General features: G+C 58.9%; 47 protein-coding genes and 2 pseudogenes (2 of these 49 cut by a window edge). 27 read left to right on the top strand and 22 right to left on the bottom strand.

The window, feature by feature from the left end; all coding sequences use genetic code 11:
• Nucleotides 1–2,045, top strand: the 3' portion of a protein-coding gene (locus GH722_06270) for a [protein-PII] uridylyltransferase (protein ID MRG71362.1). Its footprint begins 775 nt before the window's first position; 2,045 of the gene's 2,820 nt are visible here — the last part of the coding sequence; its start codon lies off the left edge, out of view; the stop codon is at nucleotides 2,043–2,045.
• Nucleotides 2,046–2,176: 131 nt separating this feature from the next.
• Here the strand turns inward: GH722_06270 and GH722_06265 are convergent, their stop codons facing one another.
• The 5 genes and pseudogenes from GH722_06265 to GH722_06245 form a co-directional block, all read right to left on the bottom strand.
• Complete coding sequence (locus tag GH722_06265; GenBank protein MRG71361.1) at nucleotides 2,177–4,399, bottom strand: S8 family serine peptidase; 2,223 nt, start codon at nucleotides 4,397–4,399, stop codon at nucleotides 2,177–2,179.
• A complete protein-coding gene (locus tag GH722_06260) occupies nucleotides 4,396–5,532 on the bottom strand; it encodes an AAA family ATPase (protein MRG71360.1) in 1,137 nt (378 codons plus the stop codon). The genes GH722_06265 and GH722_06260 overlap by 4 nt, the downstream gene beginning before the upstream one ends.
• A gap of 215 nt (nucleotides 5,533–5,747) precedes the next feature.
• Nucleotides 5,748–6,360 (bottom strand): annotated as a pseudogene (locus tag GH722_06255) (DDE-type integrase/transposase/recombinase).
• Nucleotides 6,361–6,433: 73 nt separating this feature from the next.
• On the bottom strand, nucleotides 6,434–7,099 hold the full coding sequence (locus GH722_06250) for a glutathione S-transferase family protein (protein MRG71359.1): 666 nt from the start codon (nucleotides 7,097–7,099) through the stop codon (nucleotides 6,434–6,436).
• A gap of 121 nt (nucleotides 7,100–7,220) precedes the next feature.
• Nucleotides 7,221–9,458: a hypothetical protein gene (locus GH722_06245; protein ID MRG71358.1), complete on the bottom strand. Its 2,238-nt coding sequence runs from the start codon at nucleotides 9,456–9,458 to the stop codon at nucleotides 7,221–7,223.
• 212 nt (nucleotides 9,459–9,670) lie between these two features.
• Here GH722_06245 and rpmI point away from each other — a divergent pair, with 212 nt between their 5' ends.
• From rpmI to GH722_06220, 5 genes are all read left to right on the top strand, one after another.
• Nucleotides 9,671–9,874 (top strand): 50S ribosomal protein L35, encoded by a 204-nt coding sequence (gene rpmI / locus GH722_06240; GenBank protein ID MRG71357.1) that lies wholly within the window; start codon nucleotides 9,671–9,673, stop codon nucleotides 9,872–9,874.
• Between the two features lie 18 nt (nucleotides 9,875–9,892).
• Nucleotides 9,893–10,252 carry a 50S ribosomal protein L20 gene (gene rplT, locus GH722_06235; GenBank protein MRG71356.1) on the top strand — a complete coding sequence of 120 codons (360 nt, stop codon included), beginning with the start codon at nucleotides 9,893–9,895 and terminating at the stop codon, nucleotides 10,250–10,252.
• A gap of 89 nt (nucleotides 10,253–10,341) precedes the next feature.
• Nucleotides 10,342–11,418, top strand: coding sequence for a phenylalanine--tRNA ligase subunit alpha (pheS, locus tag GH722_06230; GenBank protein ID MRG71355.1), 1,077 nt, complete (start codon nucleotides 10,342–10,344; stop codon nucleotides 11,416–11,418).
• Nucleotides 11,415–13,820, top strand: coding sequence for a phenylalanine--tRNA ligase subunit beta (locus GH722_06225; GenBank protein MRG71354.1), 2,406 nt, complete (start codon nucleotides 11,415–11,417; stop codon nucleotides 13,818–13,820). Before pheS ends, GH722_06225 begins: the two co-directional genes overlap by 4 nt.
• A 160-nt stretch (nucleotides 13,821–13,980) precedes the next feature.
• Nucleotides 13,981–15,174, top strand: a complete 1,194-nt coding sequence (locus GH722_06220; GenBank protein MRG71353.1) for a Bcr/CflA family efflux MFS transporter — start codon at nucleotides 13,981–13,983, stop codon at nucleotides 15,172–15,174.
• A 6-nt stretch (nucleotides 15,175–15,180) separates the two neighbouring features.
• Here GH722_06220 and GH722_06215 read toward each other — a convergent pair whose 3' ends face one another.
• On the bottom strand, nucleotides 15,181–16,107 hold the full coding sequence (locus GH722_06215; protein ID MRG71352.1) for a LysR family transcriptional regulator: 927 nt from the start codon (nucleotides 16,105–16,107) through the stop codon (nucleotides 15,181–15,183).
• A 94-nt stretch (nucleotides 16,108–16,201) separates the two neighbouring features.
• On the opposite strand from GH722_06215, the gene GH722_06210 reads away from it, so the two are divergent.
• On the top strand, nucleotides 16,202–17,116 hold the full coding sequence (locus GH722_06210) for a PhzF family phenazine biosynthesis isomerase (protein MRG71351.1): 915 nt from the start codon (nucleotides 16,202–16,204) through the stop codon (nucleotides 17,114–17,116).
• Nucleotides 17,117–17,247: 131 nt separating this feature from the next.
• On the opposite strand, the gene GH722_06205 is transcribed toward GH722_06210, so the two are convergent.
• A complete protein-coding gene (locus tag GH722_06205) occupies nucleotides 17,248–19,188 on the bottom strand; it encodes a hypothetical protein (protein ID MRG71350.1) in 1,941 nt (646 codons plus the stop codon).
• Between the two features lie 117 nt (nucleotides 19,189–19,305).
• A pseudogene (locus GH722_06200) lies at nucleotides 19,306–19,434 on the bottom strand (transposase).
• A 184-nt stretch (nucleotides 19,435–19,618) separates the two neighbouring features.
• Here GH722_06200 and GH722_06195 point away from each other — a divergent pair.
• The 6 genes from GH722_06195 (at nucleotide 19,619) to GH722_06170 (ending at nucleotide 25,396) form a co-directional block, all read left to right on the top strand.
• Complete coding sequence (locus GH722_06195) at nucleotides 19,619–20,800, top strand: acetylornithine/succinylornithine family transaminase (GenBank protein MRG71349.1); 1,182 nt, start codon at nucleotides 19,619–19,621, stop codon at nucleotides 20,798–20,800.
• A complete protein-coding gene (gene argF / locus GH722_06190; GenBank protein MRG71348.1) occupies nucleotides 20,797–21,702 on the top strand; it encodes an ornithine carbamoyltransferase in 906 nt (301 codons plus the stop codon). Before GH722_06195 ends, argF begins: the two co-directional genes overlap by 4 nt.
• Nucleotides 21,639–22,652, top strand: coding sequence for a molecular chaperone Hsp33 (locus GH722_06185; protein ID MRG71347.1), 1,014 nt, complete (start codon nucleotides 21,639–21,641; stop codon nucleotides 22,650–22,652). Before argF ends, GH722_06185 begins: the two co-directional genes overlap by 64 nt.
• A 3-nt stretch (nucleotides 22,653–22,655) precedes the next feature.
• Nucleotides 22,656–23,258: a hypothetical protein gene (locus GH722_06180; GenBank protein MRG71346.1), complete on the top strand. Its 603-nt coding sequence runs from the start codon at nucleotides 22,656–22,658 to the stop codon at nucleotides 23,256–23,258.
• Nucleotides 23,259–23,267: 9 nt separating this feature from the next.
• Complete coding sequence (locus GH722_06175; GenBank protein ID MRG71345.1) at nucleotides 23,268–24,242, top strand: hypothetical protein; 975 nt, start codon at nucleotides 23,268–23,270, stop codon at nucleotides 24,240–24,242.
• 92 nt (nucleotides 24,243–24,334) lie between these two features.
• Nucleotides 24,335–25,396, top strand: a complete 1,062-nt coding sequence (locus tag GH722_06170; protein MRG71344.1) for a hypothetical protein — start codon at nucleotides 24,335–24,337, stop codon at nucleotides 25,394–25,396.
• A 66-nt stretch (nucleotides 25,397–25,462) separates the two neighbouring features.
• On the opposite strand, the gene GH722_06165 is transcribed toward GH722_06170, so the two are convergent.
• Nucleotides 25,463–26,293 (bottom strand): pyridoxal kinase, encoded by an 831-nt coding sequence (locus GH722_06165; GenBank protein ID MRG71343.1) that lies wholly within the window; start codon nucleotides 26,291–26,293, stop codon nucleotides 25,463–25,465.
• A 100-nt stretch (nucleotides 26,294–26,393) separates the two neighbouring features.
• Here GH722_06165 and GH722_06160 point away from each other — a divergent pair, with 100 nt between their 5' ends.
• Nucleotides 26,394–27,269, top strand: coding sequence for a CoA ester lyase (locus GH722_06160; protein MRG71342.1), 876 nt, complete (start codon nucleotides 26,394–26,396; stop codon nucleotides 27,267–27,269).
• 10 nt (nucleotides 27,270–27,279) lie between these two features.
• Entirely contained in the window at nucleotides 27,280–28,326 is a 1,047-nt protein-coding gene (locus tag GH722_06155) for a hypothetical protein (protein ID MRG71341.1), read from the top strand.
• Between the two features lie 3 nt (nucleotides 28,327–28,329).
• Here GH722_06155 and GH722_06150 read toward each other — a convergent pair whose 3' ends face one another.
• The 4 genes from GH722_06150 to GH722_06135 all read right to left on the bottom strand — a co-directional run bounded on the left by GH722_06150 (nucleotide 28,330) and on the right by GH722_06135 (nucleotide 31,698).
• Entirely contained in the window at nucleotides 28,330–28,902 is a 573-nt protein-coding gene (locus tag GH722_06150) for a hypothetical protein (GenBank protein MRG71340.1), read from the bottom strand.
• On the bottom strand, nucleotides 28,899–30,050 hold the full coding sequence (dapE, locus tag GH722_06145) for a succinyl-diaminopimelate desuccinylase (protein MRG71339.1): 1,152 nt from the start codon (nucleotides 30,048–30,050) through the stop codon (nucleotides 28,899–28,901). Before dapE ends, GH722_06150 begins: the two co-directional genes overlap by 4 nt.
• On the bottom strand, nucleotides 30,050–30,910 hold the full coding sequence (gene dapD, locus GH722_06140) for a 2,3,4,5-tetrahydropyridine-2,6-dicarboxylate N-succinyltransferase (GenBank protein MRG71338.1): 861 nt from the start codon (nucleotides 30,908–30,910) through the stop codon (nucleotides 30,050–30,052). The genes dapE and dapD overlap by 1 nt, the downstream gene beginning before the upstream one ends.
• Before the next feature lie 68 nt (nucleotides 30,911–30,978).
• Complete coding sequence (locus GH722_06135; protein ID MRG71337.1) at nucleotides 30,979–31,698, bottom strand: pyrimidine 5'-nucleotidase; 720 nt, start codon at nucleotides 31,696–31,698, stop codon at nucleotides 30,979–30,981.
• 175 nt (nucleotides 31,699–31,873) lie between these two features.
• On the opposite strand from GH722_06135, the gene GH722_06130 reads away from it, so the two are divergent.
• Both GH722_06130 and GH722_06125 read left to right on the top strand, forming a co-directional pair.
• Nucleotides 31,874–33,550 (top strand): diguanylate cyclase, encoded by a 1,677-nt coding sequence (locus tag GH722_06130; GenBank protein MRG71336.1) that lies wholly within the window; start codon nucleotides 31,874–31,876, stop codon nucleotides 33,548–33,550.
• Between the two features lie 23 nt (nucleotides 33,551–33,573).
• The gene (locus tag GH722_06125; GenBank protein ID MRG71335.1) at nucleotides 33,574–34,860 is read left to right on the top strand and encodes a DUF2336 domain-containing protein; all 1,287 of its coding nucleotides are present in this window, start codon (nucleotides 33,574–33,576) and stop codon (nucleotides 34,858–34,860) included.
• A gap of 18 nt (nucleotides 34,861–34,878) precedes the next feature.
• On the opposite strand, the gene GH722_06120 is transcribed toward GH722_06125, so the two are convergent.
• Genes GH722_06120 through GH722_06110 form a run of 3 tightly spaced genes read right to left on the bottom strand, consistent with a single transcriptional unit; the run spans nucleotide 34,879 to nucleotide 38,125 of the window.
• Entirely contained in the window at nucleotides 34,879–35,862 is a 984-nt protein-coding gene (locus GH722_06120; GenBank protein ID MRG71334.1) for a TRAP transporter substrate-binding protein, read from the bottom strand.
• A gap of 45 nt (nucleotides 35,863–35,907) precedes the next feature.
• Nucleotides 35,908–37,722 carry a TRAP transporter large permease subunit gene (locus tag GH722_06115; GenBank protein ID MRG71333.1) on the bottom strand — a complete coding sequence of 605 codons (1,815 nt, stop codon included), beginning with the start codon at nucleotides 37,720–37,722 and terminating at the stop codon, nucleotides 35,908–35,910.
• 10 nt (nucleotides 37,723–37,732) lie between these two features.
• Nucleotides 37,733–38,125 carry a hypothetical protein gene (locus tag GH722_06110; protein ID MRG71332.1) on the bottom strand — a complete coding sequence of 131 codons (393 nt, stop codon included), beginning with the start codon at nucleotides 38,123–38,125 and terminating at the stop codon, nucleotides 37,733–37,735.
• 193 nt (nucleotides 38,126–38,318) lie between these two features.
• Here GH722_06110 and GH722_06105 point away from each other — a divergent pair, with 193 nt between their 5' ends.
• Nucleotides 38,319–39,488: an MFS transporter gene (locus GH722_06105; GenBank protein MRG71331.1), complete on the top strand. Its 1,170-nt coding sequence runs from the start codon at nucleotides 38,319–38,321 to the stop codon at nucleotides 39,486–39,488.
• Here the strand turns inward: GH722_06105 and GH722_06100 are convergent.
• Entirely contained in the window at nucleotides 39,485–40,255 is a 771-nt protein-coding gene (locus tag GH722_06100; GenBank protein ID MRG71330.1) for a helix-turn-helix domain-containing protein, read from the bottom strand. The genes GH722_06105 and GH722_06100 overlap by 4 nt on opposite strands.
• Before the next feature lie 128 nt (nucleotides 40,256–40,383).
• On the opposite strand from GH722_06100, the gene GH722_06095 reads away from it, so the two are divergent.
• The 8 genes from GH722_06095 (at nucleotide 40,384) to GH722_06060 (ending at nucleotide 51,128) form a co-directional block, all read left to right on the top strand.
• Nucleotides 40,384–41,238 carry a CoA transferase subunit A gene (locus GH722_06095; GenBank protein MRG71329.1) on the top strand — a complete coding sequence of 285 codons (855 nt, stop codon included), beginning with the start codon at nucleotides 40,384–40,386 and terminating at the stop codon, nucleotides 41,236–41,238.
• On the top strand, nucleotides 41,231–42,010 hold the full coding sequence (locus GH722_06090) for a CoA-transferase subunit beta (GenBank protein MRG71328.1): 780 nt from the start codon (nucleotides 41,231–41,233) through the stop codon (nucleotides 42,008–42,010). Before GH722_06095 ends, GH722_06090 begins: the two co-directional genes overlap by 8 nt.
• Before the next feature lie 86 nt (nucleotides 42,011–42,096).
• Nucleotides 42,097–43,299, top strand: a complete 1,203-nt coding sequence (gene pcaF / locus GH722_06085) for a 3-oxoadipyl-CoA thiolase (protein ID MRG71327.1) — start codon at nucleotides 42,097–42,099, stop codon at nucleotides 43,297–43,299.
• Between the two features lie 58 nt (nucleotides 43,300–43,357).
• Complete coding sequence (locus GH722_06080) at nucleotides 43,358–44,269, top strand: alpha/beta fold hydrolase (GenBank protein ID MRG71326.1); 912 nt, start codon at nucleotides 43,358–43,360, stop codon at nucleotides 44,267–44,269.
• A gap of 106 nt (nucleotides 44,270–44,375) precedes the next feature.
• Nucleotides 44,376–45,563: an aminotransferase class V-fold PLP-dependent enzyme gene (locus tag GH722_06075; protein MRG71325.1), complete on the top strand. Its 1,188-nt coding sequence runs from the start codon at nucleotides 44,376–44,378 to the stop codon at nucleotides 45,561–45,563.
• 111 nt (nucleotides 45,564–45,674) lie between these two features.
• A complete protein-coding gene (locus GH722_06070) occupies nucleotides 45,675–48,920 on the top strand; it encodes a S8 family serine peptidase (GenBank protein MRG71324.1) in 3,246 nt (1,081 codons plus the stop codon).
• A 208-nt stretch (nucleotides 48,921–49,128) separates the two neighbouring features.
• Nucleotides 49,129–49,989, top strand: coding sequence for an EamA family transporter (locus GH722_06065; protein MRG71323.1), 861 nt, complete (start codon nucleotides 49,129–49,131; stop codon nucleotides 49,987–49,989).
• Nucleotides 49,990–50,078: 89 nt separating this feature from the next.
• Nucleotides 50,079–51,128: an outer membrane beta-barrel protein gene (locus tag GH722_06060; GenBank protein ID MRG71322.1), complete on the top strand. Its 1,050-nt coding sequence runs from the start codon at nucleotides 50,079–50,081 to the stop codon at nucleotides 51,126–51,128.
• 219 nt (nucleotides 51,129–51,347) lie between these two features.
• On the opposite strand, the gene GH722_06055 is transcribed toward GH722_06060, so the two are convergent.
• Together GH722_06055 and GH722_06050 are read right to left on the bottom strand one after the other, a co-directional pair.
• Nucleotides 51,348–51,842: a hypothetical protein gene (locus GH722_06055; GenBank protein ID MRG71321.1), complete on the bottom strand. Its 495-nt coding sequence runs from the start codon at nucleotides 51,840–51,842 to the stop codon at nucleotides 51,348–51,350.
• Between the two features lie 86 nt (nucleotides 51,843–51,928).
• Nucleotides 51,929–53,521, bottom strand: coding sequence for a gamma-glutamyltransferase (locus GH722_06050; GenBank protein ID MRG71320.1), 1,593 nt, complete (start codon nucleotides 53,519–53,521; stop codon nucleotides 51,929–51,931).
• Between the two features lie 199 nt (nucleotides 53,522–53,720).
• Between GH722_06050 and GH722_06045 the strand changes: the two genes are divergently transcribed.
• Nucleotides 53,721–54,824 carry a pyridoxal phosphate-dependent aminotransferase gene (locus tag GH722_06045; protein MRG71319.1) on the top strand — a complete coding sequence of 368 codons (1,104 nt, stop codon included), beginning with the start codon at nucleotides 53,721–53,723 and terminating at the stop codon, nucleotides 54,822–54,824.
• A gap of 66 nt (nucleotides 54,825–54,890) precedes the next feature.
• On the opposite strand, the gene GH722_06040 is transcribed toward GH722_06045, so the two are convergent.
• The 3 genes from GH722_06040 to GH722_06030 form a co-directional block, all read right to left on the bottom strand.
• The gene (locus GH722_06040) at nucleotides 54,891–56,495 is read right to left on the bottom strand and encodes a phosphoenolpyruvate carboxykinase (protein ID MRG71318.1); all 1,605 of its coding nucleotides are present in this window, start codon (nucleotides 56,493–56,495) and stop codon (nucleotides 54,891–54,893) included.
• 178 nt (nucleotides 56,496–56,673) lie between these two features.
• Nucleotides 56,674–57,399: a DUF2470 domain-containing protein gene (locus GH722_06035; GenBank protein ID MRG71317.1), complete on the bottom strand. Its 726-nt coding sequence runs from the start codon at nucleotides 57,397–57,399 to the stop codon at nucleotides 56,674–56,676.
• A 69-nt stretch (nucleotides 57,400–57,468) separates the two neighbouring features.
• Nucleotides 57,469–57,671: the 3' portion of a heme-binding protein gene (locus tag GH722_06030; GenBank protein MRG71316.1), read on the bottom strand. 289 nt of this gene lie beyond the right edge of the window; only the last 203 of its 492 coding nucleotides appear in the window; its start codon lies beyond the right edge, outside the window; its stop codon occupies nucleotides 57,469–57,471.

The raw sequence follows: 57,671 nt of genomic DNA, 5'->3' as shown, positions 1-57,671 counted from the left end.
GGGAGTTGCAGGATTGCGACGTCATTGATGCGACGGCGGCCCGGAAGTTCGACAAGGCGACGGACTTCCTGTGGACGGTACGAATGCATCTGCACATGATCGCAGGCCGTCCGGAGGAGCGACTGACCTTTGATGTGCAGCCGGAAATCGCGGCACGCATGGGCTACAAGGATCATGCGGGTGCGGCGGCGGTCGAGCGCTTCATGAAGCACTATTACCTGATCGCCAAGAATGTCGGCGATCTGACACGGATGATCTGCGCCGTGCTGGAGGAACGCCACAAGCCGAAACGCCGGCTGCACCGCCGGGTGATCGACAAGTTCCGCCGCCAGTCACAGGAAATCGCCGGTTTCCGGCTGAATGGTGACCGGCTGACGGTTGAGGATGATGCGACGCTGCGGGAAGAGCCGGTGAATATCATCCGCTTCTTCAATATTGCCGAAAAGCACGGGCTGGATATCCACCCGGACGCGCTGCAGGCCATCAACGAGAACCTCAAGCTGGTGAATGGCAAGCTGCGCAGCAATGAAGAGGCCAGCCGTCTGTTCATGGAGATACTGACGTCGCCCCGTGATCCGGAACAGGCATTGCGCTGGATGAATGAATGCGGTGTTTTTGGCCGCTTCCTGCCGGATTTCGGGCGGGTCGTTGCGCAGATGCAATATGATACCTACCACGTCTACACGGTTGATGAGCATACCATCCGCGCGATTGGCATGCTGCACCGGATCGAGCGTGGTGAGCTGAAAGACGAAGTGCCGATTGCGAGTGAGGTCATCGGCAAGATCGATTCCCGTCAGGCGCTCTATCTGGCGGTTCTGCTGCATGATATCGCCAAGGGGCGGGGCGGCGACCATTCGGAACTGGGTGCGGATCTGGCGCTGAAAATCGCCCCGCGCATGGGGCTGAGCCCGGCGGAGACGGAGACCGTTGCCTGGCTGGTCCGGCATCACCTGCTGATGAGTGCGACGGCCTTCAAGCGCGATATCGATGACCCGAAAACCGTTGAGGACTTCATGACGGTGGTGCAGTCGCCGGAACGGCTGAAACTGCTGCTGATCCTGACCGTGGTGGATATTCGCGCTGTCGGACCGAATATCTGGAACAACTGGAAGGCGGTTCTGCTGCGCCGGCTGTATTATGCCTGCGACGACATGCTGTCCGGCGGTCTGACCATTGAAAACCGGGATACGCGGGTTGAACGTGCCCAGCAGGCGGTGCGCGAAAATCTGTCGGGGTGGAGCGACGCAGACTGGGATGCGCTTGTCGACAAGTCCTACCCGGCCTACTGGCTGGCTTTCCCGCCGGACGCGATTATCCGCCATGCCCGGCTGATCCGCGATGCCGACCGGGACGCGGTGCCGCTGACGATCACGCACCGGCATGACAGTTATCGCGGCTCGACGGAACTGACGGTCTATGCGGCAGATCATCCCGGCCTGTTTTCCCGTATTGCCGGGGCGATTGCGCTGAAAGATGCAAATATCGTCGATGCCCGGATTGTCACCATGGCAAATGGCATGGCCCTCGACAGTTTCTGGATTCAGGATGATGACGACCGGATGTTCGATAATCCGAAGCGGCTGGCCCAGCTGACGGTTGCCATTGATGAAGCGATTGCCGGTGAAGGCAAGGTGGTGGCCGAACTGGCCAAACCGCCGGTCATCAAAAGCCGCCGTGATGTCTTCAAGGTGCCGACGCGGGTGATGATTGATAACTCCGCCAGCAACAGCCGCACGGTGATCGAGGTCAACGGACGTGACCGGCCGGGCCTGCTGTATGACATTACCTCGGCGCTGACTGAGCTGGGCCTGTCGATCAACTCCGCCCATATCACCACTTATGGTGAGCGGGTGGTCGATGTGTTCTATGTGAAAGATGTGTTTGGTCTGAAAGTTGAATCGGCAGCCAAACTGAAGAAGATCCGCGAGCGCCTGACCAAAGCTGTCGATAACGGCAAGACCCGCGACCGCAGCAAGCCTGCCGCCAAGCCGGCCGGTACCCGTCCGAAGCGGCGGAAGACCCCGGCCGCAGCCGCGGAGTAGCCGTCGCTGTCAAACCGGTGATGTGATTTCTAGCGCTCCCGGACCAGTTGATGTCTTACGCACGAGCTTCCTGGATACCGCCCGGATGGACAACCTATTGAAACCTCATATCTAGATGCTCGAAGCTGCAATCAAACGCGAACCGGAATTTCGATTGTCGGTCGAATGGGTTCTAGGACTGTTGCATATTCGCGGACAATCTGATCGTAAAGATCGACCGCATGATTGGCCTGGATGGTGATTGCCATCGCATAATCCAACGGCTTGGTAGAACTCGATTTACCGCTTTCGGTTCGGGCGTTGTAATGAATGTCGAAGCATGGCTTACTCAGACTTGATCCGCGAAACCGACGCACCGCATGTAGGCAATTTTCCCATTTTGCGGCATCTCTCCGCAACTCTTCTTCGGTCATTCCTTTGACTTGGTCTCCAAAGAATGACTTCGTGTTCGGATGAGCTTGCCTCGCATTTTTGAATTTTCTGTCATGTGGCCGGAACGCGACATCTAAGCCTGCCCGCGTATAGTTGCTTGGATGGTGCGGATCGACATGGGATTTGTAGCAAAGAGTTGCTTTGATCGTTACGAATCCACGGATCGTCTTGTTAGGCATGGGCACTTGCACCCGCATATACTTGGCCGGATTGATGGAGCCCTGATAGACAATCCGAACGGCATCATCGTCACATAAGACGATGTCGGAAATATCACGGGCATTACGTCCCCATCCGATTTCAAGCCGGGAATGGTCGCTCGTTTCTGCTTGGTGAATGAGCAAAGTTCTTATCGCCAACATATTCAGTGAATCGCCGAAATGGGCACGAACCCCTGCGCCCATCCGCAACACACTAGGGGCTGCGAACGATGTCCCGCCTGTCGGGTCGAAGGACGGCGTGTCTCCCTCACTAAGAACTAGGAATGGTCTTTCTGTCGAGCCCCCAAACTCAACCAAATCCGGCTTTACAAGGCCGGGGCTGCGGCCAGGGCCGACCGAACTGTACGGCGCTCGCGCCCAGCCTGACGACGGCGTGTCGCAGGCCCCTATGGAGAGTGCATTCACACAATCGGCGGGAACCTGAACCCTGTTCAAGCCGAGCGTGGCATCACCTTCACCATCATTTCCTACAGCAATCGTTGCAAGCGTGTCATTCTCCGACAGCCGGTCATCCAACACGGCGGTCCATGCATGAACATCGTCATCTTCGATAGGAAGTTGCGGGCCAAGGCTGATGTTGACGAACTGATAGCTGGACTTTGCCAGGACAGAATCAATTCGGGAAAGAACTTCATAAAGTTCATGTGGGTCTAGGCCCGGTTCATCATCCAATACCCGATAGTGATCGACGTTGGCAAAAGGTGCTGGCAAGGGATCTTTCGGGTTTAAATGACCGAACAGGAACGCCGAACTGACACCCACACCATGCTTAAGATAGTCTCCAACAGGTGCGCCGACGCCGGGCGCATCGATGGGCGTCACCCAACTTGTTACGGGATGCGTATCCGGCACGCCGCCATCGAATATGGCAACTTTCAAATTGGGATCGACCGCGCCTTCTGCGGGCAACGTGACGGGCTGCGGATGGACCGCCGAGGCTCTGATCGTTGGTCGGAGCATCCGAAGGCGGGGCATTTCACGGACGGCCCTCACGAGCGAAAATTGTGCTATGTCGGAGATGGCATCTGCCGGAGCATCAAGCTCAACGAACATAAGGCCTCCGGCGGCGAATTGATTCCCAAATTCAAACGCCATCCCCAAATATTCGAGATATTCTTGGAGCCCGCCGATCACTATGCCGTCATGTTGCGCGCTCTGGCTCTGAGTGTGCATAACGACTTCCATCACGGCCATGCCATCAGAAACCGCTCCTTTAATTTTGCTTTCTGGACGGGGCGCGGCGATATCCTCGATAGATGCCAGTTCATCTTGAATGCGTTCCGCAGGCATCCAATTGCCGAAGTTAACGCTCCATTCAGATATGGTGCTTCTTCGAGCAACTGCAAAAAGTTCTGTTGTTACGGTCTCTTCCGCTTTTCTGCCTCGCGATCTCTGCGCCGGTGTAATGCGGCGTGGACGACTCCCCACAACGGTTAAGCCGACCTCGCGTAGCAACTCACTCGGAAAGTATGACTTGGCGATATATTCAGGGTTGAGAGTTAGTGAAACAACCGCAAGATCATTTGGGCACGCTTGAGGGGGGAGAGTGTCTATTTCTTTGCTCGCTACAGAAAGCCGCCCGGTGAGCCGCCCCCTCGCTTCATGAAAAGTATAGGGCGGCTCCTTCGGCCCACCGCTAGGGGGCATGACTATAGAGTCTGTCAGCCTCTCGCCTTTGCCGAGTAGAAAGTTTTGTTTCATTTCACGGCCTCCCTATCATTCGTCATCTTGTTTGATGGTTTTGCCATGTGTTTGCGTATGGTGTCGCGAGAGACGCCGGTAAGTTGTTGAGCGTCCCTTTGAGAGAGAAGACCGAACGCAACCAAATTTACGGCAAGGTCAACGGCGTCTTTTTTCTGCAAGCCATCCGTTCGCAGCAATTTCCCCAAATAATATTCAAGACCGTTCCCATTCAGAGCGGCGTACCGGCGGGCAGATCGAATTCCGCTTTCCAAATCGCTGTATGAGGCTCCTTGCAGAGCGAGAGAGAGTACAGAACCCCATTTCGAAGCGTTTTCGGAGAAGTCGGCCAACTGATCTTCGACGAATCGGGCAGCGGCTTCTTTTGATGGCATCGGGAAATCAATCTTCGCCTCAAACCGCCGCCATATTGCCGGGTCGAGCAATTCAGAGTGGTTAGTGGCAGCTACCAACAAGCCGCTTGCGGGCCAGTCGTCCAACTGCTGTAGAAGGACAGTCACTAGTCGCTTGAGTTCTCCTATCTCGCCCGTGTCATCGCGCCGCTTCGCAATGGCGTCCAATTCATCGAGCAAAAGGACACAGTCAATGGACTTCGCGTAATCTAGAACATGCCTGAGATTCGAACCCGTGCGCCCGAGGTAGCTGCTCATCACTGCCGCTAAATCCAGTATCAATAGCGGACGCTTCATCTCGCGAGCCAACCAACGTGCGGCCATAGTTTTGCCAACGCCTGGCTTGCCGGTAAAAAGAACGGTCCGCGTTGGCTCTAATCCCACATCACGAAGGGCATCAACTCTTGATCGTTCGCCGACAAGTTGGCGTAACACGTCTACGACCAAGTCTGAAAAAACGGGCTCATGATCCAGCACAGGCGCGTCCTCGATCCGCAATAATTGGAACCTGGAATCAAGATCGACTGGTAGAGGTTGGGTAGACTCTTTTCGCAGCGGCGAAGACCTTGTTGGCGACTCGCGGAGTAGTGCCATCAACGAGTCCGCCAGCTCGGGACGTCCATCACGGTATTGCTTTATGAGCCGATGAATTACGACTTGGATGTCTTGGGCGCGCCCAGTCAGTGCGATCCGCGCCAGTTGGACGAAGTCTTTTTCCTGAATTTGCTTTTTTGTCGCCATTGGCCCAGCTCCTTGAGATTCAAAAAGAATCTTGTACAGAGATATGGACTAGTTATCAAATCTAAAATTAAAAATCGCCCATACTTGTTATAATTAATTGTTTTTATTAATATTCTTGATGGACTAATTTATCGCATTTTGGCGTTTGTGTCGCATTTTGGCGTTTTGAGCGAATCGAAGGTCGTCTATCGCAAGAGCCACTAGCTGTGCATGTTCTATAGGTTGCTCCGGTTGGCGTTGAGCCACCGGATTGGAGGGACGAAGTTTATGCCTCCGTGTGGTCGGTGCCAATTGTAGTCATGAAGCCAGAGAGGCAGGTCGTAGGCGCGTGCATTAGGTCCCATTCGCAGATTGCCGTTTGATGAAGCGTTCCGTCTTGCCGTTGGTTCCAGCCGTATATGTTTGGTGCGGATGTGCTTTATACCAAGGTCGCGGCATACAGCTGCGAAGGCCTTTGACTTGTAGCAGCTGCCGTTGTCGGCCATGATTCACTCTACCTTGGTCCCAAGGTGCTCATAAAAGGCGATGGCTGTCTTGAACGCAGCGATTGCGCTAACGGTTTTCTCATTAGGAAAAATGCCGGAAGTCGCGATGCGGCTGTGATCGTCGATGTGATGTGGACGTACTCCCAGCCGACGCTACGGCTAGTCGGTCCGTCAGACCGTCCTCGCCTTCGTCGACGAACTGGCGGACCCACTTCGCGGCTGTCTTTGCTGTTACACCGAAGGAGACATCGGCAGCTGCAAAGGAGCAACCATCTTCGAGCACCGCGCGGGCGAGTTCGGCTCGACGGATGGGTGTTAGGTGGGCATTCTTGTGGATGTTCATTCGGGCGCTCTTGGACCAGTTGATGTCTCACAACACCAGCTTCCGGATAGACCAACCTAATGAAATCTCACAACTAGAAATCCAGATCGGTGTAATGTGCGGGGGGTGGCAGGCCGGGGATCAGGTCGGACAGCAGAGGCCGGAAAGACGGGCGGCTTTTCACCCGCGCATACCAGTTCTTTGCTTCCGGGTAATCTGACCAGGGCACATCTCCGAGATAATCGACGCAGGACAGCTGTGTTGCTGCGGCGATGTCTGCGATGCTGAAGGCGTCCCCGCCAAGCCAGCGCCGGCGGTCACTGAGCCAGGTGATGTATTCCAGATGCTGATGCAGGTTCGACAGTCCGGCCCTGATGGCCGCGCTGTCTGGCTGGCCGAGACGCAAAAACCGCTTCATGACCTTCTCGCCAACCAGCTGGTCGTGAACTTCTTCCTGGAATTTACGGTCAAACCAGTCGGTGAGCCGCCGCACTTCTGCCCGGTCGCCCGGGGCTGCCGGCAGCAGGGGCGGTTCAGCAATGCTGTCTTCGAGAAATTCGGTGATGACCGTATGGCCGCAGACGGGTGTTCCATCCTGTACCAGAACCGGTACCTCACCTGCCGGATTGACCGCCAGAAAGGATTCCCGCCGTTCCCATACCGGTTCGACCGTCATCGAGAAGGTGATGCCTTTTTCTGAAAGCGCCACGCGGACCTTGCGGCATTGGGCGGACAGCCAGATGTGGTGAAGCATGTGCATGAATCGTTTATAGCCCCGCCAGCCCGCCCGGCAAGTGGTACGAAAGGTCTGGCATACGGAAAGCCCTGTTTCGGTCCCCGGAAGGTGGTGCCCGGAGCAGGGAACTGATCTTATTTCCCGGTTACCCGACCATCCCGGACATACCGGCGGCCAGGAAGGACGCCAGAATAAGAGCAACGATCCGATGGATACCCGTATAGATCTGGGTGCCGATGCTCATGGTCTGGGTCAGCGCCCAGTGTTCCTCGGGGTTCAGGTCGACAAAGGGGATCGACATGTCGAGGCTGTAGAACAGACACCATCTCAGGCCCAGCTGTCGTCCGACCGGCGTCCAGTAGATGTACATCCCGCCGCCGACCATCAGCGCGAACAGCCAGAGCACGACGATCAGCACCTCATAGCCATACCCGATGAACAGCCAGGTAAAGGTCAGCCAGAGCCGGATGCCGATGGTGGTCGCATCATGGGTACGTTCATGATCGCGGAGCGCGTAGAGAATATCCTCGCCTTTTTCGGTCTGGCCGGTCTGACGCAGAATCCGGCCAAGCTGCTCATAAGGCTGCGGCATGAAGGCAAATTCACGGTCCTGCTGCATGCTGAGCCAGTCCAGCAGCCAGTCTTCATCACGGGCAGCCATCGTGCTGTCCCGGGTAGAGCGCAGCCCCCCGAGCCGTTCGTAGGTCAGGCCCACCAGATCGAGACGTCCGTTCAGATTGTCCCAGGCACTGGCGGTGTCCTGAATGGCCCCGGCGGTGACGTTACGCAGGATCAGATGCGCCTTGTCGGTCCAGATTGGCGGCGGGTGATTGATCGGGCCATCTGCCGTCCGGTCTTCTGCCGACAGCGGAGATGTCAGATGAAGTTCGCGGGCGATTGTCGCGTTGGTCAGGTCAAGCCGGCCATCAAAGGTGCTGCCGGTCAGCTGCAGGCTGTCGCCAATGGTCGCGGCGGACAGGTTTACGTCCTTGAAAGTAGACTCGTCTTTCAGGAAGGCACCGCCATTGATGTTGATGCCATAGAAATCGATCGGCTTCTCAAAGACCGCGCTTGCCGCTTCCAGTGATCCGGCAATCTTGGCCCGGGGGAAGCGGACGATGTCCTTGAACAGGGCTCCGTTTCGGATAATCAGTGTGCCGCCGATGGTCGCCAGATCACCAATGAACGGGCCATTGAAGGTCGAGGATTCCGCATTGACGTTCCGGCCGATGGTCGCACTGGCCATCCGGACTTCGTTGAATGTCGATTTCTTGTCGAGCAGCACGGAACGTTCAATTTCAGCACTCGACAGGTTGAACAATCCCTCGAACCGGCTCGAATCCGCATAGACGTTACCCTGCACCAGGGCGGAATCGAGAGTGACGATATCCCGGAAATGGGAACCACCGCGCAGGTTTACCGAGCCTTCAACCCGGCTCAGTGTCATGTTCAGCGGGCCGCTGAAGGTTGCGCCGACAGCCGTGATATTGAATCCGAACCGGCTGGAGGCCATCAGCACGGCATTCATGCGGGATCCGTTGAAGGTCGCGTTTCGGCCGACATCCGCATTGTTGAGACGGAAAGTGCCGTCAAAAATCGACTTGTTGGCTTCGATATTGCCCATCACCCGGGCACCGGTTAGCCGGACATCTTTCTCAAACCGCGAGCCATTTGACAGCAGCAGGTCGCTGGCAAGTTGCAGCGCGTAGCCTTCCAGACGTTCACTGACAACGGAGCCGATGATGGCAAGAATGCTTTCCGACCGGAAGCGCACGAAGATGCCACCCTTCTCCAGCCGCGAATAACCGAAGATCAGCGGGCGATGGAGCTGTGAATCATTGAGGCGGATTTCGTCGCGAATCCGGGCGCAGTAAATTTCGATGCCGCGGTCATGCAGCAGTCGCTTGTAAAGTGGCTGGCGGATCATCGTCTGGATGAAATTCGCCGACAACTCAGCCTCGACGGGATAGTAGTCGGGGCGGGAGGCGCGACAGGTGAACTTCCGGCCATATTTCTGTTCGTAATAGACCCGCATGTCGATGCGTTCGCCGAGACAGGCGCGCTCTTCCCAGGCCCAGATTTCCTGCGGTGTCCAGTCAAAGCCGTCCGGCAGTTTCAGTTCACACTGGCTGTAGGACAGCAGTGGCGGCAGCACCTCGACACGGGACAGATTGGCCGGGTTAAAAGTGGCACCACCGGTGGAGGTCCGGGGTTTCTTCTCCGGCGTCTCTTCGCTGGCTTCCTGTTCGGTCGGCTGGGTACTGGATCCGCCGAGGGCATCATCGTCAATGGACTGGCCAAAAGCCGTCGTCGCGAAAAGCCAGACCATGCCGAAGACGGCCACGATCTGAATAACTGGTCCCCTGAATGAAATCTCCCTCATACCGGGACATTAGCAGACCTGTTAACAGCGGCAAGTGGCAAGCTTTGTTCTTCACAGGATCCTGTAATTTATCGCCACAGAGGAGATGCGCGGCTTGCAAGGCCGGGGGTGCAGGGCTATAACCCCGCGTTCCGCGCCGAAGGGGCCTATTGGGTATGCCTCCCGGCAATGTGATAACGGCTTTCAAGCCCTTGAAAATAATGGAGTTTCAAATGCCCAAGATGAAGACAAAGTCGAGCGCCAAGAAGCGTTTTCGCACGACCGGGACGGGCAAACTGCGCCATAACGTCGCCGGTAAACAGCATGGTATGATCAAACGCACCAATAAATTCATCCGGTCCGCCCGCGGCACCGACATCGTATCCGCCGTGGACGAGCGCATCATCAAGCGCAACTTCATGCCGTACGATCGCTGAGCGGAAAGGATTATTTAAATGGCACGCGTATCACGGGGCGTCACAAGTCACGCCCGTCACAAGAAAGTCCTGAAGCTCGCCAAGGGTTATCGGGGTCGTAATTCAACCAACTTCCGCATCGCGCTGGAAAAGGTCGAGAAGGGCCTTCAGTACGCCTATCGCGACCGTCGTGCGAAAAAGCGGACATTCCGTCAGCTCTGGATCACCCGCATCAATGCCGGTGTCCGTCAGCACGGTATGACCTATTCCCAGTTTATGAACGGCATGAAGCTCGCCGGGATTGAGCTGGACCGCAAGGTGCTTGCCGACATGGCAGCGCTGGAGCCGGAAAGCTTCAAAGCCCTGGTCGACACCGCCCGGGCCGCGATCGCCGAATAAATCCCGCCTTAACCAGGCAGGATCGGAGACCAAGGGGCCGGCCGCCTAAGCCGGCCCCTTTTTTTATTTTTTACCGGACAGAGAAAACGATGAGCAGCATCGACGATCTGAGACAGGAACTCGCAACCGCCGTTGATCAGGCCGCCGACCTCAAGGCGCTCGAAGCCATTCGCATCGACGCGCTGGGCAAGAAGGGTCGCATCACCGACATGATGAAAAGCCTCGGTGGTATGGACCCGGATGCACGCCGCGAAGCCGGACAGTCGCTGAATGCGCTGAAAACCGAGATTGCCGCCGCCATTGAGGGTCGCAAGACAACGCTGGAAGATGCGGAACTGGAGCAGCGTCTGGCTGCTGACCGGATTGATGTGAGCCTGTCATCGCGCCCGGAAACGGATGGCCGCCTGCATCCGATCAGCCAGACTTATGATGAAGTTGTGTCGATTTTTGCCGAACTGGGATTCACCGTCGCCGAAGGTCCGGATATCGAAGATGATTTCCATAACTTCACGGCGCTGAACATTCCGCCGGAACATCCTGCCCGTCAGATGCATGACACGTTCTATCTGCCGGAAAAGGAAGATGGCTCACGCATGCTGCTGCGGACCCATACCTCTCCGGTTCAGGTGCGTACCATGCTGTCGCAGAAGCCGCCGATTCGGATTCTGGTGCCGGGCCGCACTTTCCGTTCGGACAGCGACATGACCCATACACCGATGTTTCATCAGTTCGAAGGGCTGGTGATCGACAAGGCCACCCATATGGGTCACCTGCGCGGTTGCCTGCTGGATTTCTGCAAGGCCTATTTCGAGGTTGATGACCTGCCGATGCGGTTCCGCCCGAGTTATTTCCCGTTCACGGAGCCCAGTGCCGAAGTCGATATCGGCTGTTCGCGGGCTGGCGGTGAACTGCGGATCGGCGCCGGTGACGACTGGCTGGAGATTCTCGGCTGCGGCATGGTGCATCCGAAGGTGCTGGAATATTGCAATCTCGACCCGGCTGAATATCAGGGCTTTGCCTTCGGTATGGGGCTGGAGCGGATGGCGATGCTGAAATATGGCATTCCCGATCTTCGCACCTTCTTCGACAGCGATCTGCGCTGGCTGCGTCATTACGGTTTTGCGTCGCTGGATGTACCAACCATGAGCGGGGGGATCAGCCAATGAAGTTCACATTATCCTGGCTGAAGGATCATCTGGAAACCGACGCCACTGTTGAGCAGGTTGCCGAACAGCTCACCATGCTCGGCCTGGAGGTCGAGGAAATCGTTGACCGTGCTGCGGCACTTCAGGGTTTCACCATCGCCTATGTCCGGGAAGCCCGGCAGCATCCGAATGCTGACCGGCTGCGGGTCTGCGACGTGGAAACCGCTGATGGCATGGTTCAGGTTGTCTGTGGTGCGCCGAATGCACGCACCGGCATGAAGGGTGTCTTTGCGGCCTCCGGCATGGAAATTCCGGGGACGGGTATCACCCTGAAGCCGTCGAAGATCCGGGATGTCGACTCAAACGGCATGCTCTGCTCTGAGCGTGAGCTGATGATTTCCGACGAACATGACGGCATCATTGATCTGCCCGGGGACGCGCCGGTTGGCATGTCCGCCGTGGAATATATGGGTCTCGACGACCCGATGATCGAAATTGCGATTACCCCGGACCGGGGTGACTGCCTTGGTGTGCGCGGTATTGCCCGTGATCTGGCGGCGGCGGGTCTCGGAACCCTCAAGCCGCTCGATACCAGCGCGGTAAAAGGCAGTTATGTCAGCCCGGTCGGCCTGTCACTCGACAAGCTGGCGGCGACACCGGATGCCTGCCCGATGTTTGTCGGCCGTCATTTCACCGGCGTGAAGAATGGCCCCAGCCCGGACTGGCTGCAACGCCGCCTGACGGCTATTGGCCTGCGCCCGATCTCGGCGCTGGTGGATATCACCAACTATGTCTCCTACGATCTTGGCCGGCCGCTGCATGTCTTTGATGCAGATACGCTTTCGGTCCGGATTGCCCCCCGGCTGGCAAAGGAGGGAGAAACCTTTGTCGCTCTCGACGACAAGGAATATGTCCTGAACGATGAAGTCTGTGTCATTGCCGACGATGCGAAAGCCCACGCCATTGGCGGCGTTATGGGCGGGGTGGAAAGCGGCTGCACGGACGAGACCGTCAATGTGTTTCTGGAAGTCGCGACCTTTGATCCCATCCGCACGGCGATGGCGGGGCGCCGGCTGGGTATCGATTCCGATGCCCGTTACCGGTTTGAGCGCGGTGTGGACCCGGAATTTCTGATCGACGGTGCTGAAATTGCGGCCCGGATGATTCTGGACTTCTGCGGTGGCGAAACCTCCGAATTGCTGGTTGCCGGATCACCGCCGGAATGGAAGCGCAGCTATGCATTCAGGCCCTCCCGTGTGGCGGGACTTGGCGGACTGGATGTGCCGGAAGCGGAAAGTGTCAGTATTCTGGAGACCCTCGGCTTCATCGTTGCGAAGGCCGGGGAGGCGATCAGCGTCTCACCACCGTCCTGGCGCTGGGATGTGCATGGCGAGGCCGATCTGGTTGAGGAAGTCCTGCGGGTTAAGGGATTCGACAATATCCCGGCGGTTTCACTGCCCCGCGAACAGACCATCCCGACACCGGTGCTGACCCTGAAGCAGCGCCGCCGGGCAACAGCCCGTCGGCTGCTGGCGTCGCGTGGCATGCATGAATGTGTCACCTGGTCATTCATGCCGCGTGCTCTCGCGTCGCTTTTCGGCGGTGGACAGGATGCCCTGATGCTGGCCAACCCGATCTCGTCGGATCTCGACAGCATGCGCCCGTCGATCCTGCCGAACCTGATTGACGCCGCCCGCCGGAATGCGGCCCGTGGCATGGGTGATCTCGCGCTGTTTGAACTCGGCCCGCAATATGCCGGTGATCAGCCTGACGATCAGGCCATCGTTGCCGCCGGTGTCCGCACGGGAGATATGGTTGGCCGCCACTGGTCCGGTGCCCGCCGCGCCGTCGATGCCTTTGACGCGAAGGCGGATGTGCTGGCAGCGCTGACAGCGATTGGTGCACCGGCAGACCGGTTGCAGACAGACCGGGATGTCCCGGGCTGGTATCATCCGGGCCGGGCGGGCCGTCTGTCACTGGGGCCGAAGAACACGATTGCGGTGTTTGGTGACATTCATCCCCGCGTTCTCAAGGCGCTGGATATTTCCGGTCCGGTTGTTGCGTTCGAGATCTATCTCGACAATCTGCCGGAGCCGAAATCGAAGGATGTCCGCACCCGTCCGCTGCTGAAGGCCTCCAGCCTGCAGGCGGTTGACCGGGATTTTGCCTTCATCGTCGATGAGGATGTTCCGGCAGAAAAGGTCGTCCGGGCGGCGCTTAGCGCAGACCGGAAGCTGATCGTGGCTGCGGATGTCTTTGACGTCTATCGTGGTGAGAATATCGGCGCGGACCGCAAGTCACTGGCACTCAGCGTGACCCTGCAACCGGTTGAAGCAACCCTGACCGACGAACAGATCGACAAGGTTGCGGCTGCCGTTGTCAGCAATGTTGCGAAGCTGACCGGCGGCGTTCTGCGGGGGTAACCGGACCGGGTTTGGCGGTCCGTGATATGCAATATGGTCAACCCTGACCTGCGGTTCCGCGGTCCGGGTTGACTTCATTTCTGGCCGGGTGTTTACAGCCGTTCAGTCTTTGAGGCTGTATCGACCGGACAGAACTCTCTCGGGATCATTCATCGTGCCTATCGGTTTTTACAGAACGGCAGCCATACTGGGTTTGCTGGCCAGTGTCGGGCCGTTCGCTATTGATATGTATCTGCCGGCGCTGCCGACAATCGCAGCGGACCTCGGGACGACCGTCGCCGGGGTACAGATCACCCTGACGGCCTTTTTCATTGCCTTCGGTACGGCACAGATGGTGTACGGCCCGTGGTCCGATCAGGTCGGTCGCAAGCTGCCGCTTTATGTCGGGTTGCTGATCTTTATCGCCGGGTCGCTGGGCTGTGTGGTGTCGCCGTCAATCGAATGGCTGGTTGCCAGCCGGTTCCTGCAGGGCATGGGTGCCGCCGTTGTCATGGTGATGCCGCGCGCCATCGTGCGTGATCTCTATACCGGGACAAAGGCAACGCGCCTGATGTCATCGATCATGCTGGTGATCAGCGTTTCACCAATGCTGGCACCGCTGGCCGGAAGCCTGCTGATTCTGTCTTTTGACTGGCATTCGATCTTTCTGGTGCTGGCGGTCGGGGCTGTCATCAGCCTGCTGCTGGTCCGCTTCTCCCTGACCGAGACGCTGCCGCAATCAGACCGGGTGCCGGTCAATGTCCGGAACATGGTGCATGGCATGAAGGTTTTGCTGACCGACCGGATGTTCCTGGGGCTGACCTTCATCGGCGGTTTCAGCATGGCCAGTTTCTTTGTCTTCATCGCCAGTGCGTCCTTTGTCTATACCCAGCAGTTCGGGCTGACACCGATGCAGTTCAGTCTGGCCTTTGCGATCAACGCAGCGGGATTCTTCGGTGCCTCCCAGTTCGCCGCGACACTGGGCGACCGGTTCGGGATGGAGCGGGTGGTCGCAATGGCTGTTGTCGGTTTCTTTATCCTCACATCGACCCTGCTGATGGTCACTCTGGCCGGTTATGTTTCGCTGCCAATCGTGGTTGGTTTCCTGTTCTGCGCGAATGCCTGCCTCGGACTGGTGATCCCGACGGCGATGGTGCTGGCACTTGATGCACACGGGCATATTGCCGGGCTTGCCTCATCGCTGGGGGGCACGCTGCAGATGGTCTGTGGCGGTGTGATGATTGCCATTGCCAGCCAGTTCTTTGACGGCACCACAACGCCGATGGTGTTCGCGATTGCGGTCTGTGGCTGGTGTGTGCTGACCATCCGGCTGTTCCTGTTTGCCGGTCGCAACAGGGCGCGTGGTCTGACCTGATCCGGGTTACGGGTGGGCGTCAGTTGTCCGCCTGACTTCCTGTTTCAGCCATCTGAGCAGCCGGGCATGACGCTCGGTCGCTGCAAAGGTCGGGCTGCAGACCAGCCAGTAGGCGGACCGCATGGGAACGGCCTTGTCCAGTGGCTGCAGAAAACCTGCGCGGATGTCAGCTTCGACCAGCAGGGTTCTGCCAAGACCGATACCTGCCCCGGCAATCGCTGCCTGCAACATCAGGTCGGCGCGGTCGAAGGTCTGGCCGGGTGTGAAGTCTGCCGGGGCAGGCCCGGCGCCGTCGAACCAGGCCTGCCAGCTGAAGCCGGTATCATCGGTCTCTCCCCGGCGGTCTCCCAGAAAGGTCACGTCCCGTGATGCCGCCAGCGTGGCGATATCGCGTCCGTTCAGGTCATAACCCGCTGCGGCGACCGGTTGCAGGCGACAGGCGGCAAGCCGGGTGGCATGTAATCCGGGATAGGGGCCGTGCCCGAAACGAATGGCGGCATCTGCCTGCCGGCGGCTGAAATCAACCAGGCCGTCTGAAACATCTATGGCGATATCGAGACCGGTCGTCGCGGCGCGGGGAAGGGCGGGCAGCAGCCATTTCATCGCCAGCGATGAGGGCAGGGACAGCCGGATCACGTCGCTGTCCCGGTTGCGCCGCAGCTGATCGGTCGCGGCCTCCCATTCTGCCATTGAACGGGTCGCGGCGGCACAGAGAATTTCCCCGGCGTCGGTCAGGTTCAGTTTTCGCGTGGTCCGTTCAAACAGGGGGATCCCCAGCGCCTCTTCCAGTCCGCGCACCCGGTGGCTGATTGCCGACTGATGGACGCCGAGCCGCTCCGCCGCCTTCGAAAAGCTGCCGTCGCGGGCAATGGCGGCCAGAAAGGCGGTTGCCTGTGACAGCTTTTCCGGGATTCCGGGATCATCATAATTCATGAGGAAAACACATGTTTATATGAGTCGATATAGCCCAGTTCATAAGATATCAGAATATTTAATTGAGTGATATACATGAAATATGGAGACGAAAATGCCCGATGCCGCGTTATTGAAGAAATCCATCTCCGTGGGTGTTGTGAATGCCTTTGTCGTTGACGGACAGGGCGGCAACCCGGCGGGTGTTGTGCTTGATGCCGATGATCTGAGCGAAACTGACATGCAGGCGGTTGCCGCCCGGGTCGGGCTGTCAGAGACCGCTTTTGTCTCGCGGTCTGATATCGCCGGGTTCCGGCTGGATTTCTTCACGCCAAACCGCCGTATCCCGCATTGCGGGCATGCCACCATCGCGACCTTTTCCCGGCTTGCGGAACTGGGCCGGGTGACAGATGGCGAGACCTCAAAGCAAACGGTTGATGGCCCCCGCAAAATCTTCATCCGTGATGGCATGGCCTACATGGAACAGCTTGCCCCGGTTTATCGCCGGTCTGATGACTGGGTGACGGAGGGTGTCTCTGCCAGTCAGGTGCTGGCCTCGGTCGGACTCGCCAGCGACCGGGTTGATCCGCGATTTCCGCCCGTCGTTGTCAGTACCGGCAATGGCATGATGTATGTCGGCGTCCGGTCTGGCGCTGATCTGCGCGACCTTGTGCCGGATATGGCCGCTATCTCGGACATCAGCGAGAAACTGGACCTTGTCGGCTATTACATCTTCACAACAGATCCCGGGGCGACCGGTGAGGATGCGACAGCCCGGATGTTCGGCCCCCGTTTCGCGATAGAGGAAGAAGCCGCAACCGGCATGGCCGCCGGCCCTCTGGCCTGTCTGCTGCATGACAGCCTGCCGGAGAAGAAGGCGACCTGGATTATTGAGCAGGGCCATTACATGACACCGCCCTCACCCAGCCGGATAACCGTGGAGCTTGACCGGGACGGCGACCGGATCACCGGCCTGCTGGCCGGGGGCCATGGCAGATTGATGCGGGAAATGACAGTCACGCTGGATTAGGCCGCAGACTCATTAAATCGCAGCCAAATTCTGATTGCGGTGATCATCGGTCCGTCACTGAAGCGCTGCTTCCTGCCGAAGAAGCAGCAGGAAACCCAGGAACAGAGGATCGGGGCGGTAGGGGAGGTCCCTTACCGTACCCGGTCCAGCCGCTCCTCGTAAGTCGAGCCGTCCGCGCGGGTCCAGAGGATGGCAGCGCAATTGTGGTTCTTCGCGTAGGCGCGCAGCTCGGTCATATCACGGAAATACCGGTCGATGGTGCCCTCGCGGGTCTTCTCGTATTTCCATTCGATAAGCTGGCTGGTTGCCTGCGGTTCAGCCTGTTCAAAGAAAACACCGGCAAGATGGTTGGTCTGCTGCTTGCCGATGGACCTGAGCTTTTCCAGTTCTCCACGGGTGACGGCCTCCATGCGGATGATCGAACCGATGATGGCGCCTTCATGACCGTCGATGACGTCGGCATCCGGATTGCCGGTGCATTTCTTCACCCGTGACGGCGACAGCATCGGCAGGCGGACGACTTTCACGCCGCGGCACTTGATCTCGTAGATACGATCGCCGTCGAAGGCCCCGCCCGGGTCACAATTGGCCATGTTCTGTGGGGCGGAGGTGATACTCGAGGCCGCCATGTAGACGGCGATCATCGGTTCCCGCGGTGCCGTGGTTTTCGCCACCTGCAGGCTGGAGCTGCCGGCACTGCGGCCGGATGAAGTGGAGGTCGTGGAGGACGATGTGCCGCTTCGCGTTGCCGACAACTGGTTCCGCTGCGCCTGGAGCCGGGCTCGGTGGTTGGCCATCGCCTGGGCCTGCAGTTGTGCAACCCGCCCGGCGGCCTGGTCATGACGTTGCTGCAGCGTGCTTTGGATTCCTTGCAGGCTACGCATCAGGCTTTGCATCTGGGCGCGTTCGCGCTGCTGATTGGCCCGCTGCTTTGCGTGGGCTCGAGCGGTGTAGTCGGCTCCTTCAAACAGGTACTCTGCCCGGTCCACTGCAATATTGATCTCTCGCGCCGCCGGACCGCTCTGTTTCAGGGCATTTTCAAGCGACCAGCGCTTTATACCGTGGGTCTTTTCAAACAGTGCATCTTCCTGATCGGATATCTGTTCGTACCGCTTGATGAGCGCGTCCGGATCGTAGTCGGTCAGGATCTTGTTGTAGCATTCAGCCCGCCGGAGCGACTGGTTCCCGGCGTCATGGTAATCATGGATGCGATGATAGTTGTATGCGAGCTGGTGGCCGAGGTCGGGACATTTCGCCTTCTTGATCATGTTGTTGACCGTCAACGGCGTCAGTTCCTCTCTGATGAACTGCCAGTAGGCATTATTGTCATCCCGGGCGAGTTCCTTCTTTCTCTTGTCCTCGTAGATGACCTCATCCATCGCGGCGAAATTCTGTTCATATGCTGTTGCCGGATCCTTGAGTGCAGCGAAGGCATCCGCCCCGTACAGGATCCGTTCCACGTGCTTCTCGACCCCGCGGAAATTGGCGATTTCCAGACCCATTTGCCAGTACTTGAACTTTGTACCGGCCGTGATGTTGTCCCGGAAGCTCTTTATGGTTTTCCGTCGGTGTTCGAGTGATCTGTCAGTACTTGAGCCAAAGATGTACTGCTTCTTGGCCAGAGTGGTGATGTTGTACTGGACAGAACTCCACATCCAGTCGGTGACATACCACGTCTTCCCGTCAGGCCCGGTTTCGCGGCGGGCATCGCCAAAACTGAACCCCCTGAGGCTCGTCGATACTCCCGGTTTTTCGTCGAACCAGACTTTTACCTCGAGATTGTAGATTTTCTTCGGATCGAACTTTTCCTTCGGTGAAGGCGAATGGGCGATCTGGTAGATGTAGTTGTCGCCATTAATCCGCAGCCTGAGTTGCACCGGACCACCGTTGTTGTCACAGCCATTACAAGCCCGGCGGGTGATAGGCGGAGTGACAGCATCAAACAGCACGATTTCATCAGGCTCTGTTGCGGGTCCTCCAACCGGCTGGTCAGGAAGCGACGGAGTGTTCGTGGTCTGACAGGCAGACAAAAGAATAGCCATGCCGATGGCAAGGGTGGACAGACGGATCATGAAGGGAAATTTCCTCGACGGTCGAATGAGTGATTGCATGCTGCACGCACACCGTTCAGGAAATGTTGCCCGAACAATATATTTTTGGCAAGAAACCGGACAAGGTTTTCCCCTTCAGCTGCTTCCGCCGATCATCTGGACATCGCCATCATGCGCCACCGTGATCGCGTCCATGATGCGGTCCCAGACACCGGCCTTCGTCCAGCGGCGGAAGCGGTTGTAGCATGTCGTCGGCGGGCCATACCGGCCGGCATCCCGGAACGACATGGTTCAGGGGCTTTATCTGTCTGGCCCGGGTAAAGCCGGTGCCCGGCAGGATGGCCCGACCTAATTGACTTAAACCGCTAACCCGCAGATACTCTCGCCCTTCGTGTGGCGCGGCCCAATGGGCCGCGTTTTCAGTTTAGTCATTGTATGAGGAGTGTGTGTTGTGACATCTGCCGTGATGCCGACCTATGCGCGGTTCGACCTGGAGTTCGACCGGGGTGAAGGCTGCTATCTGTATACGGTGGACGGGCGACGATTCCTCGATTTTACATCCGGCATTGCGGTCAATGCCCTTGGTCATGCGCATCCCCATCTGGTGAAAACCCTGCAGGAGCAGGCGGGCAAGCTCTGGCATGTTTCGAACCTGTACCGGATTCCGGATCAGGAACGGCTGGCGGAACGGCTGGTCGCCCATTCCTTTGCTGACTACGCGTTCTTCTGCAATTCCGGTGCCGAGGCGCTGGAATGCGGGATCAAGATGGCGCGGAAGCATTTCTATGATAAGGGCCAGACCGAGAAATACCGGGTGATCTGTGCTGACGGGTCCTTCCATGGGCGGACACTGGCGACCATCTCTGCCGGTGGGTCTGCCAAGGTGAAGAAGGGCTTTGATCCGCTGGTCGATGCCTTTGACCATGTGCCTTTCGGCAATATGAACGAGCTGCGCAATGCCATCACACCGCAGACGGCGGCCATTCTGGTGGAGCCGATTCAGGGTGAGGGCGGTATTCAGGTGGGACAGCTGGATTACCTCCGGGCGCTGCGTGAGACGGCGGACGAGTTCGGTATCCTGCTGCATTATGATGAAGTCCAGTGCGGCATTGGCCGGACCGGCAAGCTGTTCGCCTATGAATGGGCGGGCAAGGCGGCGCCGGATATCATTTCACTGGCCAAAGGGCTTGGCGGCGGCTTCCCCGTGGGGGCCTGTCTGGCGACCGCAGATGCCGCTTCCGGCATGACGGCGGGTGCGCATGGCACCACCTTCGGCGGCAACCCGCTGGCGATGGCGACTGCGAATGCGGTGCTTGATGTGGTGCTGGGCGATGGCTTCCTCGACCATGTTGACCGTACTGCGCGGGCGCTGTGGGATCAGCTGACTGATCTGCAGAAACGCTATCCCACGGTGATTGAACAGGTCCGTGGCGCGGGCCTGATGCTGGGTCTGAAATGTGTTGTCGATTCCGGCAAGTTCATCGCGACGATGATGGATAACCAGATGCTGGCTGTCGGTGCGGCAGATAATGTCGTGCGCCTGCTGCCGCCGCTGATCATGGGTGAGGCCGAGGCAGAACAGGCGATGGCTGCGCTGGAAGCCACTTGCAAGACACTGGCGGCAGAAGCATGAGCAGCGTGAAGCACTTCCTGGACCTGGACAGGTTCGAGGAAGGTGAGTTGCGGCAGATGCTTGATCTGGCCGTGGCTCACAAGACCGGCACAACCCCCAACCCGCGCCCGCTGGTTGGCAAGACCCTGGCGCTGATTTTCGAGAAGCCCTCGACCCGGACCCGTGTGTCCTTTGATGTCGGGATGCGCCAGCTTGGCGGTGATGTGGTTGTCTTGTCACCCGCAGAGACCCAGCTTGGCCGGGGCGAGACGGTGGCTGATACGGCGCGGGTGCTGTCCCGGTATGTCGATGCCATCATGATCCGTACCGACAAGGAATCGAAGCTTCTGGAACTGGCGGAATATGCGTCGGTGCCGGTTATCAATGGCCTGACCGACCGGACCCATCCCTGTCAGCTGATGGCGGATGTGATGACCTTTGAGGAACATCGCGGGCCGATTGCGGGCAAGTCGATTGCCTGGGTTGGCGACGGTAACAATATGGCAACCAGCTGGGTTCAGGCGGCGGTGAAATTCCGTTTTGATCTGCGCATGGCCTGCCCGGAAGAGCTGTCGCCCCCGCAGGAGGTGCTGGACTGGGCCGAGAACCATCAGGGCCGGGTGTCGGTTACCACCGATCCCGCGAAGGCACTGGCCGATGTGGACTGTGTTGTCACGGACACCTGGGTTTCCATGGGTGACCGTGATGCAGCCGTTCGTCAGGACCTGCTCAGCCCCTATCAGATCGATCAGGAGAAAATGGGTCTGGCCCGCAATGATGCGATTTTCATGCATTGCCTGCCGGCACATCGTGATGAGGAAGTCACCGCTGACGTGATCGATGGTCCGTCTTCAGTGATCTGGGACGAGGCGGAAAATCGCCTGCATGCACAAAAAGGGATTCTGGCCTGGTGTCTGAGCTGACAACAGTCGGTACGCCGATCCGGGTAACACCGCCAACCGGTGAGGATGTTGTCCGCCCCTTCATCATTGAGGCGGGCAATGTCCGTGGCCGTATCACGCGCCTGAATGCCTCCCTGCATCAGGTCCTCAGCCGGCATGACTATCCGGAACCGGTCTCGTATCTGCTGGGTGAGACGCTGGTGCTGTCGGTGCTGCTGTCGTCGGCGCTGAAATATGACGGCAAGTTCATCCTGCAGATGAAGGGTGAGGGTGCGGTCTCGATGCTGGTTGTCGATGTGACCAGCGAGGGCGAGGTTCGTGGCTACGCCCGGTTTGACGAGGAAGCCCTGGCGGCGGTTGATCCCGCAGCCATCGAGGCGGCCCCGGTCATGGCTTTGCTCAAGGGCGGATATCTGGCTTTCACTGTGGATCAGGGCCCGGATACGGATATCTATCAGGGTATTGTCCCGCTGGAAGGTGACCGGCTGGCCGATTGCGTGCTGGATTACTTCCAGCGTTCGGAACAGATTGAAACAGCGGCTGAAATCGCGGTCGGGCGGACCCCGTTCGGAGAATGGGTCGGCTGTGGCATGATGTTGCAGCGTCTGCCGACGGAAACCCTGCCGAAAGGTGTTACAGTCGAAGAAGCCGAAGATGACTGGGCCCGGCACCGCCTGCTGATGAGCAGCCTGAAGGCAGAAGAGATGCTGGATCTGCAACTTACCGGGATTGATCTGATCTGGCGGCTGTTCAACGAAGATGATGTGCGTGTGGCTGATGAGCGGCCTGTTTCGGCGCGGTCAGAATGCTGCCGCAATCGCCTGTTATCAGCTATGATGTCATTCGGAAAAGATGACATTGACGATATGATGGAAGAAGGCCGCGTCACCGTCACCTGCGAATTCTGCCGTGCGGATTTCCAGTTCACACAGGCAGAGCTTGAATCACCGGCCGACACAAATCAGGAGTAGACCATGATCCGTCTTATTGCCTCCCGCCGCCTTCCGATGTTAATGGCCGGTGTGATTGTTGCCGTACTGGCGGGTTGCACGGCGGCACCGAAGGGTCCGTCCTACCCGGATATCCGCTTCACACAGCAGCCGCAGATCAGTCTGTCTGCTTCTGCCATTGATATCTCGACGACTTACCGGGCGCCGCTGACCGATCCGAATGTCGACCACCGGTTTCCGGTATCGCTGACGGATACCGCCCGTAACTGGGCGCAGGACCGGCTGAAAATGGCCGGCGGCCCGAACCGTGTGCGCTATAATATTGTCGACGCCTCGGCTGTCGAAGAGAAGCTGGATGGCACAAAAGGCATCAAGGGTGCTTTCACTACCGACCAGTCGGAACGTTATACGGCACAAATCAGCGCAACCCTTCAGATCATCAACGCCAATGGCAATGTTGTCGGGGAAGTCGAGGTGGCCGTGAAACGGTCGCATACGGTGGCTGAGAACTACACCGTCAACCAGCGCAACCAGATCTGGTACGACATGACCCGTGACCTTGCCCGCGACCTTGATGAGCGGATGAGCGCGGAGATCAACAAGAACCTCGGCCCCTATCTCCAGTAAGCAGCGACGATGCGGCCTGTCCGGAAATGGCTGACCGCCCTGCTTGCGGTGGCCTGTCTTCTGGCGCTGACGGTCCCGCCGTCAGCCGCTGACTCGCTGGACCTGACCGTCAAACCGATACCGCTGTTTCGTGATGACCTGTCGCGGACTGAACTTGGCCGGCTGATCTGGCGGGGCGGGCTGGACCTTACGTCGTCAGACCGCCGGTTTGGTGGTCTGTCGGCCCTGGCTATCCGCCCGGACGGGAAAGAGATTACAGCCTTTTCCGATCACGGTTTCTGGGTGGTGATGACACCGGATTATCGTGATGGGAAACTGGTCGGCATATCGAAAGCGGAACTGGGCGTGCTGGCGGATGAACGGGGACATCCGCTGGAACGCAGTTCGCAGCGTGATGCGGAATCTGTCGCGGTTGGTGTCGACGGGGCGATGATTGTTGCCTTTGAGCGCAATCACCGGCTCTGGGCCTATCCGCCGGGTCAGGTGTTGCCATCGGTGATCCCGCCACCGGATGAAATTGGTGATGCCCCGTCAAATGGCGGCATTGAGGCGCTGACTTTGCTGCAGAACGGCAAGCTGTTTGCGGTTACCGAGGACTTTGGCCGTGGTGACAGCGTGGTCGGCTGGATCAGTGACCGGAAGGGATGGGATGTCGTCACTGTACGCACATCCGGTACCTTCAAGCCAACCGGGGCGGCAACCCTGTCCGGCGGCGATGTGCTGTTGCTGGAGCGGCGATTTGGCCTGCGGGGCGGCATCGGATCACGGATCAGGCGGTTGTCGCAGGACAGCATCCGGGCCGGTGCCGTGATCGACGGGCCGGAGATCGCCCGGCTCGATGCAGGTGCGACCTTCGACAATATGGAAGGTATCGGCACCTGGGTGACGGAAGACGGACGGCAGATGGTTTATCTGGTCTCCGACGACAATTATTCCGCCCTGCAACGCACTTATCTCATGTTGTTTGAAATGGCCGCGGACTGACCCGTTAACCCTGTTGGTTGATTCATTGGGTCGAATCTCGGGCCATATGTTAACATCCGGTTAAGATTTCAGCTTTTCCGGAGCGTTATCGCTTGGTTGAAACGGTGCTCAATAACAGCGGCCTCCTGCCGACGGTATCCAATTCGCTGATTCTGGATTCACTCCGGATCTCGTTTCAGGAACGTCTGGAGGAAACGTCGGCGACGAACGCCGCGGCGTTTGAGCGCCAGTCCACGGTTGCCGAGGAAGAGCAGCAGCGGCTGCAAACCCTGAAGATCGACGCCATTCTGGCGGAATCCGCGATCGAGATTGCACTGAACAATGCCGATGAAATCCGGCCCCTGCTGTTCCAGCTGAAAATCGATGTCGAGAATGCTGCGAATGACCCGGATTTTTACGCCAGCCGTTTCGACGACACGCTGGCCGAGATATTTTCCATCGCCTCATCGGGTGAGCTGAGCGGCAATGTCGGGCGTGCCACATTTCAGAACAACCAGACAACCTATGCCTTCGACCAGTTCGGCCACACCCGGACGGTCACCGGGTCTTTTCTGGCCAGTGATTATTACGTCACGAATGATGGTGGCGGGCTGTTCATCCCGGAATTCAACTCGGATTCACTGCGCCTTTACGAGTCCTATCCCAATGACAGTCTGGGAGATGCCTTTTCCGTCAAGGGTGTACAGCTGGACAGTTTTGACGGCACGAATGTCGGCTTCACGGTGGATGCCGGGCTGGCGTCAGAAACGAGCTATACCGGAACAGTGAACCGTGGTGGTCTCGGTGTTCTCAATGCTTTCTTTTATGATTTCTCGACCGGGGCCGGGCGCACGCTGGCCGCTGCCGATGTGGCGACGGCACGTGAGATTTTCGAGCGTGAGGTGCTGCGTCTCGAATCCGAACAGACACAGGCGCAAAACGCGGCAGACCGCATTGATGCCCTGATTGAAGACAAGCAGGAAGAAGTCTTCGACCTGCTGCGTGAAGCGGCGCTCGCCGGATTTGAGAATCAGGCCGGCGTACAGGCTGATTTTCAGCGCGCCGTGTTTGTGCTGAATTCACTGGCCAGCACGCAATCCAACTACACCGATTTCTATCAGCCTTTTCTGGGCGGCAACAAACTGACGGGCCTGCTGATTGATACCTACGCATAGGCAGCCCGGCTTATGCCTCTCCAGGGGCCATGAGACAGGAACCTGCGGTAACGTCCGCCGGTGCGGCTAAAGCGTGGTTCGCTCGACCATTGTCAGATCAAGTGCCGGATTGCTGGCCGGGTCGAGCACCATCAGTTCATCGGCCTTCAGCTGTTCGGTCAGCCGCAGCGCCATGTAAAGTCGCCCGATGGCCGCCTGACAGCTGTCAGCCGGTGCCATGCCGCTGATGATTCCGGCCAGCAGATGCCCGGCAAACAGATCGCCGGTCCCCTTTACATCGACCGAGATCACGGGGGTCGTCATCAGGGTGGCGCTGTCGGCGGAAACCAGCAGCACCCCGGTCCGGTCGGCAGCCACCGGTGCGGTGGTTACGGCGATGACTTTCGGGCCGCCACCAATCAGGCTGCGGGCGGCGGACAGGGCGGCTTCGGCTGTGTCGGTTGGCATGCTCGTCAGAATGCCAAGCTCGAAGGCATTCGGGGTCATGATGTCGGCCTGTGGGGCAAGCTGGTCACGAATGGCGCTGATCACATCCGGCTGCACATAGATTCCGGTATCGAAGTCACCAATGACCGGATCGCAGAGCCAGGGGGCGCCCCGGCGCAGATAACGTCGTGCGGAGAAGACCGGTTCGGCATTTCCACCACTGCCGAGATATCCCGACAGCAGACCGTCAATGCGGTCGAACAATCCGATATTCGCCAGCGCCTCAACCATTTCCGACAGAACCTGAGTCTCCTCAATGCGACCACACCAGGGACCATATCCGGGATGATGGGCAAGGCGGGTGGTGTTCAGCGGGATGACTTCACATCCGACGGCGGCCAGAGGAATGGTGAGCGCAGAATTTCCGACGCGCCCGTAGGCGACGGCGGAATGCAGGGAGAGTATTTTCAAAACGGAAAGCCAGTTTCACGGTTGGCGCAGGGGATCAAGCATGGCACATCTTCTCGCGCATTACATAGTGCTGCAATGAACAATTACCGGAGAATTTCCTATGGCTGCCACTGCCCGTCCCCGTCGGTCCGTCCTTTACATGCCGGGCTCGAACGCCCGCGCGATGGAAAAAGGCCGCAGCCTTGCCGCTGACGGTCTGATTCTCGATTTCGAGGATGCGGTTGCGCCGGATGCCAAGCTGGAAGCACGCAGGCTGGTCGCCGAAGCACTGGCCGGTGGCGGCTATGGCCTGCGGGAGATTCTGGTGCGCACCAATGGTCTGGAGACGGAATGGGGACAGGGCGATATTGCCGCTGTGGCGAAGATGCCGGCGCAGGGTGTGTTGCTGCCGAAGGTGGAAAGCGGCGATATGGTGCGCAAGGCCGAGGCCATTCTGGATGCCAGCGGTGCTCCGAAGGACATGGCCATCTGGTGCATGATCGAGACACCGCTCGGGGTTCTGAACGCGCTCGATATCGCCCGTTCAACGCCCCGTCTTGGTGGCTTTGTCATGGGAACATCGGATCTGGCGAAAGACCTGCATTGTCTGCATACGCCTGAGCGGATGCCGTTCATGACCTCGCTTAATCTCAGCGTCCTCGCCGCCCGGGCCTACGGGCTTGCCATTCTTGACGGCGTGTATCTCGATCTTGCGGATGATGAAGGCTTTGTCGTTTCCTGCCGTCAGGGGCTGGAACTGGGATTTGACGGCAAGACGCTGATCCATCCGAAAACCATTGATGCCGCGAACGCGACCTTTGGCCCGACGGAGGAGGAAGTCACCTGGTCATACCGGATAATCGAAGCCCATGCAGCGGCGGCGGCCGAGGGCAAGGGCGTTGTGGTCGTTGGCGGCAAGCTGGTCGAGAATCTGCATGTCGAGAATGCCCGGCGGGTTGTCGGGCTGGCCGACATGATCACGAAGATGCAGTCCTGAGGAATCCATCATGACCAAGACCTCCACCGGCAATTTTTTCGAAGATTTCACACCTGGCCAGCAGCTGATCCATGCAACGCCCCGGACACTGACCAGTGGTGACGCCTCGCTCTATACCGCCCTATATGGCAGTCGCTTTGCCCTGCAATCCGCTGACAGTTTTGCCGCGACCTGCGGTCTGTCACAGGCGCCGTTGGATGACCTGCTGGTCTTCCATACCGTATTCGGCAAAACCGTACCCGATGTCTCCCTGAACGCGGTGGCCAATCTTGGCTATGCCGAGGGACGGTTCGGAGTTCCCGTTTATCCGGGAGACAGTCTGACGGCGTCGTCGGAGGTGATCGGCCTGAAAGAGAACTCCAGCGGCAAGACCGGGGTGGTTTATGTACGGACCACCGGCCGTAACCAGCGGGGTGAGGAAGTGCTGTCCTATGTTCGCTGGGTCATGGTGCAGAAACGGGATCCGGCCAGTCCGGCCCCGTCAGCGCTGGTGCCTGAACTGGCAAAGACTGTCAGTGCAGACAGTCTGGCAGATCAGTCCGGATTTTCCGGTAAAGGTTATGATCCGTTGATGGCCGGATCGCCCCACCTGTTTGAAGATTATGCCGCGGGTGAGAGAATCGATCATGTCGATGGCATGACGGTTGAGGAAGCCGATCACATGATCGCAACCCGGCTGTATCAGAACACGGCAAAGGTTCATTTCGATCAGCATGCAGCTTCGGGCAACCGGTTTGGCAGGCGGCTGGTTTATGGCGGGCATGTCATCAGTCTGGCACGCGGCCTCAGCTTCAACGGTCTGGAGAACGCACAGCGGATCATCGCCATCAATGGTGGCCGCCATGTCGCGCCGATTTTTGCCGGTGACACGGTCTATGCCTGGACAGAAGTGCTGGAGACGGCACCGCTGCCGGGCCGCGATGACCTCGGCGCGCTGCGCCTGAGACTGGTTGCAGCGAAGAACCATCCCTGTGTTGATTTCCCGGGGGCTGAGGAGGCCCATGACGCTGTCGTTCTCGATTTTGACTACTGGGTGGCGATTCCGCGCAGGGCCTGACGGTCAGTAGATCAGCATCGCCTTGATCTGAAACAGCGACACGGCGAGGAGAATCTCAAACCCGACCAGTGCGACGGCGACCGGTATGGTAACGTCCAGTGCTGTCCGGGCGATATAGCCACCCCAGACCACCAGAGTGACGATTGCCACGAAGCTCACCAGGTTGATGAAGCCGGCCGGCAGCAGACCGGTCTGGCCGACCGTTTCGATGGCGACGAGAATGGCAATCTGCAGGACGCCCGCCCAGTTATAGGCGACGATGTAGAGAACGTAACGGTTCAGGCGGTCCAGCCGCTCGGCGATATGCCACATGACCAGCGGGTAGGCGACCCAGCTCAGAACGTAATGGATGGCGGTTACCGACAGAAACCGGAAGGGATGAACCTCCAGTTGTTCTGTGCCCGGATCAAACCGTCCGAGAACAAAAATTCCGGGCAGAATGAAAACCGCCGCCCAGAAGGACATGAAGAATCCGCGGCGACTGGTGTCCAGAAAGCTGTAGCCGGAGGTGTCCAGACGCAACAGGCGGCCAACGCCGTGAATTGCCGCGGTCACCTCGGGCAGGGTGATCATCATGAGTGGAAAAAACGATCAAGCATCCGCCGGTAGATTTTTGCCAGCGCCTCGATATCCGAGACATCAGCCTGTTCATTCACCTTGTGCATGGTCCGGCCGATCAGCCCAAACTCGGCGACCGGGCAATAGTGGTGAATGAACCGGGCATCCGACGTTCCACCGGTTGTCGAGAGTTCAGGTTTGCGGCCCAGAACATCCTCAATCGCGCCACTCATCAGATCGCTGAGCATACCCGGCGGCGTGATGAAGCTTTCACCGGAAACCTCGACCCGGAAATCGTACTTTCCGCCGACTGAATCCAATTTTTCGCGACACCATTTGATCAGGCTGGCGCTGGAATGCATATCGTTGAAGCGGATATTGAAGACCGCACTGGCGCGGGACGGGATGATGTTTGTCGTCGGATTGCCAACATCAACCGTCGATATCTGCAGGCTGGACGCATCGAAATGCTCATTGCCGTCATCCAGTGGCTCGGAAATCAGGGCATCAAGCATCCGGACCAGTCGCGGGATCGGGTTATCGGCGAGATGCGGATAGGCAATATGACCCTGGGTGCCGTGGACAGTGATATAGCTGTTCATTGAACCGCGGCGGCCGATCTTGATCATGTCACCGAGATCGTTCGGGTTGGTCGGCTCACCGACAACACAGAGATCAAATTTCTCGCCCCGGTCGTTGGCCCATTTCAGCAGCTTGACGGTGCCATTGACCGAGGGGCCTTCCTCGTCACCGGTGATCAGGTAGCTGATGCTTTCATCAAAGCCCGGATTATCGGCCAGAAAACCCGAAGTCGCGGCGGTGAAAGCGGCAATCGCCGCCTTCATGTCTGCCGCACCCCGGCCATACAGAACACCGTCGCGGATGACAGCGGCGAAGGGATCATCATCCCAGGCGCCTGCATCGCCGACCGGCACCACATCCGTATGCCCGGCAAAACAGAAGTTCCGGCCACCGGTGCCGATGCGGGCATAGAGGTTCTCGACGTCCGGCGTGCCCTCCTCCGAGAAGGAAACCAGATGGCCCGTGAACCCCAGATCCTCCAGCTGTGTCTTCAGCGTGGTCAGTGCCCCGCCTTCAGCCGGTGTGACACTGGGGCAGCGGATCAGGGTCTGTGAAAACGCGACCGGATCGACGATGACGCTCATTATACGCCGCGCAGCAGCTCGTTGACGGATGTCTTTGAGCGGGTCTTTTCATCGACACGCTTGACGATAACCGCACAATACAGGCCCGGTCCGGCTGTTCCGTCCGGAAGTGGCTTGCCCGGGGTTGTGCCTGATACGACCACGGAATAGGCCGGTACGCGGCCATACATGACCTCGCCGGTGGCGCGATCGATGATCTTGGTTGAAGCGCCGATATAGACACCCATGGACAGCACCGAGCCTTCTTCGACGATGACACCCTCTGCCACTTCGGCGCGGGCACCGATGAAGCAGTTATCTTCGATGATGACCGGGTCGGCCTGCAGCGGCTCCAGCACGCCGGCGATACCGGCACCGCCGGAAATGTGACAGTTTTTGCCAATCTGGGCACAGGAACCGACGGTCGCCCAGGTGTCGATCATCGTGCCTTCATCGACATAGGCACCAAGATTGACGAAAGAGGGCATCAGCACCACGTTCGGCGCGATATAGGCGGATTTGCGTACCACGCAGTTCGGCACGGCGCGGAAACCGGCGCTGGCGAACCGGGCATCATCCCAGCCGGAGAATTTCGAGGGCACCTTGTCGTACCAGACGCTGTCGCCCAGTCCATCATTTGTCGGGCCACCATTGATGACGGTGGTCGGGGTCAGGCGAAAACTCAGCAGAACAGCCTTTTTCAGCCACTGATTGACGACCCAGCCGCCGGCACCTTTTTCCGCTACACGGGCGGCACCGGAGTCCATCAGACCAAGCGCGGATTCCACGGCGTCACGGATTTCGCCACCGGTTGTGGTGCTGACACTGTCGCGGTTGTCCCAGGCCTTTTCGATAATCGCCTGAATTTGTGCATTGCTCATGATCTGAATCGCTCTCGTCTGTGAAGGTTTCTGCGGCGGCGGGAGAGTGGCGGAACCGGCAATCCCCGTCAAGTCGGGTGGCTGTTCAGACTGTCGATTGCCTGATCCAGCCAGACCTGTAGATTGTCAATTTCGTGGTCGATATAATCGACGTCGCCTTCCGGATGCGCCCAGCGGGTGTCTGTTTTCAGGAACACGGTCTGCATGCCCAGTGCCTTGGCCGGTTTCAGGTTCTTGGCGATATCTTCAAACAGGATGGCCCGTTCCGGGATGATCGCATGACTGGCAATCAGCCGGGCATAAGGCGCAGGATTTGGTTTCGGCAGATAGTCGGCGGCGACGATGTCAAAAATATCCTCGAAATGATCTCCGACCCCCAGTGCTGCCATGACACCCCGGGCGTGATGGACTGTGCCGTTGGTGAAAATCAGCCGCCGTCCGGGCAATTTCGCCAGGGCAGCCCCCAGCTCCGGCAGGCAGGGCAGGACCGAATGGTCGATGTCATGCACGAAATCGAGAAAGTCACCGGGGGTAATGCCGTGATTGTCCATCAGGCCGCGCAGCGTGGTGCCATGCTCCCGGAAATATTTTTTCTGGAGGATGAAGGCCTCATCCTCCGACATGCCGAGAGCCTGAGCGATGAAGGCTTTCATGCGAACGTCAATCTGCGCGAACAGATTGCATTCCGCCGGATACAGCGTGTTATCGAGGTCAAATATCCAGGTATCGATTGTTTTCAGGTTTTCCATGGTCTGCCCTCGTCTGTCCTGTCGGAAGGGTTTTATCATTTGTCATCACAAGAATATTGCCATTCTGCATCAGGATTGCGATAGGTTCCTTGCGGGGAGCGGGAAATCGGCAAATGCTGTTGTCGGTTCGGATCTGATAAAACAAGGGTAGGGGGTGCATCCGGAGGCTGGTTGCCGGGTTGCCGGTGGATAGTTTCGGTTCACTATAGCAGGTATGAAGGTCAACACGGACTTCATCGACAATTTTCCGGGACCGGCAATCGTCATCAATGACGAGGCGACGATTCTGCGCGCCAATCAGGCAGCAGAAGATCTGGCGAAACAGCTGAGCGATGCCGAGGCGCCGGAACTGATGTCCGTTCTGCGCACGGCGGTGGCCACGGGTCAGACCGGTGTCTTTGATATTTCCTTCGATCCTATCGAGGGTCGCCGGGCCGTTTACAGCCTGACGGTTGTGCCGACTGAGGAGCCGCGCGGGGCCCTGCTGCTGGCTCAGGAAGCGACACTGGAACGAAATCTGTCGAAGGCCCTGAGTGATTCCCGCCAGCGTTATCGTGATCTGGTCGAGATTTCGAGCGACATGGCCTGGGAAACGAATGCCGCAGGCCAGTTTATCTTTGTTTCGCCGAAAGGTGGCTTCGGGTATGAGGCCGCGGACATAATTGACCGGCATTACACGGAGTTTCTGTGCAACAGGAGCGATGAAGATGCCACGCTGGTTTTTGAAGCCCGGTCGCAGGTCGATGATGTGGATGTCTGGCTGAAGGCGCAGAATGGTGAAGAACGGCTTGTCCGGATCGCGGCGACGCCGGTTACCTCTGACTCCGGGGACTGGGCTGGTGTACGCGGGGTTTGCAGCGACATCACGGTCCGTCACCAGCAGGAATCGGCACTGACCCATTCGCAGGTGCGCGAGGAATTGCTGACTCATATCGTGCGGACCATCCGCGACGAGGTTGAACCATCGAACATGCTGGTTGCCGCCGCTCAGGCAACGGCCCGGTCGGTTGGTGCCATTGGCTGCCGGGTTTATCGTACCAATCAGGCCGGCAGTTTTTCCTGTGTCGCCGAGTATGGTGCCCTGGGAGACGACTCTCCGCTGGAAAGCGTCGTCAACAGGTTGCGTCATCAGAAGCTGACGGTTCAGGACGAGGTCGGCTCTGTTCAGGCGTTGGGTGTCGTGACGTTCAACAATCAGGGTCAGAACGGGGCGATTTGTCTGTGGCGGCGGAAGTTTGATCCGGATGACCCGGTTGCAACCCGTCCCTGGGACGATGATGAGAAGCTGCTGATTGTCGATATTGCCAATCAGATGGGTATCGCGCTGGAGCAGATCGCCAGTCATGAACGAATCATCACCCTGTCGCGCACTGACAGTCTGACTGGCCTGCTGAACCGCCGGGCATTCTTTGACGAGCTGGAACGCCGGTTTAACCGTCTTGCGCGAAGTGCGACAAGTTCGGCTCTGGTTTATGTCGATCTGGATAACTTCAAGCTGGTCAATGATGTCCACGGCCATCAGCGCGGAGATTCTGCCCTGATCAAGCTGCGGGATGTGCTGATCGGCGGGACACGCCCGACAGATCTGATCGGGCGGCTGGGTGGCGATGAATTTGCCATCTGGCTTGAGAATATTGATCTGCCGGGTGTGCAGAGCCGTGCTGACGCCCTGCTTCGGGCAGGCAAGGCGTTGCAGGTTTTCTCCGGGAAACGTGACAAGCCGCTTGGCCTGTCACTTGGCATTGCGCTGGCAACCGCCGACCGGAACGAAAATCTGAAACAGCTTATCGCCCGGGCAGATGCTGCGATGTATGAGGTAAAGCGGACGGGTAAGGGTAATTACTATATCGACGGCTCGAACGGACCGTCCCATGCTGTTTCCGAAGAATAGAAGTCAGACAGGGTTTCTTCCAGATGGTTGCAATCATCGAGAGGATACGGGGGCGAAGCTCCAAAGAAATGACGTATGAAGCCGCAAAGAAGGCTTTGGTGGCGGGTTCCGAACAGGCCCGTGCCAGCATTGCCGCTGACAGCAGCACGCGCCCTGAAATTTTGTATTTTCTTGCCCGTGATACATCCATAAAAGTCCGGAGTGCGCTGGCGGCGAACACGGCCTGTCCGGCACAGGCCGACCAGTTACTTTCGGAAGATTCGGACGAGACGGTCCGGCAGATGCTGGCCGAAAAAATTGCCAGGCTGGCTCCCGGTCTTGGTGCGGCAGAGACTGACCGGGCACGGGCGCTGGCCTTTGAGACATTGCAGCAGCTGGCAAAAGATCAGGCAACGAAGGTCCGGGCCATGCTGGCGGATGTGCTGAAGGCGGAAGGCGCCGTTGCCCCGGAAATCATTCAGCGTCTGGCGATGGATGAGGAACTGACGGTTTCCTCTCCGGTATTGCAGTTCTCGCCGGTTCTGACCGACGCGGACCTGCTGGAAATTATCGCAAGCGCGCCGTCATCAGGTGCATTGTCAGCAATTTCCCGGCGTTCCGAAGTTCGGGCACGGGTTTCCGATGCCATCATTGCAACAGATGATGAAATGGCGATTGCCGATCTGCTGGATAACAGCAAGGCGCAGATCCGGGAAGAAACCCTTGATCGCCTGGCTGACCGGGCGGCTGACCGGGAACGCTGGCATGCCCCGCTGGTCCGGCGGCCGAAGCTGTCATCGGCGGCGATGCGTAATCTGGCGCGTTATGTTGCCAAGGATATGATCGAACTGCTGACGGCCCGCGAGGATATCGACCCCGGCACAATCCGGAAACTGTCCGAAACTCTCCATAAGCGCATTAATGAAGGGGACCCCCTGCTTGAACCAAAGCGGGCGCGATCGGCAATGCCGGAGGCCGCACCCCAGGACAGGATGGCTCAGGCCCGGGAAATGATTTCAAAATCATCCTCGAACGAAGATGCAATCAGCCGGATGATTGAAAGCCGGGATAACGGACTGGTCGTTGCCGCCCTGACCCTGATGACCGGCTACAGCCACGATATGGTCAAAAGAACTTTCACCCAGCGAATCTCGAAGCCTGTTGTGGCTCTTTGCTGGAAAGCCGGTTTGTCTGCGGCGATGGCCGGGCGGGTGCAGCACAGGGTTGCAAAGATTGCACCGGCGATGGTGGTCCATGCGACCAGGGAAGGCGATTACGCTTACACCGAGGACGAACTGGAATGGCAGCTCGATTTCTTTGATTCCGTCTGACGGGCCGCGTTACGGAACCTATTCGGTCGCAACAATACGCAGAATACGCTCCAGACCGCCGACTTTCGGTGCATAGCTTTCCCAGAAGGGGGACATTGCATGCTGCCAGAGGCGGATATCCGGCGTGATGACGGAGGCACCCAGCTGAACGGTTTTCGAAAGCGAAATGTTCTGTTCTCTCGCGGCCAGTTCGTTGAAGAATGCCGCCGCTGATTTGCCTGCCCTGGTGAAGACGGCCTGTTGTTCGGCGGTCAGGTTCTGCCAGTAGTCACTGCTCATATAGATCGCGCCCAGCGCCCAGATATGGCTGGTTTCGGTAAAGCTGGGAACAACTTCATAAAGTTTCAGCGCCTCATAGCCGGATTTCGTCATATCCATGTAATCGACAACGCCGGTGGACAGCGCATTGTAGGCTTCTGTAATCGGGACCGCGGTCGGGTTGGCGCCCAGTGACTTCCAGAGGTCGACATGCAATGCGCTTTGCAGCACGCGCATCTTGCGCCCCCGGACATCAGCAGGTTTGCGGATCGGCTCTTTCGAGATGATATTGCGGGCCCCGTAGGTGATATAGCCGAGGATGTGAAACCCTTCAGCGGCATACTTTTCGCGGAACTCGTCACCGATCGGCCCGGCCATCACGCGGTCGATATGCCCGCTGTTACGAAACATGAAGGGCATGTCGAACAGGGCACCTTCCGGCACCCAGGTGGTCAGGTTGGCAAGGGTTGACTCAGCGGCATTGACGGAGCCGATGCGCACCCCTTCGGCAGTTTCCTTTTCACCGCCAAGTGCGCCGCCGGTGACGATGCGGAAATCGAAGGCACCGGGCAGGGCCTGCTCGACCTCGTCACGGAAATGAAACCACAGCTTTGCCTGTGGTTTGTCCGGGCCGTAGATCACGGAGATGGTGAGTGGCTTGCCAGCGGCTGTTGCCCCCTGCAAAGGCAGGGCCAGAGCCATCATGGCAAGTGTGAACAGTTTCAGTGGATTGAAAACAGTCATGATGAATTCCTTCCGGTCGAATTCGTCTCCGGCCCGGAGACTGGCTTAACCTGTCCCCAAAATCCAGCCGGGTGACGTTGAAAGTGCGGGGACCAGCAGGATGACCAGCAGGCCCGCCAGCAGGGCGACAATATAGGGAAGTACCGCGCGGAACAGTTGCCGGACCGGAGTTTCGGTCAGACTTGATGTGATGAAAACCAGAAGGCCGACGGGCGGTGTCAGGCCACCAATCATCAGGTTGACGACAATCACGACACCGAAATGGACCGGGTCGATGCCGGCTGTAATGGCAATCGGCATCAGAATCGGGGTCAGAATCAGGATTGCTGCACCGATATCCAGTATCATGCCGAAAACCAGCAATATCAGATTTGCCAGTATCAGCAGCAGCAGGGGGTTTTCAGTCAGGCTGAAGGCGGCAGAACTGAGGGCCTGAGGTGCCTGCTCCGTGACCATGACAAAAGCGAAGGGAGAGGCGGCCCCGATCAGCAGCCCGATCTGGGCAGACTGAATACCGGCTTCGCGAAAGATCTCCCCCAGCGCGGCCGGGCGATAGCTGCGATAAATGCAGACCCCCAGGAAAAGCGCATAAAGAATAGCGATGACACCGGCCTCGGTCGGGGTGACGACACCAAAACGAATACCGCCGACAATCAGAACGGCGAGTAGTAAAACCGGTATGGCTCGACCGGTCCGCCGGGCTATCTCGGGCAGGGGCGGACGGATGTCACCGCATGGATAGCCGCGTCGCCGCGCCAGTATGTTGACGGTTATCATCAGCAAGGCAGTAAGGACCAGTCCGGGCAGAATTCCCGCAATCCAGAGTGCCCCGACCGACAGATTGGCGACTCCGGCCAGAATCAGCAGGGCGACCGACGGCGGGATGATGTTTGGCAGGACGGATGCTGCCGCGGTAATCGCGCCTGCGTCGGCGGCGGGATATCCCTGTTTGCGCATTTGCGGTGCCAGCAGCTTGGCGCTGATCGCCGCCTCGGCATAGCTGGAACCGGAAATGCCCGCGAACAGGGTTGAGGTCAGCACCGTGACCTGCGCCAGTCCGCCCCGCAGATGACCGACCAGTGAGGTGGCCAGTGCAATCAGGCGGTCGGTCAGGCTGCCCGCATTCATCAGGGCACCGGCGGTAATGAACAGGGGTGCGGCCAGCAAGAGATGCCGGGTTGCTCCGTTGATCATGGTCTGGGTGGTGGCTGGTGGCGGCATCAGGCCGCCGGCGAGATGAGCCAGCATGACGGCAAACAGCATGGCAATGGCGACAGGCGCACCGGTTGCCAGAGCAAGAATAAACCCTGTCCCGAGTGCCGTCAGCGGTGTGAGTGAGGTGATGCCTGGCAGGTCACCACCGGCCAGCCAGAGCAGAAGGCCGGCGACAATGCCGGTCAGCCGGGGCCAGAGTTTGCGGTTGGCAACCAGATCCTGCATCAGACCGAGAGGCAGGGCGATGGCGGCCATCACCGGGATCAGGGCAAAGCGGACCCAGACCGGCAGGTTGAGAGACGGATCGATACCACCAATGGCGGTGATCAGGGTGCCTGCCCCGGTGATCAGGGTCAGCAGGGCAAACAGGGTTACCGCTTCCGAACTGATGATGGCCAGTGGCCCGTTGTTTTCCGGCTGATACAGGCTGACCGCCAGATGTCCTTTCGCCAGCCGGCTGAGGGGCAGGGCTGTCGCGATCATCGCTGCAAACAGCCACTGTGCGGCGGTACCCGCACCGACGAGCGACAGGTCAGCCAGATAGCGGGACAGAATGCCGGCCAGCAGACTGCCGATCAGACCCGCCAGCAACAGGGCCGCCAGACCGCCGATGGTCCGGTACAGGATGTTCAGGACGGAAGCCATGAACGGACCCTCAGTCGATCTGCCGGGCACCGTCGGAATAGGTCACGCGGACCGTCAGGCCGCCTTCATTGAGCAGCCAGGGCCTTACGGTGAAGCTGCGGGCACCGCTGCTGTGCATCGGGTCGGATTCAGCGATGGCACGGGCATCTGCCAGCGAGGCGGCGCGGATGATGACCATGCCTTCGCCATGCCAGTCTTCTTCGTTATCGGCCCAGAAAGGACCGGCACCGAACATGATTCCCTTGCGTTCGAGGTCGCACTGAAAGGCCAGATGCTCTTCAATATGTTCCATTACCGGTCCCAGCCCGTTGGTTGGCCGGGTGAAGACGGCATAAAGCTGCATCTGCAACATGCCCTTGCTGGCTTGCAGAATGTCACTGCGGGTAATTTTCGGACCAGACATCGACGACTCTCTCAATTGCTGTTGTTCGGGCGGAGGTTACAGTGTTTTCTCTGCCGCGTCGAAACAGGTTTCGGGCTGGATAACAAGTCTGTTGATATGCGAAACCGAAAGATGGAGCAGCGAATGACCGTCCGTTACCGGACCATATCCGGCCTCAGCAGACGAACGGCCCTGAAGGGTTGCTTTCGCTGCAATGTCTGAGGTGAAACAAAAGACGCCACCGCAGGGGCTGACACATCCGGGACTGGTGCTGGCCGGACTGTCGCTGGTTGCCGTCTGCATCATGGCTCAGCTCTATGGGCCGATTGCCCTGATCCCGGAAATATCCGCGCATTATTCTGTCGGCCCTGAAAAAGCGGCCTGGGTGATTTCATCCTTCGGCTTTGCCCTCGCGGCCGGCTTTCTGGTCTTTGGCCGTCTGTCCGACCGGTTCGGGCGCAGGGTTTGCATGGTAACCGGGCTGGTCGGGGCCGGGCTGTCTTCCGCCGGGGTCGCGTTTGCTGAAGGTTTCGAGATGATCCTGTGGTTGCGGGCAGCGCAGGGTTTCTTTACCGCCGGCTTTCCCCCCTCGACGATTGCCTGGTTGCAGGAACGCCTGCCAGAACCGATGCGGATGACGGGAACCGCTGTCTTTACCTGCTCGTTGCTGGTGTCCGGTATTGTCGGTCAGATGCTGGCAGCGGTTGGCGGATTTGGTGAACCGCTGCGCTGGGCGGCAATGGTGCCTGCGCTGTTCTTCATGCTGGCGGCGCTTGTCGTGGCGATCTGGCTACCCGGTGGTGTTGCCGGCCGGATTGTGGCGTCCGGGGCAGATCTCCAGACGATTCCGTACCGGCGGCTGTTGCGGGTTTATATCGGCTCTGCCCTGTCACTGGTACCGTTCGTGATGTTTTTCGCGGCAGTTGAGATTGAATCCGCGGCGGGACGGCTGATGGCTGATCCAGTTTACGTCCGCTATGTCGGGTTACCGGGATTGCTGGCAACGGCCTTTGCCGGACTGATGATCCGCCGGTTCGGTGTCATGCGGATGGTGCTGCTGGGATTTGTCCTGATGGGACTGGCTTTTCTCGGCCCCATTGTCGCTGATGCTGTAACCGGGGTTTACATTGCCGGTGCGGTTTTCACCTTTGGTATAGCGGTCGCCATCCCGGCCCTTCTGCTGACGGTTGGCAATGCCGCACCCGATGCCCGGGCGCTGGCGATTTCCATTCATGCGTCGGTTCAGTTCGTCGGTGTGGCACTGGCCCCGGCGGTTACCGGGCTGATGCTGGAACGGGGATTCAGCCTGACGGATGTCTGTCTGCTGGCGGCAGGACTGAGCTTCTTCGCCGTTGTCATGAATATTCGCCCGGCCCGCGTCTAGCGGGTCATGTTGCGGGAAATCTGGGCCGCGGCCTGCTGCAGGACCGGGACAAAGCCTGTGGCAATTTCTTCCGCATCAGCGCGGGTTGCATGCAGGCTGACATTCAGGGCGGCAATGACCTGTCCGGTCCGGGCCTGCAGGGGGACCGAGACCGACCGCAGGCCGATTTCCAGTTCCTGATCGACGATGCAGTATCCCTGACGGCGCACCTGATCCAGAATGTCCATGAGACGATCTGTCTCGGTGACCGTATGGACGGTCAGTGCCCGGCGGTCGGCGCTCTCCAGCAACTGCCGCGCCCGGCTTTCATCCTCTGCCGCCAGCAGGACACGACCCAGCGATGTTGCATAGGCGGGCAGGCGGGCACCGATGGACAGGTTGATGGTCATGATGCGCGATGCCGGGATGCGCAGAACATAAACAATATCGTCACCATCCAGCACCGCCGCAGAACAGCTCTCCCCCAGAGCGGCCACAACCTCTTCCATGAAAGGCTCGGCGCTTTGCCACCAGGGTTGTGCCGACAGATAGGCAAAACCCAGATCAAGAACGCGGGGGCCGAGGCGATAGTATTTTCCGTCTGACCGGACATGCCCCAGATGTTGCAGGGTCAGCAGCAGGCGCCGGGCACCGGCACGGGTCAGCCCGGTGAGGGCGGCGACCTCTGTCAGGGTTTTTTCTGGCCGGCCGGTGCCGAAAGACTTGATGACGGCGAGGCCACGTTCCAGCGACTGCACATAGTCGGTCGGTTTGATCTGCTCATCCATTGCCTGTCTCCTGCCCGTTTTCTTTCCATTCCGGCGGGTTGATTGTCAGGGTTGACCCACGGAAGGCCGGGTGATAATTTTTTATACAATACAAATGTTCAATATACGAACAAAAAAGGAAACGCTTCATGGCTGAGATCATGACACTGGCCGAAGCCGTGTCGTCCCTTGTGCGGGACGGAGATTCGGTTTCGATGGAAGGTTTTACCCATCTGATTCCGCATGCGGCAGGGCATGAGATTATCCGGCAGGGCCGCCGGGATCTGACGATCACCCGGATGACGCCGGACATGATCTATGATCAGCTCATTGGTATGGGCTGCGCCCGCAAGATGGTGTTTTCCTGGGGTGGTAATCCCGGCGTCGGCTCGCTGCACCGTTTCCGCGATGCCGTCGAACAGGGCTGGCCGCTGAAGCTGGAGGTTGAGGAACATAGTCACGCCGCGCTGGCCAATGCCTACGAGGCAGGTGCCGCCGGTTTGCCGATGGCCGTGTTCCGGGGCTATCTCGGGACCAGCTATCCGGACGTGAACCCGAATATCAAAAGCGTGACCTGCCCGTTCACCGGCGAAAAGCTGGCGGCAGTGCCGTCGATCCGCCCGGATGTGGCCATTATCCACGCCCAGCGGGCCGACCGGCGGGGCAATGTGCATCTCCACGGTATTGTCGGTGTTCAGAAGGAAGCGGTCATGGCGGCAAAGCGTGCCATCGTGACAGTCGAGGAGATCGTCGACGAGTTTGATGCCGGACCGAATGATGTGATCCTGCCCCGCTTCATTGTTGATGCGGTCTGCGAAGTGCCTTACGGCGCACACCCCTCCTTCGCGCATGGCTTCTACAAGCGCGATAATGCTTTCTACAAGAAGTGGGACGGTATTGCCCGGGAACGGGAAAGCTTCACCAACTGGATGCAGGAATATGTGCTGGATCAGACCGACTGGTCGGGCACTTGGAACAAGCTGACGGAGGCGGGCTATGTCTGAGTCCAAAAGTGAATACAGCTCGGATGAGATGATGGTCGTTGCCGCATCGCGGATGCTGGCGAATGACACGGTTTGTTTTGTCGGGATCGGCCAGCCCAGCGCGGCGGCCAATCTGGCGCGGCTGACACATGCCCCGGATGTGGTGCTGATCTATGAATCAGGTACCATCGCCACCAAGCCGGACATCCTGCCGCTGTCGATTGGTGACGGGGAACTGGCGGAAACCGCACAGACTGTGGTTTCGGTGCCCGAGATGTTCCGCTACTGGCTGCAGGGCGGACGGATTGATGTTGGTTTTCTGGGGGCGGCCCAGATTGACCGTTTCGGAAATATCAACACGACGGTCATCGGTGATTATGACAGCCCGAAAACCCGTCTGCCGGGTGGTGGTGGAGCACCGGAAATTGCGACCTCCAGCAAGGAAGTCTTTGTGCTGCTGCGCCAGTCACCGCGCAGCTTTGTCGACAAGCTCGACTTCATTACCTCTGTCGGAAATTACAAGGGTGGTGACAGCCGGGATGCCCTGAATATCCCGGGCAAAGGGCCAAGTGTCATCATTACCGACCTCGGCATGTTGCGTCCGGAACCGGGCACGGGTGAGTTCATCATGACCCAGCTGCATCCGGGCTGTACCCGCGAACAGGCGGCTGACGTGACCGGCTGGAAGCTCCGCTTTGCAGACCATCTGGATGAGACGCCGCCACCGACAGCAGAAGAACTGCAGGTCCTGCGTGATCTCAAGGCCCGGACGGCAAAGGCGCATGGGGGCTAGATTGTCGCTGCGGGGGCGTTAATATCCCGCAGACGATTTCAACCGGGTCTGAGTGCCGGACGGGCACATATTTACAGGAAACTGACATGAACGACGCCTTTATCTGTGACGCCATCCGCACGCCCATCGGCCGCTTTGGCGGCGGTCTCAGTTCCGTTCGGGCTGATGATCTGGGGGCGATTCCGATCAGTGCCCTGCTGCGGCGTCATCCTGATGCTGACTGGCAGGCGGTCGATGATGTCTATTATGGCTGCGCCAATCAGGCGGGTGAGGACAATCGCAACGTGGCTCATATGTCGAGCCTGCTTGCAGGTCTGAGTGCGACTGTTCCGGGGGCCACGGTGAACCGTCTCTGCGGGTCGGGGATGGATGCAGTTGGCACGGCAGCCCGCGCCATCAAGTCCGGCGAGACCGCTTTCATGATTGCCGGTGGCGTTGAAAGCATGAGCCGCGCCCCCTTCGTGATGCCGAAGGCCAGCACTGCCTTTTCCCGGAATGCTGAAATCTATGACACGACGATTGGCTGGCGTTTCGTCAACAAGATCATGAAAACCCAGTATGGTGTCGATTCGATGCCGGAAACCGCCGAGAACGTCGCCGCAGATTTCAATATCTCACGCGCGGACCAGGATGCATTTGCGCTCCGTTCACAACAGCGTGCTGCCGCAGCCATTGCTGCCGGGCGGCTGGCAGAGGAAATCACGCCGGTGGTCATTCCCCAGCGCAAGGGTGATCCTCTGGTCGTCAATACAGACGAACATCCGCGGGAAACCAGCCTCGAACAGCTGGCAAAGCTGGGTGCACCCTTTCGTGAAAACGGCAGTGTAACCGCCGGGAATGCGTCTGGCGTCAATGATGGGGCCTGTGCCCTGATTCTGGCGAACGAAAAAGCGGCGGCGGCAAACGGGCTGACCCCGATGGCACGGGTTGTCGGTATGGCAACCGCCGGGGTTGAGCCGCGGATCATGGGCTTTGGTCCGGCACCGGCGACAAAGAAACTGCTGGCACAGACCGGCATTGCGCTGGGTGATATCGACATTATCGAACTGAACGAAGCCTTCGCAGCACAGGGACTGGCCGTGACCCGTGATCTGGGTCTGCCGGATGATGCCGAACATGTGAACCCGAATGGCGGAGCGATTGCACTGGGTCACCCGCTGGGTATGAGCGGCGCCCGTCTGGTGACAACCGCAGCCTACGAACTAAAACGGCGCGGCGGTCGCTATGCGCTCTGCACCATGTGCATCGGGGTCGGACAGGGCATCGCACTGCTGATCGAGCGGGTCTGATCTGACACCCGGTCCATTATAACTTGGACCGGGGCTGCATCATCCCCACGTCGTCCTGATGAACAGGGTGATGAGCATCATGGCGGTGTGGCTGCTGGCGGCCTGTGCCCCGCAATATCTTCCGGCGGGAGATGCCGGGACGGATCCTTACTGGGACCGTGATGAACTGGTCATGCGGGACGGCAAACGCCTTCCTGTTTCGGTCTGGCAGGCTGAGGGAACGCCCGACGCTGTTCTGATCGCGCTGCATTCCTTCGGCGACTTCCGGCTGGCTTTTGAGGATATCGGACCAGCGCTGGCCTTGCGCGGCTATACCGTGGTTGCCTTTGACCAGCGCGGTTTTGGTGACACGTCTCCGCAGGGCCGGTGGAGTGGCCGGGAAACCATGACGGGTGATCTGCGGGATGCGGTGCAGATCATCCGCGGGCGGTTTGGCGACCTGCCGGTCTATGTCATGGGGGAAAGTATGGGTGGCGGTGTCGCCCTGGCCGCTGCCGGCAGCGGGATGCTGCCGGATGTCGACGGGCTGATCCTCGCGGCCCCGGCGGTTCGTGAAGATGTTACCTTCCGATACTGCTATAATGCCTTCCTCTGGACGGCGGCGCATATCCTGCCAGAGGTTACGGTCCATAACGACCGTGGGAACGCCCTGCATACCGATCAGGCTTATCGCCGTCTTTCGTCTGATCCCCGTATTGTCCGGGATGTCCGGATCGATACCTACTGGGGCCTGATCCGGCTGACGGATATGGCATCTGATCTGGCCCCGCAGGTGAGGCTGCCGGTTTTGCTGATGCACGGGGGGCAGGACCGGGTTGTTGCGCGCAAATCCATCAGGGCGCTGGCCGGGCATCTGGGTGATCTGGCGGCAATCAAATACTGGGATGAGGCGCCGCACGAGCTGTTGCACTGGCGCAATCAGGACGCTGTCCTTGAACGGATTGCTGACTGGCTGGGGCAACAACGGTAGACACCATCGGACTGTCGGCCCGATATGCTGCATGGATATGGGTTTTCCGGGCCGCAGCTTCGTGGCAATGTCCCGCCGTCAACGGGATTATCCACTGGAGATTAACATGACGCTGAAGACCGGGCGGGAATTTCTCGCCATTCCGGGGCCGACGAATATTCCCGAGCCTGTGCTGGCGGCGATGCATCGCCCGGCTATTGAAATCTACAAGGGTGAACTGGTTGGCATAACCACCAGTTGTCTGGCCGATCTGAAGAAGGTCTTCGGCACGGAAGGCGATACCTATATCTATATCTCCAATGGTCATGGTGCCTGGGAAGCGGCGCTGACAAACACGCTTTCCCGCGGCGACAAGGTGCTGGTGCTGCAAAGTGGCCGCTTTGCCGTGGGCTGGGGCGAAATGGCGTCCATGATGGGTGTCGAGGTTGAGGTGCTGGAGCAGGACGAGCGCAAGGCCGTTGACCCGGCGGCTGTCGAAGCCCGTCTGAAAGCGCCGGATGCCGCAGATATCAAAGCCGTTCTGGTGGTGCAGATCGATACCGCCTCCGGGGTGCTGAACGATGTTCCGGCAATCCGCCGGGCCATTGATGCCGCCGGTCATGACGCCTTGTTCATGGTCGATACAATCGCCTCGCTGGGCACCACACCGTTCGATATGGATGACTGGGGTGTCGATGTGGCGGTGACCGGATCGCAGAAAGGTCTGATGTCACCACCGGGTCTGAGTTTTGTCGCCGCCGGACCGAAAGCGGCACGGGCGCATCAAACTGCTGATCTGCGGACAAGATACTGGGACTGGACCGCGCGTCAGGGTGAAATGCATTACATGAAGTTCTGTGGCACGCCCCCGGTGCACGGGCTTTTCGCGCTTCGCAAGTCGCTCGACATGCTGTTGGAAGAAGGGCTGGAGAATGTTTTCACTCGCCACCGCCTGCTGGCTGGTGCTGTCCACAAGGCGGTTGAGGTCTGGAGCCGGGGCGGCTCGCTTGGCTTCAATATCGAAACGCCGGAACATCGTGCGCCCTCTGTGACCCCCGTTCTGGTGAAAGACCCGGCGCATGTGATGCAGCTGCTGGCCTATTGTGAACACAAGGCAGGCGTTATTCTGGGTGTTGGCATTGGCGAGTTTTCAGGCCGTGCTTTCCGGATCGCGCATATGGGTTATGTCAACGCACCGATGCTTCTGGGAACCCTCTCGGTGATCGATATGGGGCTGGGAGCCATCGGCATTCCACGTGAAAAAGGGGCCGTTCAGGCTGCAATAGATCATCTGAGTGATGCTGTTGGGGTGTGATGGCCGTCATTTACGGTGATTTCGCCGGAATAGTATATATCTCGGTGTAATGACTGCGATGACCCTATTCGCTGACGTCGCGTCCGGCTGGAACAGGCTGGAGGCAGGAACGTGATTGATCTGATCAATCTGCGAACCGGTCCGTTCGACTCCCGCTGGACCGATGATTTTTCCGCTGAAATTCTGCCTCATGCGGTGCTGCGTCGTGCCGAGTTGCAGGAGCGGGCTGCCGTTAAGGCAGAGCGCGCGGCAATATCGGAGCCGACGGCAGAGCTTTACGGAACAGTGCCCGCTGACCCGGAAGTCCCGAACCAGTGGCATCTGAACAACACAGTCAATCCGGATGCCGACCTGAACCTGCTGGATGTCTGGGATGAGTATACCGGCAGCGGTGTTGTCATCGGGATCATCGACAGCGGTATTCAGTATGACCATCCGGATCTGGCGGCGGCCTATCGCACGGATCTGGATTATGATGCGAAGACCGGCGACGACGATGCTTATGCCAGCAGCAATGGTGAAAACCATGGCACCGCGCTGGCCGGTGTCATTGCCGGCGCGATCGATGGTTCCGGCACCGTCGGGATTGCCCATGGCGCGGATATCACCGGCTTTACCGTTGGCCCGGCGGGGGTGCCGCTCAACCGCTGGGTTGACGCGATGGACCATGCCGGCGCGGCTGACATCCTGACCAATTCCTGGGGCTATTACGGCGCTTATTACGACAATTTCGACAAGCCGGTCTTTGCGGCGGCTGAAACAGCCCTGATCAATGCGGTTTCGGCTGAGCGCGACGGGCTCGGACAAATCATCACCTTCGCCAGTGGCAATTATGCCCAGTATGGTGAGAACGCGAACAATCACGCCTTCCAGAACAATCCCTATGTCATCACGGTCGGTGCGACCAACGAGGCCGGGGAGGTTTCGGATTTCTCGGTTCAGGGTGCAACGGTTCTGACATCGGCACCGGGTGAGGCGATCTACACGACTGACCGGACTGACGGCGGCTACACTTCCGGCGATTACGTTGTCGCGAACGGGACTTCTTTTGCGGCACCGGCCGTGGCGGGGGTCACCGCGCTGATGCTGGAAGCCAACCCGCTGCTTGGCTATCGCGATGTGCAGGAAATTCTGGCCCTGTCATCACAGAACCCGCTGCCGACAGATGATGGCTGGCTGGTCAACGGCGCCTCGAACTGGAATGGCGGCGGCCTGACCTATCATTATGGCTACGGTTTTGGCCTGACGGATGCCCATGCGGCGGTTCGTCTGGCAGAAAGCTGGACCGATCAGAGCACCTATCAGAATCTGGAAACCGTGACCGCGTCGAGCGCCCCGAATCTGGCGATCACCAATCTCGGGACAATTACCGATACGATCACGCTGAGTGCCCCGGCGATCGAAATCGACCGGGTGATGGTGCATGTGGAGATCGACCATACCCGCAACAGCGATCTGACGGTTGAACTGATTTCACCGGATGGCACGGTCAGCCTGCTGGTCGATAATCCGGGTTACAGTGATGGCACCTATTACTATTCAACACAGGATATCCGCTTCGATCTGGGAAGCGTGAATTTCTGGGGTGAAGACGGTGCCGGGGACTGGACCCTGCGGGTTACAGACAATCTGACCGGCGCCTCCTCCGGGACCCTGGAAAGCTGGAGCCTGACCCTGCTGGGCGATGCTGCCAGCGATGATGATACCTATTTCTTCACCGAAGAATGGGCCCGTCATGGCGGTGAGGCCGGTCGCGGCCTGATCAGCGATAATGCGGGCAGGGATGTGCTGAATTTTGCCGCGGTGCTGTCGGATCTGGATATTGATCTGGATAATGGCGCGACCAGTTCCCTCTATGGTCATGACATCAGCTTTGACACCGGAACGGTGATCGAGGATGTGATCGGCGGTGATGGCAACGATATCCTGACCGGCAATGCAGCAGACAATATCCTCTCCGGCATGCGCGGTGATGACACGCTGGCAGGCGGCGAAGGTAACGATACGCTTTCCGGTGGTGCCGGTAACGATACGGCGGTCTTCAGCGGCAATATTGCCGACTACAGCATCGATTACGATGAAGGCACCGTTACTCATAAGTCGGGACCGAACGGGACAGACCATCTGACCGGTATTGAAAGCCTGGTCTTCGACGATGTGACGCTGGCCTGGGGGGAGAGCCATCCCTCGCAGTTTGAAGGCACGGACCCGGCCAACGGTTTCGACATGATCTGGCGTTCCGACACCACGGGCTGGACCTATGCCTGGCTGAATGGTGACAAGTCGGACCAGCTTGATTTCGGCTTCCTTGCCGGGCGTGACCTGCTGGCACGGGGCGACTTTGACGGTGATGGCGGCGAGGATCTGTTGTGGCAGAATCCGGCCAGCGGCTGGACCTTCATCATGAATGACGGCGACGTCAATGATCAGACGGTCCTTGGTTCTCTGCCGGGGCGCGAACTGCTGGCGCTGGCTGACTTCGATGGCGATGGTTCCGATGATCTGCTGTGGCAGAACACATCCTCGGGCTGGACCTTCATCATGAATGGCGGAAATCCCGGCGATGTGACGAATATCGGCACGAAAACCGGAACGGATTTCCTCGGTATCGGCGATTTCAATGGTGATGGCGCGACAGATATTCTCTGGCAGAACGCGACCTCGAAATCCACTTACGCGAATTACTCCGGTAATCCGTCGCAATCGATCTGGATGAACTTCCGTGATGGCGATGACCTGCTCGGCATTGGCGATTTCAATGGCGATGGCAAGGATGACGTTCTCTGGCGCGATCAGGCCACCGGCTCGACCTTTGCCTTCCAGTCCGGTGACCAGAATAATTCACTCTGGATGCAGTATCGTGGCTCGGACGAATTGCTGGCTATTGCCGACCTGAACGGCGACGGGCAGGACGATGCGATCTGGCGCAATACGGATACCGGCGCGACCTTTGCCCTGCGTAGCGGTGATGTGAACGACCAGCTGTGGATGGGCATGCGCGCGGATAACGATTTCCTCGGTACAGGGGACTTCAATGGCGATGGTGAGGCCGATGTTCTCTGGCGCAGTCAGGGCAGCGGCTTTGTCTGGGCGCATCTGTCGGGGGATCCGTCAGACCAGCAGGCGGCCGGCTATCGCGGGGGCTATGAAGTTCTGGATATCGCGGACTTCGATAATGATGGCCGTGATGATGTGCTGTGGCGCAAGCCGAATGGCGATGCCTATTATGCCAAAGGCGCGGATGACTTCGACATTGAATGGATCGGCCACCGCGCTGGTGACGATTATCTGCAGGGCCAGCGTGAGAACGAAGTCGGTCTGCTGGTTTCTGACGAAGACGACAATTTCCTTTTCTGATCACCCGGCCCGGCTCCTCCGGACTGGTTATTCCGGTCATCCGCCTGTACATGCTGATGTGCAGATTGCAGTTGATCGGGATGCTGATGGCATATTTTCCAGTTCGGGCAGAGGTTGAGCCTCCGGTGGGGCTGTCGGTGACGCAGGACCGTCACCTGTGACGCTGGCGGTGAAACCGCGTTCGGCCCATGTCGATGGTATTCTGCTGATGACGGCGGGCATGCTGGTTATCCCCGGCATTGACGCGATTGCAAAGTTTCTCAGTGACGATGTGGCGGCCGGTCAGGTCGCCTGGGGTCGCTTTCTGGTTCAGAGCCTTATTCTGCTGCCGTTTGTGCTGCTCCGGAAACGGGCGGCAGATGCGTTCAGGCGGCCGTTTGTACATTTTGCCCGCGGGTTCCTGATTGCGATGGCGACACTGATGTTCTTTGCCTCGCTGAAATATCTGCCGATGGCAGATGCGATTGCGATCTTCTTTGTTGAACCTTTTATTCTGACTCTCATCTCGGCGGTTTTTCTTGGAGAAACGATTGGCTGGCGGCGTATCGGTGCCATTCTCGTCGGCTTTATCGGCGCGCTGATGATTATCCGGCCCAGTTACGCAATATTCGGGCTGCCAGCTTTGCTGCCGATTGGGGCAGCCTGTTGCTTCGCCATCTATCTGGCGCTCACCCGGTCGCTTGCACAGGGTGCAGACCCGGTCATCATGCAGCTGACGGCAGGGCTTTCCGGCCTGCTGGTCATGTCGGTCGCACTGGTGGCCGGTGGCAGCATGGATATCGCCGTGGTGACGCCGGTTTGGCTGTCTCCCGACCATTGGGCGTTGCTGATTTTGCTGGGGCTTATCGGCACTATCGCCCATTTGCTGGTCGTCAACGGTTTCAAGCGGGCGCCGGCCAGCCTGCTGGCCCCCTTCCAGTATCTGGAGATTATCAGCGCAACATTACTTGGATTCTTCATTTTCGGCGACTTTCCGGACCCGCTTACCTGGGTCGGAATCGCCATTATCGTGGGATCAGGTCTGTATGTGTTGCACAGAGAGCGCATAGCCGGAACAAATAGCGATTAGGCGCGTTGGCTGTCTTGCGTTGGATCAAGCCTTCTTCTATAAACCGGCTATACAGGCAATAGCCTTAATTTTACTTTGGAGCATGGACCGTGTCCTTCTCGACTCTGCGAACCCTCTCAATCGCTGCCGCATCTGTACTGATGGCAGGTGTCGCGACCGCTGCGGATACCATTCCGGGCTATTACCTCGGCATTGCCGGTGGTGTTGCCCAGCGTGGTGATACTGACCTGACCGGTTCAGGGATCAACACAACGGTTGATTTTGAAACCGGCTGGGTTGTTCGTGGTAACGTCGGATATGCCTACAGCAACGGTTTTCGTACCGAACTCGAAGGCTCATACAGCGCCAGCGATGTCGACTCGATCAAGGGTGCGGCAAACGGCAGTGGCGACTCGAACGCCTATGCACTGATGGTGAACGGCCTTTATGATATCAATCTCGGCTGGGCAGTGACGCCTTATGTCGGTGTCGGTGTTGGTGCGGCCCGTATCGGTGCTGATGGTGCTTCGCCGGTCGGTGGTTCGTCGATCAACGACAAGAGCGTTGATTTCGCCTATCAGGGCATCGCCGGTCTGGCCTTCCCGATCAATGAGAAGCTTTCGCTGACAGCTGATTATCGCTACATCGCGACGCTGGACCCAAGCTTCACGACCCGCGCGGGTACGGATGTGGATGCAGAGTTCAATGAACATCGCTTCATGGTGGGTCTGCGCTGGTCGTTTGCCGAACCGAAGGCACCTGCTTCTCCGGCTCCGCAGCCTGTTGCCGCAGCCCCTGCTCCGGCAGCACCGCCGCCGGTTCCGCAGGTTCCGGGCACCTATCTGGTGTTCTTTGACTTCGACCGTGCCGAACTTCGTCCGGACTCGTCGGAAGTTGTCCGCACAGCGGCTGCCAATGCCAAGATCGGCAAGATCACCCGCCTGATGGCAACGGGTCATGCTGACCGTTCCGGTACCAACCGTTACAACCTGGCACTCAGCGAGCGCCGCGCCGAAAGCGTCCGGGCAGAACTGGTTCGCCAGGGTATCCCGGCCGATCAGATCGTCATTACCTTCAAGGGTGAGGCCGAGCCTCTGGTCCCGACAGAAGATGGTGTGCGCGAGCCGCAGAACCGCCGTGTGGAAATCATCTTCCAGTAAGATTATCCCGCAGGATATGACTGAAAACGCCGGGCCTCACAGCCCGGCGTTTTTCTTTGTCTGCATCAGGCTGGACATGTGGACAGACAGACTCCATTCCGCCAGGCATCACGATTTGTGCCGGAACGACAGGCGTGAGGGTTCCCGTATCAGGCGGGCTGACGGATATCGGCTATATCGGAAGGAATGGTAGAGGTCGGCGGACGAACAGTTGCCGTCTTATTTGATCTGGGCAACCCGCTCTTCGACAGCACAGGACGGCAGACCATGGTCGGTGCTGAAGGTCTGGGTTGCTGCAACTTTCGAGAGCTTCCCGGATTTTACGGCCAGCGCCCCGGCGAACAGGGCATCTGTGGTGCCACAATAATCAGTCGATTGCAGGCTGCGGAGTGAGGCTTCATTGGCAAGTCGGGTGACAAAGCGGTTCAGCTGAGTCGTGCCATTTGCGCCATACATCCGGTTGAAAGTAGCCTTCAGCTGTTTGCCATGGCTGGCCAGTTCACTGCCAAACTGCCGGATAAACGTATTGTAATCGCCCCGGCGCTGGCAGGTCAGTGCTGCAACCATCAGTTCAGTCTGGAACAGACGGGCAGAAACGGCGGCACTTTCAGAGGGTTTGAGGCAGGCAGCAGCCATGGCCTCGCCTGTGATAGACAAGGTCGCGACAACAGCAATTGCGGCGGAAACGGTGCGTTTGCGTCGGTCTGCTTTCATCATGATGCCCTGAACTCTTCCCACTATGGCCCGAATCTGTCCGGAATATGCCAGCATGTTCCAAATCAGGCAACAAGATTACAGCCTCACCAGGCCGCGACGGTACCATCTGACCGCGGATCGGATGCCCCTTCGATGAGTCCGTTCGGATGCCGGACAAGTGCACCGGCATGTCCCATGACTTCGTCGAACGGCCCGACCATCTCCACGTCATGCCCGGCAGCCCGCAGGGCATTTACCAGATCAGGGTCGAACCGGTCTTCCAGTCGCAGGCTCGTCACGTCACTGCCCCAGGTTTTGCCGAGCAGCCAGCGCGGTGCGGTCACCGCCTGCTGAAGATCCTGTCCGAACATGACATGACGGGCATAGATCATGGCCTGTGTCTGGGGCTGCCCTTCACCGCCCATGGTGCCATAGGGCATGACCCGGCCATCGGAAAGACGGGCCAGTGCGGGCTGGATGGTATGGAACGGACGGCGGTGCGGCTTCAGGCAGTTATGATGTGCCGGATCAAGCGAGAAACTGGTCCCGCGATTCTGCCAGGTGATGCCGGATTGCGGCAACACGACGCCGGAGCCGAACTCCCAGTAGATGCTCTGGATCATGCTGACTGCATTGCCGCTGGCATCAACAGCGCCGAGCCAGACTGTATCCCCGGCATTGTTCGCCTCGGGCCAGGGGGCAGCCCGTTTCGGATCTATGCCGGCGGCCATCCGGTCCAGTCGCTCACCGGTCAGAAAAGCTGTTGCCGCTTCCGCCATATAGGCGGGGTCTGTGACATGCCGGTCGCGTATCCGGAAGGCAGCCTTGGTTGATTCCACCAGCCCATGGACAAAATCAAAGCTTTCTGCCGTGGAGACGCCAAGCCGGTCAAAGACTCCGAGCAGCAGCAATGAGGCCAGCCCCTGTGTCGGCGGGGGCATGTTGAACAGGCGCTGGCCGGCAACCTCCAGCGCCAGTGGTGTGACATCCAGCGCCTGATGGCGCTCTAAGTCTGCCAGAGTCAGCGGGCTGCCGGCGCCGATCAGATCGGCGGCGATGCTGCGGGCCAGGTCGCCGCGATAGAAGTCATCAAGCCCGGCCTGTGCCAGATGTGCCAGTGTGTCCGCGATACGCGGCTGGAGCAGCCTGTCTGCCAGCTGTACGGGCCTGCCCTCCGGACAATATTGTCCGGTAAAGCCCGGAGATGCGGCGAGCTGGTCAAACTTGCCGGCGGCGTTGTCGGCAAGGGTACGTGTTACCGCAACGCCGCCACGGGCGAGGGCGATGGCTTCCTCCAGCAGATGCGACAAAGGAATTTTACCACCAAGCCTGCTGCGGCTGTAGGCATAGGCCCGTTGCCAGCCGGAAACCGCGCCACCGACGGTAAGGGCGGCCAGTGGCCCGCGTGACGGGATGCTGTCATGCTCAAGGGCGCGGTAGAAATCGATGCTGGCCTGTCCGGCAGCAGCCCCGCAGGCGTCGATACCGACCGGGTCTTCGCCATCGGGAGCAATCAGCCAGAAATTGTCGCCGCCGAGATTGTTCATATGCGGATAGGTGACGGAAATGACCGCTGCCGTTGCGATCATCGCCTCGACGGCATTGCCACCGTCTTCCAGTATACGCAGCCCGGCGCGTGCGGCCTGATGATGTGGTGCAACAACGGCTCCGCGCCAGGAACGGACAGTTTCAAGCATCGGCGGGTTTCCTCAATATCGGGTCGGGACAAGTCATGGCAGGCAGTCTGCCAGACCGGGTAAGAACAGGCACCCAACATTATCGTCATGCGATCCGGTGCAGGCTGAAGGTTCCGGCAGATGCCTGTCATCTCCGCCCTTGCCAGACCGGCATATTCGGTGGCAAGAAATCAGCCGCCATCGTGAACGGGGAACTGATATGACCAAGGCGCCTTTCGCACTGAATGCCCGCAACCAGAGTCTGCCTGCGGCGGTTCCCTTTGTCGGGCCGGAGACGCTGGAACGCAGTCTGGGGAAACCGTTCCGGCTGCGGCTGGGGGCCAATGAAAGCAGTTTCGGCATGTCCCCGAAAGCTGTTGCCGTCATGCAGGCGGAGGCTGCCCGGGCAAGCTGGTATGCGGATCCGGAAAACTTTGATCTGCGCCAGGCACTGTCGGCACAGTTCGGTGTGGCAATAGATGAAATTACCGTCGGGGCGGGGATTGACTGCCTGCTGGGCTGTATCGTGCGGATGACGGTCGAGGCGGGTGAACCCGTCGTGTCTTCCCTCGGCGCCTACCCGACGTTCAATTACCATGTTGCGGGATATGGCGCGGAACTGGTTACGGTGCCCTATCGGGACGACCGCGAGGACCCGGTTGCGCTGGCAGCGAAGGTGCGTGAGACAGGAGCCCGTCTGGTCTATTTCGCCAATCCCGACAACCCCATGGGGACCTGGCATGATGCGGCGGCGGTTCAGGCTTTCATTGATGCCCTGCCGGTCACAACCCTGCTGGTGCTGGACGAGGCCTATATTGAATTTGGCCCTGCCGGTCTGGCCCCGGCGATTGATACGGATCGCCCGAATGTGCTGCGCATGCGGACCTTCTCAAAGGCGCATGGCATGGCCGGTTGCCGGGTTGGTTATGCCATCGGTCATGCCGGGCTGATTACCGGCATCAACAAGATCCGCAATCATTTTGAAATGAACCGGCTGTCGCAGGTCGGCGCGCTGGCCTCCCTGAAGGACCCCGCCTTTCTGGCAGATGTGGCGGCAGAAGTAGAGACCGGACGTCAGGAATATTATCGCCTTGCCGAACAGCACGGACTGACAGCCCTGCCATCGGCCACCAATTTTGTTGCCATTGATGTCGGCGGGGGTGAGCGTGCGCGTGCCATTCTGGCCGCACTTCAGGACCGGGGCGTTTTTATTCGTATGCCCGGTGTCGCTCCGCTGAACCGCTGTATCCGGGTCAGTGTGGGAACGGCGGAAGAGCGGGCACAGTTCGCAGAGGCTTTTGCTGACGTGCTGAACAGCCTCTGACGGCACCCTGAATCAAAAAGGGGCGCCGTTTCCGGCACCCCTTTCCAGGTCTTCTAAATGTGATTTTTACGCAGCGACGCGGATGGCCGCGGCGTTGACGCTGTCATCAACCGACGTTTCGAACTGTTTGAAGTTCTCTTCAAAACGGCTGACCACATCCTTCGCGGCGGCTTCATAGGCTGCCTTGTCCGGCCAGGTCTGTTTCGGGTCGAGCACTTCTGACGGAACGCCGGGGCAGGAGGTCGGGACCAGCACACCGAAATGCGGGTCCGGACGGCTTTCCTGACTGGCCAGCGTGCCGTCGAGGGCTGCATTCACCATCGCCCGGGTATAGGCGATCTTCATGCGGGAGCCGACGCCATAGCCGCCACCGGACCAGCCGGTATTCACCAGCCAGCACTTCACGTCATTTTCTTCCATCAGCTTGCCGAGCAGACCGGCATAGACGGTCGGATGGCGGGGCATGAAGGGGGCACCGAAACAGGTCGAGAAAGTGGCCTGCGGTTCGGTAACGCCGATTTCCGTTCCGGCAACGCGGGCGGTATAGCCCGACAGGAAATGATACATCGCCTGATCCGGGGTCAGCTGGCTGATCGGAGGCAGCACACCGAAGGCATCTGCGGTCAGCATGATGATATTCTTCGGCTGGCCGCCGCGACCGGTTTCGCTGGCGTTCGGAATGAAGTCGATGGGATAGCTGGCGCGGGTATTTTCCGCCTTCGTGTTGTCCGTGAAATCAACCTGACGGGTGATCGGATCATAGACGACATTTTCCAGCACGGTGCCGAACATCGATGTGGTGGCATAGATTTCCGGCTCTGCTTCCGGGCTCAGGTCGATGACCTTGGCGTAGCAGCCGCCTTCAAAGTTGAACACACCATCGGCACCCCAGCCATGCTCGTCATCCCCGATCAGGGTGCGTGATGCATCGGCGGACAGGGTGGTTTTGCCGGTTCCCGACAGGCCGAAGAAAATGGCGGTGTCGCCTTCCGGGCTGATATTGGCCGAACAGTGCATCGGCAGAACCTTGCGGGCCGGCAGCAGGTAGTTCTGGATCGAGAAAGCTGATTTCTTGATTTCCCCGGCATAACGGGTGCCGCCGATCAGAACGATCTTCTCGGCAAAGTTCACGACAATGAAGGTGCCGGAATTGGTGCCGTCGGTTTCGGGATCAGCCAGCAGGGTCGGTGCCTGCAGAATGGTGAACTGCGGATCGAAGTCCTTCAGTTCGTCCTGTGTCGGCTGCAGGAACATGTTGCGGGCAAACAGATTATGCCAGGCGGTTTCCGTAACAACGCGAACACCAAGACGGAAAGTCGGGTCGGCCCCGACAAAGCTGTCCTGCACGAAAACATCGCGGCCGGCATAATGAGCCAGAACCTTGGCTTTCAGCTTCTGGTAGTTCTCATCAGAGATCGGCTTGTTGACGTCTCCCCACCAGATGTCGGCTGAGGAGGACGGCTCATCAACGATGAACTTGTCCTTGGCGGAACGGCCGGTATGTGAGCCGGTTTCCGTGATGAAGGCGCCACCCTTTCCGAGATGGCCTTCACGACGCGCCAGCGCCTCTTCAATCAGAGCCTCTGTTCCGAGGTTCCAGAATTCTGCAGTTGTATCGCTGATCCCGACCGCATTAAGGCCGATCCGGCTGACAGTGCCAGTCTGTGTCACCTTGACTTCTCCCGATGGTCTTTTCCCGTTTCCCGCAGCTGACGCCCGATAGTTGGGGCTGAACGTCAGCAGGGCCGGGGACTTTAACCATGCCTTTCAGGCACGGCAACCGTGCCACCGGCAGAATTACAGGGAAAAGTCATGAATCTGACAAAAAACAGGCCGGTCAGGCCGGGGGTCAGCCGCGGGCGCGGCGTACAAGCTCTATCAGGGTCTTTCGTGCATCCGCTGGCGTATGCAATGGGCTGTCAAAATTCAGCCGCGCAACCCGGTCGCGAAGCCGCAGATCAATACCCTCCGGATCGATTCCGAACATCTCCCAGTGCTTGCCGCGCAACCCGAGCAGACTGTTCGCGTAGAGGGCGACGGCATCCTGATGGTCTGTGTTCATGTGGGTGACGATATCTGCCTCTGCCTCCCGGAAGGCATCGGCGACAGATTTGTCAGGTATTCCCAGCCGGCGGCCCGGGATCCAGTTCGCGGCAGCAAACCCGCCGACATAATGAACCCGGTCGATGCTCAGCCGGTAAAAGCTGAAATCACCGAAACCGGCATAAAGGGCTGCCCGGGGATGGCGGGCGATAAAACGCTGCGCAGATCCCGGATCATCTGTCGGTTCGGCAATCGCCAGCACAGTCACTCTGGGTCCCTGCTGCGGATTGGCAAAGCCGTCCGTTTCCTCATACAGCAGTGACAGGCGCGGGTCGGCCTGCAGGGCACGGGTATGGTCGGACAGGGTCGACAGCAGCAGGATGGGTGAGAGGTCCTGATCATGCGCGACCGTGACCAGCGATGCATAGGGCCAGCCGTCATTGGTGGGCAGCGAGGTCGCGATGGTGGCTTTGATCGCGCCACGCATCAGCTGACGGGAATGGGTCGGGGGGTCGGGGCGTTCATCGGTCATGTTGCGGATGTTGCCCCGGATTTACCCGGATGCAAGCCCGGCGTTGGCCGGGGCTTGCGGCTTATACGGTCAGAGCCCGGCAGACTTCCAGTTTTCTGCGGGGCTGTCGGGATGAGCCCGCAGGCCCGCTGCCTGAATACCGGCGATGGCCGCATATTCATCACGGTCCGAGGCATCACCGCTGATGCCGACCGCGCCAATGGCTTTACCGTCAGCGTTGAGGATCAGCACACCACCGGGCACCGCAATGAACTGGCCGCCTGTCGCTGCGG

The organism is Alphaproteobacteria bacterium HT1-32 (assembly GCA_009649675.1).
GTDB lineage: Bacteria > Pseudomonadota > Alphaproteobacteria > Rhodospirillales > HT1-32 > HT1-32.
The sequence above is the reverse complement of the archived record's forward strand: the minus strand, read 5'-3'. Positions and strand labels throughout refer to the sequence as shown.

Bases quoted from the DNA above. Each gene is read 5' to 3' on its own strand.
- GH722_06265 (MRG71361.1), bottom strand. From the start codon at position 4,399: ATGAAACAAAACTTTCTACTCGGCAAAGGCGAGAGGCTGACAGACTCT.
- GH722_06260 (MRG71360.1), bottom strand. From the start codon at position 5,532: ATGGCGACAAAAAAGCAAATTCAGGAAAAAGACTTCGTCCAACTGGCG.
- GH722_06250 (MRG71359.1), bottom strand. From the start codon at position 7,099: ATGCACATGCTTCACCACATCTGGCTGTCCGCCCAATGCCGCAAGGTC.
- GH722_06245 (MRG71358.1), bottom strand. From the start codon at position 9,458: ATGAGGGAGATTTCATTCAGGGGACCAGTTATTCAGATCGTGGCCGTC.
- rpmI (MRG71357.1), top strand. From the start codon at position 9,671: ATGCCCAAGATGAAGACAAAGTCGAGCGCCAAGAAGCGTTTTCGCACG.
- rplT (MRG71356.1), top strand. From the start codon at position 9,893: ATGGCACGCGTATCACGGGGCGTCACAAGTCACGCCCGTCACAAGAAA.
- pheS (MRG71355.1), top strand. From the start codon at position 10,342: ATGAGCAGCATCGACGATCTGAGACAGGAACTCGCAACCGCCGTTGAT.
- GH722_06225 (MRG71354.1), top strand. From the start codon at position 11,415: ATGAAGTTCACATTATCCTGGCTGAAGGATCATCTGGAAACCGACGCC.
- GH722_06215 (MRG71352.1), bottom strand. From the start codon at position 16,107: ATGAATTATGATGATCCCGGAATCCCGGAAAAGCTGTCACAGGCAACC.
- GH722_06210 (MRG71351.1), top strand. From the start codon at position 16,202: ATGCCCGATGCCGCGTTATTGAAGAAATCCATCTCCGTGGGTGTTGTG.
- GH722_06205 (MRG71350.1), bottom strand. From the start codon at position 19,188: ATGATCCGTCTGTCCACCCTTGCCATCGGCATGGCTATTCTTTTGTCT.
- argF (MRG71348.1), top strand. From the start codon at position 20,797: ATGAGCAGCGTGAAGCACTTCCTGGACCTGGACAGGTTCGAGGAAGGT.
- GH722_06180 (MRG71346.1), top strand. From the start codon at position 22,656: ATGATCCGTCTTATTGCCTCCCGCCGCCTTCCGATGTTAATGGCCGGT.
- GH722_06175 (MRG71345.1), top strand. From the start codon at position 23,268: ATGCGGCCTGTCCGGAAATGGCTGACCGCCCTGCTTGCGGTGGCCTGT.
- GH722_06160 (MRG71342.1), top strand. From the start codon at position 26,394: ATGGCTGCCACTGCCCGTCCCCGTCGGTCCGTCCTTTACATGCCGGGC.
- GH722_06155 (MRG71341.1), top strand. From the start codon at position 27,280: ATGACCAAGACCTCCACCGGCAATTTTTTCGAAGATTTCACACCTGGC.
- GH722_06150 (MRG71340.1), bottom strand. From the start codon at position 28,902: ATGATGATCACCCTGCCCGAGGTGACCGCGGCAATTCACGGCGTTGGC.
- dapE (MRG71339.1), bottom strand. From the start codon at position 30,050: ATGAGCGTCATCGTCGATCCGGTCGCGTTTTCACAGACCCTGATCCGC.
- dapD (MRG71338.1), bottom strand. From the start codon at position 30,910: ATGAGCAATGCACAAATTCAGGCGATTATCGAAAAGGCCTGGGACAAC.
- GH722_06135 (MRG71337.1), bottom strand. From the start codon at position 31,698: ATGATAAAACCCTTCCGACAGGACAGACGAGGGCAGACCATGGAAAAC.
- GH722_06130 (MRG71336.1), top strand. From the start codon at position 31,874: ATGAAGGTCAACACGGACTTCATCGACAATTTTCCGGGACCGGCAATC.
- GH722_06125 (MRG71335.1), top strand. From the start codon at position 33,574: ATGGTTGCAATCATCGAGAGGATACGGGGGCGAAGCTCCAAAGAAATG.
- GH722_06120 (MRG71334.1), bottom strand. From the start codon at position 35,862: ATGACTGTTTTCAATCCACTGAAACTGTTCACACTTGCCATGATGGCT.
- GH722_06115 (MRG71333.1), bottom strand. From the start codon at position 37,722: ATGGCTTCCGTCCTGAACATCCTGTACCGGACCATCGGCGGTCTGGCG.
- GH722_06110 (MRG71332.1), bottom strand. From the start codon at position 38,125: ATGTCTGGTCCGAAAATTACCCGCAGTGACATTCTGCAAGCCAGCAAG.
- GH722_06105 (MRG71331.1), top strand. From the start codon at position 38,319: ATGTCTGAGGTGAAACAAAAGACGCCACCGCAGGGGCTGACACATCCG.
- GH722_06100 (MRG71330.1), bottom strand. From the start codon at position 40,255: ATGGATGAGCAGATCAAACCGACCGACTATGTGCAGTCGCTGGAACGT.
- GH722_06095 (MRG71329.1), top strand. From the start codon at position 40,384: ATGGCTGAGATCATGACACTGGCCGAAGCCGTGTCGTCCCTTGTGCGG.
- GH722_06090 (MRG71328.1), top strand. From the start codon at position 41,231: ATGTCTGAGTCCAAAAGTGAATACAGCTCGGATGAGATGATGGTCGTT.
- pcaF (MRG71327.1), top strand. From the start codon at position 42,097: ATGAACGACGCCTTTATCTGTGACGCCATCCGCACGCCCATCGGCCGC.
- GH722_06080 (MRG71326.1), top strand. From the start codon at position 43,358: ATGAACAGGGTGATGAGCATCATGGCGGTGTGGCTGCTGGCGGCCTGT.
- GH722_06075 (MRG71325.1), top strand. From the start codon at position 44,376: ATGACGCTGAAGACCGGGCGGGAATTTCTCGCCATTCCGGGGCCGACG.
- GH722_06065 (MRG71323.1), top strand. From the start codon at position 49,129: ATGACGGCGGGCATGCTGGTTATCCCCGGCATTGACGCGATTGCAAAG.
- GH722_06055 (MRG71321.1), bottom strand. From the start codon at position 51,842: ATGAAAGCAGACCGACGCAAACGCACCGTTTCCGCCGCAATTGCTGTT.
- GH722_06050 (MRG71320.1), bottom strand. From the start codon at position 53,521: ATGCTTGAAACTGTCCGTTCCTGGCGCGGAGCCGTTGTTGCACCACAT.
- GH722_06045 (MRG71319.1), top strand. From the start codon at position 53,721: ATGACCAAGGCGCCTTTCGCACTGAATGCCCGCAACCAGAGTCTGCCT.
- GH722_06035 (MRG71317.1), bottom strand. From the start codon at position 57,399: ATGACCGATGAACGCCCCGACCCCCCGACCCATTCCCGTCAGCTGATG.